We start from the raw sequence: 49981 nt of genomic DNA on the forward strand, positions 1-49981 counted from the left end.
CCCTTGCTATCCTGAAGAGCGTGAAAGTGCTCGCGATCGAATCGTCGTGCGACGAGACCGCCGCGGCCGTCGTCGAGGATGGCCGCCTGGCGCTCTCCTCCATCGTCTCATCCCAAATCGACCTCCACGCAAAATACGGCGGCGTCGTCCCCGAAGTGGCCAGCCGCCAGCACCTGCTCAAAATCGTGCCCGTCATCCGCGAAGCGCTCGAAGCCGCGAACTGCACCCTCGACGACATCGATGCCGTCGCCGGCACCCGGGGCCCCGGCCTCGCCGGCAGCCTCTTGGTCGGCTACAACGCCGCCCGCGCCATCGCCTTCGGCCGCGGCCTGCCGTTCATCGGCATCAATCACCTCGAAGGTCACATCTACGCGAACTGGCTCGTCGAAGGCCCCGAACCTGAGTTCCCCGCCCTCTGCCTGGTCGTCTCCGGGGGGCACACCGACCTCGTCTTCATGCGGGGCCACGGCCAATACGAGCGCATCGGCGGCACGCGCGACGACGCCGCCGGAGAAGCCTTCGACAAAGCCGGGCGCCTCCTCGGTCTCCCCTTCCCCGGCGGTCCCCACATCGCCAAAGCCGCCCTCGAAGGTGGGCCATCCTCGCTCGAACTCCCCCGCGCCTGGCTGCACGGCACCTTCGACTTCAGCTTCAGCGGCCTCAAGACCGCCGTCCTCCACACCGTCCGCGAGGGCCGCTACCCGGTACCCGAAGTCGCTTGGGAGTTCCAAGAGGCCGTCGTCGATGTCCTCGCCGGCAAAACATCCCGGCTCGCCCGCGAGCTCGGCGCCCGCAACGTCCTCGTCGCCGGAGGCGTCGCTGCCAATGCCCGCCTCCGCGAAGAGCTCCAGCGCCGTTGCCCGGTCCCCGTCCGCATCCCGCCGCCCAAGTTCTGCACCGACAATGCCGCCATGATCGGCGCCGTCGCCGGCTACCGCCTCCAACTCGGCGAGCGCACCCCCCACGACGTCGATATCTTCACCACCAACGACTGGGCCGCCGTCTAGCCCCGGAGCCCCGTTCTAGCGCGTGCAGCTCCCCCGGCCCGAGCACGTCTCCGGCGGCTCGTTCGCCGGAATGCGCTCCCGGCACAGCTCCGATGGGATGCACGCCTCGTCCGTCACCAGGCCCCAATACTTCGCCATCGCCTCCCCCGGCGTCTCCGGACCATAGCTCAAGAGCACCCGGCTCAGATCGCCGATATTCACCGTCGCCAGCCCATCGACCGGCACCCCGTTCGCGATGAACGACCATCGCTCCGTCGCCGAATTGCAGAGCTTCTCACCCGAGGGCAACGCGAGGCACGTCCGCTCCGCCGTCACCCCCGGGAACGATGGGTCCGTCAGCGTAAAGCCGAGGCTCCGGAAGAACTCGTCCCACGTCGCCAGCGTCGAGTGCACATGCACCACGCCGAACCGCGGCGCGTGGATGTGCACATGCTCGCTCAGCTCCTTGCCTTCCGTGTCCGAAAGGAACCGCGGCTCGCCAAAATCGAACCGCTCGCCCCGGATGACGAGCGCAAAGTCCGCGTGCTCGTGCGTCGCCGAACGCGGCCCCGCGGCCGTCCACCCCGGCGAGTTCGTCGGCGCACCGCCCCCTCCCTCCCCATCCCACCGCCAGGCCAGCAGCCCGGCCAGGACGACGACCGCCACCCCGAGCACCCCGGAGGCCACCATCCATCCGCGCGGCCCGCTGAGCATCGTTCCTATCCTACCCAGGCCACGCGGTTGACGCACCGTCGCGCCAGTGAGTAGCATTACGCAACTCACTCGCAGAACGGCACCATGACCCAACCAACGACCGAAGCCGAACGCATCCGCTCCTACCTCGTCGCCCAAGCTGCCAAGCTCTCCCTCCCCGAGCTCGTAGAAAAGGTCCGGCGAGATTGCCAGCCCCTCGCCGCTGCCGCCGCCCTCGTGCCACCCCATCGCTTTCGTCAGGCGCCTGCCCCCGGCCAATGGTCGGCTGCCGACGTCTGGGCCCACATCATCGAAATGAACGAAGTCGGAGCCGCCGCCATCGAGGCGATCCTCCAAGGGCACCAACCGCCCGTCCGCGTCGTCGATGACTCCATCCGCCAGGCCGCCCGCGCGCTCCCGGGCGGCCCCGAGTGCCACGCCCGCTACCACGCCCGCCGCGAACAGCTCCTCGCCCGCGTCGCCGCCGCGCGTGGCGACGAGCACCTCCACACCACCATCCGCCACCCCATGTTCGGCGACCTCAACTGGCGCGAGTGGTTGCTCTTCATGCGCGTCCACGACCTCGACCACCTCCGCCAGCTCCAGGCGATCGCCGCTGCCCTCGGCGAAGGAGCCGGCCAAGGAGTCGAAGCGTGACTCCCCTCCGCGTCGGCATCGGCTTCGGCCCGGGCCCCGGCGGCTGGCCCGAGGCGCTCGCCTACGTTCGCGAAGCCGAACGGCTCGGCGTCGACTCCGCCTGGACCTCCGAAGCCTGGGGCTTCGATGCCGTCACCCCCCTCGCGCTCCTCGCCGGCCAGACCGAACGGATCCGCCTCGGTACCGGCATCGTCCAGGTCGGCACCCGCACCCCCGCCCTCATCGCGATGACGGCCCTCACCCTCCAGGCCATCTCCGGCGGGCGCTTCATCCTCGGCCTCGGTTCGAGCGGCCCGCAGGTCATCGAAGGGTGGCACGGCATCCCCTTCCAGCGCCCGCTCCAGCGCCTCCGCGAAACCGTCGATATCGTCCGCGCAGCCTGCCGGGGCGAACGGCTCGCCTACCAGGGCAGCGTCTATCGCCTGCCACTGCCGGGTGGCGAAGGCCGGCCGCTGCGCACCAGCGCCCCGCCTGCCGACGTGCCCATCTACCTCGCAACGCTCGGGCCGCGCGCCCTCGAGGTCACCGGCGAAATCGCCGACGGCTGGATCGCCTCGTCGTTCATGCCCACCCGCTCCAGCACCTTCCTCGAGCCCATCCGCCGCGGTGCCGCCCGCGCCGGCCGCTCCCTCGACCGCTTCGAAATCGTCGCCGGCGGCGTCGTCCAGTTCGGCGACGACATCGAGCGCCTCGCCGCAGCCCGCAAGCCCGGCTTCGCCTTCGAAATCGGCGCCATGGGCTCCCGCGAGCACAACTTCTACAAAGATGCCTACGCCCGACAGGGCTGGCACGAGCTCGTCGAGCGCGTCCAGGCCCTCTGGCTCGAGCGCCGCCGCGAAGAAGCCGCCGCGCTCATCCCCGATGCGTTCGTCCTCGAGGCCAACCTCCTCGGCACCGAGGCCATGGTCCGCGACCGCATCCGCGCCTACCGCGACGGCGGCGTCACCACCATCCAAGTCAGCCCTGCCGGCGAAACGCTCGCCGAGCGGCTCGAAACGCTCGGACGCTTCATGGCCCTCGTCGCCGAGGTCAACCGCGAAGCCCCGGCCCTCCCCTCTGAACTGGCCTAGGGTGTCGGCTTTGCCGTGGGGCTCGCCCCGGCAGTCGGCGAAGCGGCTGGCGTGCCACTCGCGCCCGCCCCGGCGGTCGCCGTCGCCAATTGCGCTTCCACCTGCTGGAAGAGGCTCCGCCACGCGTCCATGTTCGCCGGCGCCCCCGCCCCCAGCGGCTGGCCATTCACCAAGAAGCCTGGCGTCCCCCGGATCCCGAACGAATTCGCCGTCCGCTGCTGCTCCGTCACCTCGTCGAGGTGCTGCGAGCTATCCAGACATTGGTCGAACTGCTGCGTATCCAGCCCCACTTCGGCCGCGTACTTCTTCAAATTCTCGTCCGAGAGCCGGCCAACGTTGAGCTTCTCGTTATCCAGCTGCCCCGCCTCCGCTTGCACCAGAAAGAGCTTGTTGTGGTACGGCCAGAACTTGTTCTGGTCCGCTGCGCACATCCCAGCGATCGCCGCCCGCACCGATTCCGCGCCGAGGATCGGCAGATTCTGGTACTCCAGTCGCACCTTCCCGGTCTTGACGAACTCGTCGATGATCGTGATCTCGTCGCCGCCGGTGAACTGAAGGCAGAACGGGCACTGGAAATCGGCGAACACCGTGAGCCGGATGGGCGCGTCCGCCTTCCCCAGCTTCATCCCGTCGGCCAAATCCAACGGCAGCTCGTCCGCCTTGTCCCGCAGGCGGGAAGCGATATCCCCGCTCGAACCGCCGCCCGACGTCGCGATCACCACCGCGAGGATCGCCCCGAGAATCACGATCACCGCCGCCACGACCAACACGAACGGACGGGTGAAAACCCCACCCCCGCCACCGGTGCTCCGCGGCCCTGGCATGGATTGGCGCGCGGCCCGCTGGGGCCGCGTCCCCTGCGTCCGGCTCATCTCCCGACGCGACTGGCGATTCGACATGGGCGTTCCGTTCCTGCTCCGAAAAATCACGACCGAGCCGCCCGCCACATCGGCTGGCGGCCCTCCCCGGAGATTACCACCCGGCCCGCTACGGAACACGGAAGCGCCTTTACGCCGCACCCGCGCTCGTTAGCGTTCGCCCAACCCGCTTCCCCGCAGCCGCGGATCGAGCTCATCACGCAGCGCGTCCCCGAGGAGATTGAACGCCAGCACCGTGAGGCTCAACGCCAGCCCGGGGAACACCGCCAACCACCAGGCCGTATCGAAGTAGGCCCGCGCCTGCGGCCCGAGGTCGTTCCCCCACGAAGGCTCGCCCAGCGGCAGCCCCACCCCCAAAAACGTCAACGCCGATTCCGCCAGGATCGCCGCCGGAAGCGTCGTGCTCGCCACCACGATCACCAGCGGCCCGATGTTCGGCAGAATGTGGCGGAACATCAGCCGAGCCTCCGAACACCCCACCACCCGCGCCGCCTCCACATACATCCGATGGCGCTCCACGAGCACGCCCCCGCGGATGATCCGCATGATCACGGGCGTAAAGATGATACTGATCGCGATGATCACCGACCGCAACCCCGGCCCCAGCCACGTCGCCACCACCAACCCGAAGAGAATCGCCGGGAACGAAAGCAACACCTCCGCCAACCGGCTGATGAGCGTATCGACCGCACCCCCCAGATAGCCCGCCAGCAGCCCCAGAACCGTCCCGCCGACCACACTGATCAACACCGTCGCGATACCAACCATCAGCGAAGGGCGCGCACCGTACACCACCCGCGAGTAAAGGTCCTGACCGTTCCGATTCGTTCCGAACCAGTGGTCGGCGCTCGGCCCCACCAGAATATCCGAGCCGAACTCCTTCGGGTCCGCCGTCCGCATGAACGGGGCGTCGGCGAAGACCGCCGCCAACACCAGCCCCACGATCACGACCGCCGAGGCCGCGCCCAGCGGCTGGCGCCGAAAGAATCGCCGCAGCCGGCCCAGCCCCAGCGTCGGGCGTCGCGCCGGGCCTACCAGAACGCCTGCCTGAGCCTCCGTAGCCATCGATGCTCCCCCTTGGCCCCCGTCATGCCCGCAGCCGCGGGTCGGCCCACGCGTACAGCACGTCCACGATGAGCGTCACCATCAGGAACGAAGCCGCGATCGTGACCGTCACCGCCTGAATCGTCTGGTGGTCCCGGTCGGCCACCGCCTTGGCCGCCATCGACCCCATCCCCGGGATGCCGAAGAGCTGCTCGATCACGATCGAACCACCCAGGATGAGCCCGAACTGCAGCCCCAGCACCGTCAACAGCGTCAGCACCGAGTTGCGGAACACATGAACCCACACCACACTCCGCTCCCGCAGCCCCTTAGCCCGAGCCGTCCGAACATAATCCGCGTACAGCGCCTCGATCATGCTCGACCGCACGATCCGAGCCACGTACGCCGAAGCCCCCACGGCCAGCACCAGCGCCGGCACCAACAGCAGCCCGAAATGCGCAATCGGATCGTCCGTCAGGCCGCGCCATTGCTTCACCGGCGTCCAGCCCCACCAGTTCGCCGGCAAATAAATCACCAGCGTCCCCAACCAAAAGCTCGGCACCGAAAGCCCCAGGATCGAAAAGAACCGGGCCGTGTAATCGCCCAGCGAATGGGCGCGGACTGCCGAAAGCGTCCCGACCGGCACCCCGATCGCCAGCGTGAACACGACCGTCACCAAGCCCAGCTGCAACGTCGTGAAGAACCGATCGCGAAGCTCCGGCGTGATCTCCTGCCGGCTCGCCGTCGAAAGGCCGAAGTCGCCGCGCAGCGCATTGCCGAGCCAAAGCACATACTGCTCCGGCTTCGATCGGTCCAGCCCCAGCTCCTTCCGCACCACCTCGATGCACTCTTCGCAGGCCGACCCAGAGGCGCCTAGCCGAATCGTCGCCGCATCCGCCGGCAGTGCCCGGATGAGCGTGAACGAAAGGATCGAGACGCCCAGCAACGTCAGCGGAAACAGCGCCAGCCGCCGCAGAATGTACGTCCGCATCCTGGTCCCTCCCGACCGCCTCGGGGAAGCGCGGAACGGGGCGGTCCCGCCTTCCCCTCGGCTCCTTTCAGGCGTCCAACCAGAGGTTCTGGACGCGGAAAAGCCCGGTGCCAGCGTTCGCGTACATGAAATCCTTCTCCGGGTAGTTCTTCACCCGGTCGCGGAACGCCGCGTACTGGAACTCCGGAACCGGCAGCGGTACCGCTGGCCCGTACTCCTGATGGATCACCCGCACCAGCTCCTGCACCTTCTGCTTGCGGGCTTCCGGGTTCAGCTCCTGCGCCTGAGCGCTCCAAAGCTGCTGCATCCGCCCAGCGAACGCCGCCGTTTCCGACTTCGGCGAATCCGGACGGAGGTTGCCGAAGATCGCGCCGTACCCCACCGGAACGTAGTGCGCCAACGCGTTGTAATCCGGGATCGTCTGCAGCGAGAGCTCCCACGCAATGAACAGATCCCACGGCTTCGGGGCCTTCTCGGCGAAGCCCGCCACCGCCCGCGCCACATACGTCGCCGGGTCCACCACCTCCACCTCCACCTTCGCACCCAGATTCTGCTCCAGCTGCTTCTTCACGAACTCCGTCGCCGTCGCGAAGATCGGAATCGCCTGCATCGTCACCATCTTGATGACCGGGAACGTCTGCGGCCCGCCCGCCTCCTGCCACAGCTTCTTCGCGTCCCCCGGGTTGAACGCCTGCAGCTTCTTCAGCTCCTCCTGCGAAAGGCCGTAGCCCTCCTTCGCGAACTCCGAGGCCGTCGGCCCGCCGTACAGCCCCTCGCCCAAGTACAAGTTCTTGATGAACGCATCCCGGTCGATCGCCATCCAGATCGCCTGGCGCAGCCGCTTGTCCGTCCACTTGAAATTGTCGAACTGCATGATCAAGTGGCCGTTCGCCGGCCCCTTCACCACCTTGACCCCCTTCTCCCGGGCCAGCTCGTCCGCCACCAGCCGGTCGATGTTGACGACCGTCAGCACGTCCAGCTCGCCCGCCAAAAACTTCGCCTTCACCGTCGCAGGGTCCGGGATGATCGACTCCTCCCAGACATCGATGTACGGCCCCTCCTTCACGTACGTCGGCGAAGCAGGATCGTGCTGGAAGTAGTCCGGATTCCGCTCGTAGCGCGTGCCCGTCGGCTCCCGTTTCACCATCCGGTACGGCCCGCTCCCCGCGTTCATCACCCGCATCAAGTCGCCGCCGTTCGCCTCCACCACCTCCTTCGCCACCACCGCGAAAGCGCTCGAACCCAGCGCGATCACATTCGAAGCGAACGGATTCTTCTGCTTGATCACGACCGTGTACTTGTCGGGCGTCTCGATCTTGTCGATCCAGCCCCACTGGATCTGGTTCACCTGCGACCCCTTCGTCAGGGCCACCGGGAAGCGCGTGTACGAATAGGCCACATCCTCCGCCGTCAACTCCCGGCCGTTCGCCACATCCGCTTGGAACTTTACCCCCTGCCGGATCTTCACCCGCAGCGTCAGCGGGTCGACCTGCTCGTGTTCCAGCCCCAAGTCGTAGCACACCGTCTTCGTCGAAGCCTGGTACGTCCACAGGTGCGAGTACGCCTTCGCCGGATGGATCGGGTTCGTCACCACAATGTGCGGGTCGAGCCCCGTGTCCGGCGCGGCCTTCGCCACCCGCATCGTCCCGCCCCGCTTGCCGGCCGGCGCCGCCGTCGGGCTCCCCGCCGGCTGGGTACCAGCCGCGGGCGTCGCCGTCGCACCGCCCTGCTCATTGTCGTCGTCGTCGCCGCAGCCCACCGTCAGGCCCGCCGCGCCGAGGGCCGCCACCCCGCTCGCAGCGAGGAATGTGCGCCGGCGCAGCCGGGCGCGCCAGTAACGGCTCCAATACGTCGAATTCATCGGTGTCCCTCCCCGTTGGTCGACCCGCAAAGGCGTTGGTCCAAAAGATTGGCCATCTGGCCAAGAGTCGGGTCGGCGGTATTATAGGCCCGGTCGCCTCCATTGCAACCATCGACGCCGCCAATCCACCCCTTCACGGCCCGCCCGGAGGGCGCTACACTGCCCGACGCTGGCCGGACAGCCAAAACCTTGAGGAAGTAGCCAAATGCCGAGCCTCGCCGAAATCGACCCCCTCGCACCCGAAACGGCAGAGTGCCCCTTCCCCTTCTACGCCGCCATGCGCCGCGAATGCCCCGTCTACCAGGTGCCCGGTGCCGGCTTCTTCATCGTCTCCCGCTTCGAAGACATCCTTCACGTCCTCCGCCACCCCGAAATCTTCTCCTCCAAATCCGGCCCCGGCCTCCGCCCCGTCCCCGACGAAGAAGTGCTCGCCATCATGCGCCAGGGCTGGATGCCCGTGAACACCCTCCTCACCCAGGACCCGCCAGCCCACTCCCGCTACCGCGCCCTCGTCAACAGAGCCTTCTCGGCAAGGCGCGTCGCCAGCCTCGAACCCTCCATCACCGCCATCGCCAACGACCTCATCGACCGCTTCATCCACGACCGCCACGTCGAACTCGTCCGCCAATTCGCCGTCCCCCTCCCGCTCACCGTCATCGCCGACGCCCTCGGCGTCGACCGCGCCGATATGGACGCCTTCAAACGTTGGTCCGACGACTCCGTCGCCCCGCTCGGCGGATTCCTCACCCGCGAGCGCGAAATCGAGTGCGCCAAGTCCATCGTCGAATTCCAGCACTACTTCGCCGCCCGTCTCGAAGAACGCCGCACCAACCCCCGCGACGATATCCTCACCGATCTCCTCCACGCCCACATCGGCCTCGAAGGCGAAGAATCCCGCCCCCTCGACATGGCCGAAATGCTCAGCATCCTCCAGCAAATCCTCGTCGCCGGAAACGAAACCACCACCAACCTGATCGCCTCCGGCATGATGCTCCTCCTCCAGCACCCCCAGCTCATGGACCGCCTCCGCGCCCAACCCGACCTCATCCCCAACTTCGTCGAAGAAGCCCTCCGCCTCGAATCGCCCGTCCAGGGCCTCTTCCGCCAAGCCGTCGTCGATACCGAAATCGGCGGCACCCCCATCCCCGCCGGCTCCCGCATCCTCCTCTCCTACGCCTCGGCCAATCGCGACGAAGCCGAATTCCCCCACGCCGACCAGATCGACATCCAGCGCGAAACCCCCGAAGGCCACCTCGCCTTCGGCCGCGGCATCCACTACTGCCTCGGAGCAGCCCTCGCCCGGCTCGAAGCACGCGTCGCCTTCACCCACCTCCTTCGCCGCCTCCAGAACATCCGCGCCGCCGAAGGCAAGAACGACTACACCCACGTCCCGAGCGTCATCCTCCGCGGCCTCAAGGCCCTCCACCTCGAATTCGACCCCGCCTAAGGAGACCACCGCCCCGATGCAGCTCCGCGACACCCCCGAACAGGCCGCCTGGCGAGCAGAAGTCCGCACCTTCATCCGCGAAAACCTCCCCGCCGAAATCCGCGGCGTCACCGGCTACTTCTACGATCCCCGCACCAACCCCGCCTTCGGCCAGTGGCGCGACGCCCTCGTCCGTCGCGGTTGGATCGCCCCCGCCTGGCCCAAGGAATACGGCGGCGCCGGCCTCACCGTCGTCGAACAGTTCATCCTCAACCAAGAATTCGCCGAAGCCGGCGCACCCCAACCCGGCGGGCTCGGCGTCATGATGCTCGGCCCCACCCTCATCGCCCACGGTACCGAAGAGCAAAAGCGCGAACACCTCCCCCGCATCCTCAACGGCGAAGTCCTCTGGTGTCAGGGCTACTCCGAGCCCGGCGCCGGCTCCGACCTCGCCGGCCTCCAGACCCGCGCCGTTCGCGACGGCGACGACTTCGTCATCAACGGCCAGAAAATCTGGACCTCCTTCGCCCACTTCGCCGACTGGTGCTTCCTCCTCGCGCGCACCGACCCCGCCGCCCCCAAGCACCGCGGCATCACCTACTTCCTCGTCGATATGAAATCGCCGGGTATCACCGTCCGGCCACTCGTCAACCTAGCCAACGGCCACGACTTCAACGAAGTCTTCTTCGAAGACGTCCGCGTCCCCGCGCGAAACGTCGTCGGCGAAGTCAATCGCGGCTGGTACGTCGGCGCCACCACCCTCGATTTCGAGCGCTCCTCCATCGGCACCGCCGTCGGTCAGCGCAAAAGCATCGAACGGTACACCGGCTGGCTCCGCGAGCACCGCCCCGAACTCCCGCCCTCCACCGCAGCGGCCGCCCGCCTCGCCTGGGCCGACCGCGCCGTCGAGGTCCAGGTCCTCACCCTCCTCGCCTACCGCATCATCAGCATGCAGGCCGCCGGCCAAATCCCCAACGCCGAAGCCTCGATCGCCAAACTCTTCACCTCCGAAACCGGCCAGCGCATCGCCCACACCGCCCTACGCATGCTCGGGACCGCTGGCTCCCTCATGGACGCCACCGCCCCCTTCCGGGGCGAAGCCGCCCGCTCCTACCTCAACGCCGTCTCCCTCACCATCGCCGGCGGCACCAGCGAAATCCAACGCAACATCATCGCCCAGCGGGGCCTCGGCCTCCCGCGCGACTGACCGCAAGCCCCAGCGTCAGCGCCAACCGCCCCCGTCCCCCGCTCCCCGCCCGGCCTCGCCAGCGGGCCCGAGCCCTCACAGCAGCGGGTACTCCCCCTTCGCCCAGCGGATGCCCCGCCGCAAGAGCTCGAGATACTCCGGCACCTCCCACGACCCGGGCTCGAACCGCGGATACTCCGGAAAGCGGAACCGGCCCGCCCCACTGCCGAACGCCTCCCCGCCCGGCGCCACCAGCATGTCGTACTTCCGACGCCGGTGCCCGGGCGTCAGATACAGCACCGCCCCCTCGCCGAACGGATGCAGATACAGCACCGGCCACTCCCGCTCCACCGGCCACGACGCCTCCGCGAAGCCTGGCGCCTCGCCAGCGAAACGCGTCGCCATCAGCGGACGAATCTCCCCGAAGTACTCGCACAAGTACAGCTCCTCCGCATCGCCCGTCTCCCACCGCCCCAGCCCCTCGACGAGCGGGTGGTCCGCTACCGGCCATACCGGGTACCGCCCCACCGGCGGGTGCGCGATGAACTGACTGCCCAGCGTCTCCATGTACCGCCGCAGGATCCGCGGACTGTGCACCCCGTCCGCCTCCATCTCGAACACCGCGTTCGTCCCGTGGAGCGCCAGCCAGCGCCCGCCCCGCTCCACGAACCGCGCCAGATTCTCCACCTCCGCCTCGCTCGGCCGCAGGTCGCACGTATACGTCACCAGAAACCGACAGCCCGCGATGCCCTCGGTGTCGCGAAAATCGCGCCCCACGAGCACGCGCACCTCCTCGTGCTCCGCCAGTAGCTCCAGCAGCCGCAGCCGCGGATAGTCGAAATCGTGCCAGTTCCCGCCGCACACCAAGTAGCCATCGATCCGGCCCATTCCGCACCCCTCCTTCGTTCGCCGGCGCTCCGGGCTCCTAGAAATTCACCCGCTTCGTAAAGCCGCCATCGACCACCAAGTTCACGCCCGTGATCCACGACGCCGCCGGGCTCACCAGAAACGCCACCGCCCGCGCCACCTCCTCCGGCGTGCCCATCCGCCCCATCGGCTGCTGCTTCAACGTCGCCTCGTAGAACGGCGGCATCGCCTGCCGGATCATCGCCCAAGGCCCGCCCTCGAAATAAATCGGACCCGGCGAAACCACATTCACCCGGATCCCCTTCGCCGCGTACGCCTGCGACAGCGCATTCGCATAGTTGATCAGCGCCGCCTTCATCGCCCCGTACCCATTCGGCTGCCCGAACGTCTCCACAGCCGCCGTCGTACTCACGAACACCACCGCCGGCGCCTCCGACTTCTCCAGGAACGGCCGCGCAGCCTCGAACCCCCGCACTGCCCCGAGCATATCGACCTCGAAGTTCTGGACGAACCCCTGCTCGCCCGGTGCAGCGCCGCCGCTCGTATTGCTCACGAAGATGTCGATGCCGCCCAGCTGCTCGCCGGCCCGCGCGATCCAGGCCAGATAATCGTCCCGCTTCCCGACATCGACCGCCTCGGCCACTACCGTCACGCCGTGCTGGCGCAGCGCATCGGCCGCCGCCTGCAGCCCCTCCGGCGTCCGCGCGCAAATCCCAAGGTGGACGCCCTCCGCCGCCAGCGCCTCGGCGATCGCCCGGCCGATGCCCCGGCTCGCACCCGTGATCAGCGCACGCTTGCCTTGTAGCCCAAGATCCATCTCACCTAGCTCCTTCCCGGGAACAGCTCCCGTTCGTTCTCGACCTGCTCACGCCAGCGTCACCGTTCCGGCATCCCCGTCCACCGTCACCGCCTGACCATCGCGGATAACTCGTGTCGCGTCCTTCGCACCGACCACCGCGGGGATGCCGTACTCCCGCGCCACGATCGCGGCATGGCTCAACATCCCGCCCGTCTCCACCACCAGCCCCGCAGCGGGAACGAAGAGTGGCGCCAGCGGCGCGTCGAACACCGGCAGCACCAGCACATCGCCCGGCTCCACCTCCGTCTCCAGCGCCGCCTCCACGCTCCGGATGACGCGCGCCCGGCCCGTCGCCTTCCCAGGGCTCACCCCTTGGCCGCACAGACTCGTCGCTCCCGGCCCGGCCGCCGCCCCGATCGGAACCAGCTGCGTCGGCAACTCGAACACCCCCTCCGGCAACCGGTACCCCTCCAGCCGGTGAAACTCCTCCATCCGGTCGCGGATAGCAGCCTTCGCCACCGCCGCGTCCAGCGTCTCGAACTGCCGGACTTCGGCCAGCCGAAGAAAGAACACATCCTCCGCCCGCTCCAGCGCACCCCGCCCCGCCAGCCGCCGCCCGATCTCCAGCAACGGCGGGCGAAACGCCCGGCACGCCCGCGCCCAGTTCGCCTTCGTCCCCTCGCGGCCGCGATTCAGCCGCTGCGCCATCGTCAGCGTCGCGCGGAACTGCCGCCGAGCCTCCTTCGGCAGCGACCCCTCCACCCGCGCCTCCAGCCGCTCCCGCGCCGCCGCCGCTCGCTCCTCCTTCCGGTGCGGATCCGCAGAAGCCGGTGCAGCCATATCCGCCCGCAGCGCCCCGATCAGGAACCCCGGTGCCTCGTCCCACGTCGGCGTCGAAGGGTCCGTCTCCCGCTGCCCACGGAACCCGTACTCCCGGACCAGCTCCCGGTACCCGGCCGCGAACTCCTCCCAGGCCGGAGAAACCGGCGCCGCCAGCCGTGCCAAAAGCGCCTCCGTCGGCAGCTCGGCGAACGCCACCGCGATCGCTGGGCTCCGCCTCCCCGCCCGCGCCAAGTCCCACGTCGCCTTCCCCGGCTTCGCGCTCTCCACATCCCGCAGCGCGCTCGTCAGCGTCGTCACCCAGCTCGCCGGGTGGTTCGGCACGTACTGGTCGAGGATCCCACCCAGCATCCCCGTGTACTCCGCGCCACCGACCGAAACGATCACATGCGAAACGAACAGCCCCGCCACAACCTCGAGGTTCTCGTCGATCGCCCGGAGCAGATCGGCACCGCTCGCGCGCGGATACTCACGCGCCCACGCCTGCCGATACGCCCTCGTCGAAACCGCCGTCCCCCGCGCGATCTCACGCTCCGCATTCCTCCACCTGGCCACAATCCGCTTGCGCGCCGCCCGAGCCCGCTCCACATCCTGCGCCTGGGCCGCCGTCAGCGCATCCCCCTCCACGAACTGCTGCAGCATGTCCGTCCCGCCGCTCACCTGATAGGTCGAGGTAATCGCCATCGACCACGCCACCCCGAGCGTCCACCGCCCGCCTACCACCCCGAGCACGTTCATCGCCGGCGGTGGCGCCGTCGGCACCAGGTCCAACACCCCGAGCTCCTCCGCCATCCGCGTGGTGAAGCGATAATCCCACTGGTTGATCAAATCCGCCGTCAGGGGCTTGATCACCCCGGGGAGCACCTCCTCCACGTTCCCCGTCGTCACCAACCGGTAGCGGGGGTTCGGCTCCGCATCCCACGAACAAAGCTTTCCGTTGGCCATCGTCCCGCCCCCTCAGTACTGCGCCGTGCCGCAATCGACCGAAATGCACGCACCCGTGATCCCCGCGCCCACATCGCTCGCCAAAAGCAAGGCGACGGCAGCGACCTGCTCGACCGTGTTGATATCGCCCGTCGCCGTCTTCGCCTTGAAAATCTTCTCCACCATCTCGTCCAGCCCCGAAAGCCCCATCGCCTTCGCCGTCGCATCCCCCGAATCCCGCACCGCATCCGTGATGATCAGTCCCGGGCAGATCGCGTTACAGGTAATGCCCAACCGCCCCACCTCCAACGCCGTCGATTTCGTCAAACCATTCACCCCGTGCTTCGCCGCCGCGTACCCCGCCATCCCGGCCACCCCCTGCTTCCCCTCCACCGACGAGATATTGATGATCCGCCCCCAGCCGCGCGGAATCATCTGCTGGAGCGCCCACTTCGTCCCGTAGAACACGCTGCTCAGATTCCAGCGGATATCGTTCTCCCACGCCTCGTCGTCGAGCTGCGCCACGGGAGCCGGCTTCGTGATACCGCCCGCATTGTTCACCATGATGTCCAGCCGACCCCACCGTTCGACCGCCGCGTCCACCAGCCGCTTCACATCGGCGCTCTGCCGCGCATCCCCCTGCACGAACACGGTCCGGTCGCTCGCCCCTAGCTCCGCCAGCGCCCGCTCGCCCTTCGCCCGGTCGCGCCCGCAGAAAGCGACGAGCGCCCCTTCCCGCAGGAAGGCCTCGACGAGCCCCCTGCCGATGCCGCGGCTCCCTCCGGTCACCGCGGCCACCTTCCCTTCGAGCATCTGCATCTGCGTCCCTCCGGATGCCGCGGGGCATGCTCGGAGATGCCCCGCCACTGCTGCCGGACGCTTTTACCACATTGCCCGAAAGATTGGAAGATCGGCCAAGGAACTGGCCAAACCCCGCGAGCCGAACCCCGGGTTCAGCCGTCGAGGCTCGCCGAAACCTCAGCCCGCTCCGCGCCAGCCTGCGGGTCGACCCCCTCCGCCACCAGCGCACGCATCAGCATGTCCACCGTTTCCCGCTTCGTCGCAGGGAAATCGAAGGCGCCCGGCTCCAACAGCCACTGCAACGCAATGCCCGTCACCGCCCCGATCTGGCGCGTCGCCGCGACCATCGGATCGATATCCGCGCGGAACACACCCTTCCGCTGCCCCGCCTCGATCGCCCGCGCCGTGTACTTCCGGAAGCCATCCCAGAGCGCCCGGATCTCCTCCCCCAGCCGCGGATCCCGTTTGGCACTCGCCGTGAACTGGACGAACACCTCGTACGGCACTGGATTCACGACCGCCAGATCGACCGAAATCTCCAGCACCCGGCGCATCTGCACGACCGGGTCCTCGCTACTCGCCACCCCCTCCGCCACCGACTCGTTGAAAATCTCCTGGCACCGGGCCAGCACGCCCGAAAGCAGGTCCGCCTTGTCCTTGAAGTGGTACGAGACCAGCCCCCGGCTCACCTCCGCCCGCCGGGTCGCCTCGTCGATGGACGTCTCCGCCCACCCCTTCTCCGCCATCACCGCCACCGCCGCCTCGATAATCTGTCGCCGTCGAATCGCATTGATATCCAATCGAGCCATACGTCACAATGCTCCCGCGGATACCTGGCCTCCGCACTGGTATTGCTGTCTTGCATCCAGACTACCAGCCCAACGCCCTGAACGCCCCTTTTTCTCCCCCAAACGATTCGGTACAGTAGCGCGCGCTTGGACGGCCAGCCAAAGTCCTATCCGGTGATGCCAATGACGCCCAGCTCCGAAACCCTCCTCGACCTCCATCGCCGCATGCTTCGCATCCGCCTCTTCGAAGAGGAGGCTGGCCGGCTCTCCGAAGCCGGCCGCATCCCCGGCGCCCTCCACCTCTACGTCGGCGAAGAAGCCGTCGCCGCCGGCGTCGCCGCCAACCTCCGCCCCGGCGACCAGGTCACCAGCACCCACCGCGGCCACGGCCACCTCGTCGCCGTCGGCGGCGACTTCCGCCAAATGTTCGCCGAACTCTTCGGCCGTGCCACCGGCTACTGCCACGGCAAAGGCGGCTCCATGCACATCGCCGATATCGACCTCGGCATGCTCGGCGCCAACGGCATCGTCGGCGGCGGCCCCCCCATCGCCGTCGGCGCCGCCTTCTCCAACAAATACCGAAAAACCGAAAACATCACCGCCTGCTTCTTCGGCGATGGCGCCTCCAACGAAGGCAGCTTCCACGAAGCCGCCAACATGGCCGGCCTCTACCGCCTCCCCCTCATCTTCGTCTGCGAAAACAACGGCTTCGGCGAATTCACCCGGCAAGAGCGCCACCAGGCCATCCGCGATATCGCCGACCGCGCCGCCGGCTACGGTTTCCCGGGCATCGTCGTCGATGGCATGGATGTCGTCGCCGTCTACGAAGCCGCCAGCGAAGCCGTCGCCCGCGCCCGCCGCGGCGAAGGGCCCACCCTCCTCGAGTGCAAAACCTACCGCTTCTTCGACCACGTCGGCGTCCGCGGCATGGGCGTCGTCTACCGCTCCGACGACGAAGTCCGCGCCTGGCGCGAACGCGACCCGATAACCCTCCTCGAAGGCCGGCTCGCCGAACTCGGCATCCTCGATGCCGCTGGCGCCGCCGCCGTCCGCGACCGTATCCAAGCCGAAGTGCGCGAGGCCGTCGCCTTCGCCGAATCCAGCCCCTTCCCCGACCCATCCACCCTCGTCGCCGACGTCTACGCCAGCTAGCCCCCACGGAGCCCCCGCCATGACCACCGCAACCGCCCAGCGCCAGCTCCCCGTCGTAATGGCCATCAACGAAGCCCTCCGCCAGCTCATGCACGAGAACCCCACCGTCTTCCTCGCCGGGGAAGACGTCGCCCTCTACGGCTCCGTCTTCGGCTTCAGCCGCGGCCTCCTCGAAGAATTCGGCCCCGAACGCGTCGTCGATACCCCCATCTCCGAAGCGGCCCTCGTCGGCCTCGGCGTCGGCGCCGCCGCCACCGGCCTCCGCCCCATCATCGACATCATGTTCATGGACTTCATGGGCGTCGCCATGGACCAACTCGTCAACCAGGCCGCCAAAATGCGCTACATGTTCGGCGGCAAGGCCCGCCTCCCCCTCACCATCCACACCATGGCCGGCGCCGGCCTCAACCTCGCCGCCCAGCACTCCCAGAGCCTCGAAGCCTGGTTCTGCCACGTCCCCGGCCTCAAAGTCGTGATGGCCTCGGGCCCCTACGAAGCCAAAGGGCTCCTCATCGCCGCCGTCCACGACGACAGCCCCGTCATCGTCGTCAACAACAAGGCCCTCCTCGGCTTCGCCGGCCCCGTCCCCGAAGAGATGTACGAAATCCCCCTCGGCCAGGCCGCCATCCTCCGCCCCGGCACCAACTTCACCATCGTCGCCACCGGCCGCATGGTCCAGGAAAGCCTCGCCGCCGCAGAAAAGCTGCGCGAACACGGCATCGACGCCGAAGTCATCGACCCCCGCTCCCTCGTCCCCCTCGATACCGCCACCCTCGTCGAGTCCGTCCGCAAGACCCACCGCGCCCTCGTCGTCCACGAAGCCGTCCGCTTCGCCGGCTTCGGCGCCGAAATCGCCGCCCAAATCCAAGAAGCAGCCTTCGACTACCTCGATGCACCCGTCGGGCGCGTCGGCGCCCCCTTCTCGCCCGTACCCTTCAGCCCCGCGCTCGAGGCCCACTACGTCCCCAACGCCGACCGCATCGTCGGAGAGGTCCTGCGCCTGCTCGGGCGCGCCGCCTGACCATGGAGCCCCACATCCTCGGCATCATCGCCAATCCCGCCTCCGGGAAAGACATCCGCCGCCTCGTCGCCCACGCCGCCGTCGTCACCGATGCCGCCAAGCGCGGCATCCTCCGGCGGCTCCTCAGCGGAGTCGCGGCCTCGGGCCCCCTCCACGTCCAGTACCTGCCCGGCCCCCATCGCCTCGTCGAAGAAGCCCTCCACGGGCTCACCCCGGAGCTCCGAGCCGAACCCCTGCCCATCGACCTCACTGATTCCGCCCACGATACGCGCGCTGCCGCCTGCCTCCTCCGCCAACGCGGCGCCGGCGCCGTCGTCGTCCTCGGCGGCGATGGTACCTGTCGAGCCGCAGCCGTCGCCTGGCCCGAAATCCCCCTCTTGCCCCTCTCCACCGGCACCAACAACGTCTTTCCGCTCGCCTGCGAGCCGACCATCGCCGGCCTCGCAGCCGGCCTCGTCGCCAGTGGCCGCGTTCCCCTCCTGGCCGCCGCCCACCAGTACCCCTCCATCCACGTCGAGATCGATGGCGAGCCGCCCGACCTCGCCCTCGTCGATGCCGCCCTCGTCCAGGGCCAGTTCAGCGGTACCCGTGCCGTCTGGAAGCCCGCCGAGCTCCTCGCCGCCCTCCTCCTTCGCTCCGACCCCGCCGTCACCGGCTTGGCCGCCATCGGCGGGATGCTCGGCCTCCCCGAACCGGCCGCCGGTGCACTCGCCCTCGAATTCGGCGAACCCGGCCACACCGTCCGCGTTCCGCTCGCCCCCGGGCTCGTCGTCCCGATCCCGGTTCGCAGCCATCGGCCCATCCCCTTCGGCGAGCCCATCGAATGGTACGGACCCGGAATTCTCGCGCTCGACGGCGAACGCGAGCGCCGCCTTCTCCCCGGGCAGCGTGCGCGCCTCCTTCCCTGCTCCCGGGGTCCCCTCGTCCTCGAACCCGGCCGCATCCTCCGGCGAGCAGCCGCGGCCGGCCTCTTCGCCGAAGCATCCCCAGGAGCGAACCATGGCCACTGACGTCCTCATCCCCAAGCTCGGCATGACGATGACCGAAGGCACCGTCGCCGAATGGCTCGTGCCCCACGGTGCCCAGGTTCGCGCCGGCGATATCGTCTATCGCCTCGAAACCGAAAAAATCGAATTCCAGGTCGAAGCCGAAGCCGATGGCACCCTCCACCACGCCGTCCCGGCCGGCACCACCCTCCCGCCCGGTTCCGTCGTCGGCTACATCCTCGCCCCGGGCGAAGCCCCACCAGCTGCCGCTCCGCCGCCAGCCCCCACACCAGCCAGTGGGCCGCCTCCGCCTCCCCCGCCACCCCAGGCAGGGCAGGTCTTCGCCTCGCCCGCCGCCCGCCGCCTCGCGGCCGAGCTGGGTGTCGACCTCACCACCGTCCTCGGCACCGGCCCGGGCGGCCGCATCACCGAAGACGACGTCCGCCGCGCCCATACCGCCCCCGCCCCCGCCGAACCCCCGCCGGCCACCCCCGTGGCCCGTGCCCTCGCCCGCGAGCTCGGCGTCGACCTCACCAGCGTCCACGGCACCGGCCCGGGCGGCCGCATCACCAAAGAAGACGTCCAAGCCGCCGCCACCCGGCCCGCCCCGACCCCGCCTCCCGCTCCCCCCGCTGCCTCTACCCCCGCCCCAGGCCAGCGCCTCCCCCTCCGCGGCATGCGCAAGACCATCGCCGACCGCATGCACCGCAGCCTCCAGGAGATGGCACAGCTCACCCTCGGCATGCGCGTCCACATGGACGAAGCACTCCGCCTCCGCGAAGGGCTCATCGTCGAGTGGCAGCCCGAGGGCATCCGCCCCTCCATCACCGACTTCGTCATCCGGGCCGTCGCCCGCGCCCTTCGCCAGCACCCTGCCCTCAACGCCCGCGTCGAGCCCGATGCCATCGTCCTCGAACCAGAAATCCATATCGGCATGGCCGTCGCCCTCGAAAGCGGCCTCGTCGTCCCCGTCATCCGCAACGCCGATACCCTCCCCCTGCACGACCTCGCCCGCGAAACCTCCCGCCTCGCCGAAGCCGCCCGCGCCGGGACCCTCGGGCTCGATGACTACGCCGGCCAGACCTTCTCCGTCACCTCCCTCGGCATGGCCGGCGTCGAATTCTTCACCCCCATCATCAACCCGCCCAACGTCGCCATCCTCGGCATCGGCCAGATCGTCGATGACCTCCGCTGGGATGGCGATCGCCCCATCCGCGCACGGACCCTCACCCTCTCCCTCACCATCGACCACCGCGCCGTCGATGGCGCCCCCGGGGCCGCCTTCCTCGCTACCATCCGCGACCTCCTCCAATCCCCCTATCGGCTCCTCCTGCCATGAGCGCGCCGCCCCCCTACGACGTCGCCATCATCGGCGGCGGCGCCGCCGGCGTCGCTGCAGCCCTCGAAGCCGCCCGCCTCGGCGCCACCGTCGCCCTCGTCGAAGCCGAGCGCCCAGGCGGCTCCTGCGTCCATTTCACCTGTATCCCCACCTCCATCCTGCTCGATGCCGCGGAAGGCTTCGCCCGCGCCCGCGAACTCGCCGTCGGCGGCATCCTCGCCGCCGGCGAAAGCTTCCAACTCGGCCGCGCCAACGACCGCGCCCGGACACTCGCGCGCACCCTCGCCAAGGCCGTCGAAAGCTCCCTGCGCCGCGCCCGCGTCGAAGTCGTCCAAGGGCACGCCGCCTTCCTCGAACCTCAGCGGCTCACCCTCGAAGGCAGCGGAGAACTCGCCGCCCACGCCGTCGTCATCGCCTGCGGCGCCCGCTGGGAACCCCCCACCATTCTCGGGCTGCCCGCCGACCGCCTGGTCACCCCGGATATCGTCCAGACCTGGCGTCAGCCGCCCCCTTCCTGCCTCGTCCTCGGGGGCGGTCCCTCCGAGGGGACCTTCGCCCTCGAATACGCGGTGCTCCTCGCGCTCGCTGGCTCCCAAGTCACCCTCGCCCAGCCCCGAGCAGCCGTTTTTCCCGCCTTCGACGACGACCTCCAGCCCCTCGTCGTCGACCTCCTCGCGCCGCTCGGCATCACCGTCCTCGCCGGAGCCTCACCCATCGCTGCCACGGACGGCGCCATCGCCCTCGCGACCGCCACCGGCCAGCAGCAGGTCGACGCCGCCGTCGTCCTCGCCGCCGATCCACGCGTCCTCGATACCCGGGGCCTCCACCTCGAGCGATTGGGCCTCGCCCCGACCCCCGATGGCGCCATCCCCGTCGACGAGACGTGCGCCACGCCCGTACCCGGCGTCTACGCCGCCGGCGACATCACCGGGCGGGGCATGCTCTCCTCGATGGCGGCAGCCCAGGGCCGCGCTGCCGGTGCCGGCGCCGCCGGCCAACCGACGCCCGTCCGGCTCGGCGCCATCCCCACCCTCGTCCACACCGTGCCGCCCCTCGCCGCCGTCGGCCTGACCGCTGCCGCCGCAGAGCGCGCCGGCCTCCCCCTCGCCAGTGCCACCCTCGGCTTCGAAGGCACCGCGGCCGCAATCGCGCGGGGCGGCCACCCCGGCCTCCTTCGCCTCCACGCCGATCGCCGCACCGGAGAAATCCTCGGCGCCCAGGCGGCCGGGCCGGGCGCCCACGAACTCATCGCCTCCCTCGGTGCACTCATGCAAGCCGAGGTCACCGCCGACCAAATCGCCACGCTCGTCGGCTGGCACCCGTCGCCCCTCGAGCTCCTCGCCGAAGCCGCCCGCCGCCTCGGGACCTGATTACACCCGAAGCGCGTACACCTCGTACGTCACGCCCTGGGGACCCGTGCTCCCCACCCCCACCCCCTGCACCCCGTTCAACCAAGCATACTTCTCGGCCCCCGTCTCGAAGAGCGGCGTCGAATACACCTTGGTGCTCCCATCGCTCGCACGCGTGCCGATCCCCGTATAGGTCATCAGGATGTACGCCCCGTCATCCGTCTGCAGCGTCAGGCGCACGTCGAGCTTCATGCTCCCATCCGGCCGCAGCGTCACCCAGTCGCCCCCCGAGTGCGCCACGATCGTCCCCCGCAACTTCGGACCTTCGAACGTCCCACCCGGCACACTCACGATCAGCCGCGACCCCTGGGGGCCCCCCGGAATCATCGTCGGTGCCCCGACATTCGCCGTCATCGTAAAAAGGAACTCGACCGGCAGACTCTCCAGTGCCATCTCCAGACCATCCTTTCACGAGAATCTCCAACCACCGGTTGGCCAATGGCCCCCGGCCAGCCCCCGGGCGGCAGCCCGCCCGATCCTACCCGCCCCCAGCGGCTTGCGCGCTCTCGTGCATCACCACACTCACCTCCCCCGCGAGCGCGTCATCCCGAATCAGCCGAACCACCTCCTCTGCGATCCGCTCCGGCGGTAGCAGCACCGCCCCCTCCAGCGACGGCTCCAGCCACTTCGCCGGCCGCGTCCCATCGCCCGTCTTCGCAATGATCGGCGTATCGACCATCCCCGGCGCCACCGCGTTCACACGCACATTCTCCAGCTCCTTCAACATCGCGCACGACTTCGTGAAGTGGATCACCGCCGCCTTCGATGCCGCGTACACCGGGTCGAACGGCAGCGGCCCCAGCCCCGCGATGCTCGCCGTGTTCACCACGACACCGCCCCCGCCGTGCTCCCGGAACGCCTCCACCGCCGCCCGCGTCCCCATCACCACCCCCGACGTGTTCACCGCAATCACGCGGTACACCTTCTCCAGCGGAGCGTCCGGCCAGCCCGGCGTATCGCCCGTCATGATCCCCGCATTGTTGTGCACGATGTCCAGCCGACCGAAGACCCGCTTCGCCGCCCGGAACGTCTCCGCGATACCTTCCGGCGTCCCCACATCGCCGCGCACGAACACCGCCTCTCCCCCAGCCGCCGCCACCCGCCGGACCGTTTCCTCCCCGCCCGCAACGTCGACATCGACCACCACCACCTTCGCGCCCTCCCGCGCCAGCCGCTCCGCGCACGCGCGCCCAATGCCCGAACCCGCGCCCGTCACCAGCGCGACCTTGCCCGCAATCTCCATGGCTTCCTCCCAGAAACGAATCGCCGGCAGTTTATCCTGCTGGACAAAGCTTTGGCCAATAGTCCAACATGCGCCACATGGCACCGAATGTCATCCCCGGGCCACTCTCCGAGCACCTCGCCCCCATCCCCACGCTGCACGAAGACTTCGCCCACTTCCTCGCCGCCTGCTTCGATACCACCGCCCTCCCCGCCCCCACCCTCGAGCGCTGCCGCCGCATGGTCGCCGCCCTCCACGATGCCGACCCCACCACCTGCGGCCCCACCTTCGCCGAGCTCCCGGCCGTCGAAATCGAAGCGCTCGCCCGGCGAGAGATCCCGCCAGCCCTTCCCGACTCCGATCGGCTCGCGCTCGAAATCGCCAGCCACATCCCCTGGAGCCACCACGAGCTCGCCGACCCGCCCGTCCTCGCCTTCCGCGAAGCGTGCGGCGAACGCGCCGTCGTCACCCTCCTCGCCGCCCTCGCCATGTTCGATGCCCTCTGCCGGATGACCACCGTCGCCCAACGCCTCCGAGGAGCCTGACCATGTCCACCGTCCCCCGCGTTCCCTCCGCCATCCCCCAGCAGCCGCCCGCCTTCCACACCGTGCTCGCCCACGCCCCCGAGATCCAGCGGCGATTCGCCGACCTCTACGCCAAATTCTGGATGGACCCGGCCATCTCCCAGCGCGACAAAGAGCTCGCCCGCATCCGTAACGCCAGAGTCACCGCCTGCGGCTTCTGCCGCCAGGTCCGCTTCTCGCTCGCACGAGAAGAAGGCCTCGACGAGGTCACCCTCGCCCTCGTCGACGACCACTACCTCGAAGCACCGCTCTCCCCACGCGAAAAGCTCATCCTCCAGTACACCGATGCCATCATCGGCGATCCCGCCCGTGCCACCCCGGCCCTCGGCGCCGCCCTCCGCGCCGAACTCGGCGAAGCCGGCCTCGCCGAACTCACCCTCGGCGTCGGCCTCTTCCTCGGCCTCGCCAAAGTCCTCATCACCCTCGGCCTCGAACCAGAGCGGATGCCCGTCACCGTCCTGCCCACGCCAGGCTCCACGCCAGCGCGCACCCAGCACGCCGCCACCGACGCCTAAGCCCGCAACACCCGCGGCGGCGCGCCCAGCCCGAAGAGCGTCCCCTTGCCGGTCACCGCATCGAAGCTCTCCACCATCACCTCCAGCTGGTCACCATCGTCCAGCGTCACCACCCCCCGCCCGATCGCAGGGACCACCAACGGCTCCGCCCGAAACGCCCCACCCCAGCCCTGCACCCGCCCCGGCGGCGTCGGCTTCGTGAACAGCTCCAGCATCACCCGCCGCCGATAGCCAGCCCGCAGCACCTCGAGCTCGGCCTCGCCCTCCCACCGTCGCATCGTGCCCTCCCTCCGATTCCCCCGGTCGATAGCCGGAAGAGACCGTTGCAATCGTTTCTGGCGCACAGTATAGTCGCCGCACTGGCCATACGGCCAAAAATCTGGCAGAGACGATAGCCATGGCCGAAACACCACCCGAACCCGCGCCCGCCCTCGACCGGCCACCCCGCAAAAAACGCCACCCCCTCTCCGGCGCCATCTACCTCGAACTCCCCGGCAACCGCGTCCACGTCACCAAAGGCGAAAGTTGGGGCATCTTCGATGCCCTCACCACCCGCCACCTCGAAGGCCCCCTCACCTACGCCGACCCACACATGCTCATCTGGGTCGGCGGCAAGCCCGTCGAAGGCCTCGGCCACCGCGCCGAACGTGCCCGCGGCATCGAAATCGTCCACGACTGAACCTTCCCACGGAGGCACCCACCATGGCACTCAAGACCGTTGGCGACCAGGGACGTCCCACCGAAGCCGGCTACCGCTCCGCAGGCACCCTCTACCAAGAATTGCTCGACCAAGACTCCCGCCCCGTGCCGGAAGTCCTCCGCCGCGAATCGCCCATCGCCCCCGGCGTCACCCGCGTCCCCGCCGAACAGTACTACAGCAAAGCCATCCACGACCGGGAAGTCGAAAAAATCTGGAAGCGCGTCTGGCAAATGGCCTGCCGCGAAGAAGACATCCCCGAAGTCGGCGACTACATCGTCTACGACATCGCCCACCTCTCCTTCCTCGTCGTCCGTAGCGCACCCGACCGCATCCAAGCCTTCCACAACGCCTGCCTCCACCGCGGCCGCCAACTCCGCGAATTCGATGGCCGCGGCGCCCAAGAATTCCGCTGCCCCTTCCACGGCTGGTGCTGGGAAATCGACGGCTCCCTCAAAGAAGTCGTCTGCCAGTGGGACTTCCCCGAAGTCAACGAACGGGATTACCACCTCCCCGAAGTCAAAGTCGGCACCTGGGGAGGCTTCGTCTTCATCAACCCCGACCCCGACGCCGAGCCCCTCGAGCAATTCCTCGGCGAACTCCCCCGCCACTTCCAACGGTGGGACCTCGCCAACCGCTTCAAACAGGCCCACGTCGCCAAAATCCTCCGCTGCAACTGGAAAGTCGCTCAAGAAGCCTTCATGGAGGCCTACCACGTCGTCGCCACCCACCCCCAGCTCCTCAGCGGCATCGGCGATTCCAACTCCCAATACGACGTCTTCGGCAACTTCTCCCGCGCCATCACCCCCAACGGCACCCCCAGCCCCCACCTGCGCGAAACCCCCAGCCAGCAAGACATGCTCGATGCCATGTTCGACCGCAACCTCGATACCCCGCCCCTCGCCGAAGTCCCACCCGGCATGAGCGCCCGCCAATTCGCCGCCATGCTCAGCCGCGAAGGCATGCGGGCCGTCATCGGCGACGACGCCGACACCTACTGCGACGCCGAATACCTCGATTCCTTCTACTTCACCGTCTTTCCCAACTTCCACCCCTGGGGGGCCTTCAACCGGATCACCTACCGCTTCCGCCCCCACGGAGACAACCCAGACGAATGCATCATGGAGTGCATGTTCCTCGCCCCCTGGCCCAAAGGCGAGCCCAAGCCCCCCGCAGCCCCCATCCACTGGCTCGGCCCCGATGACGACTGGGCCGACGCCCCAGAACTCGGCATGCTCGCCCGCGTCTTCAACCAGGACACCTTCAACATCCCCAAAGTCCAGATCGGCCTCAAAACCATGAAACGGCCCGAAGTCGTCTTCGCCAGCTACAACGAAACCAAAATCCGCCACTTCCACCAGCTCTACGACCGCTGGATGGAGCTCGAATAGCGGCTATGCCCGCGCCCTGCGCGCTCGCCTGGTTCGAAAACCCACCCACCCCCGAGACGCTCGCCGAGGCTCTCGCCCAGGCGGCATCCGCCACCGCCGCCGAATCCGAACAACTCCTGCGCGCCCTCGAAAGCGCCCGCTCCCACCTCGAAACCACCGCTCGCCGGGCGTTTCGACACGCGCCCCTCGGCCAGACCACCGCCGCCTTCCACAGCGCCCTGCCCGACCTTCGCCCCTTCGTCCTGTACCGCCTGCCCGGCCTCCTTCGCGAGGCCGGGCTGTACACCGCCGACGAACTCCGCAGCCACGCCGCCGCCGCCCCGCCCGCCTGGCTCGCCCGCGAAGCCACCCGCCAGCTCGCCATCCTCGCCGCCGTCCACGCCACAGTCCGCCGCCTCCAGACAGGCCAACTCCCCCCGGCCGCCTTCCCCGAAGCCATCCGCCGGGCCGCCCGCGAAGTCGCCGCCATTCGGCCCGCCCCACCCCCGCCCAGCCCCCAGGAGGACCCACCATGACCGCACCCACCACCCGTCACTACACCAACTGGCGCGACGAATTCGAAGCACGCAAAAAGAGCCCCGCCGAAGCCCTCCAGATCGTCCAGAACGGCCACCTCGTCGGACTCGGCATCCTCTGCCCAGGCATCCTCACCCAAGCCCTCCTCGAACGCGCCCGCCAGCTCGACCGCGTCGATATCCGCTGCCTCGCCCCACGCGAAGTGCCCATCTTCTCTCCCGATGGCCCCAAAGGCGAAAAAGAGATCGAGCTCTTCATCGGCGATGCCCTCCGCCCCGCACACGACCAGCGCATCGCCACCTACCTCCCCAACACCTTCATGCTCGGCTTCAAAGCCTTCGATGCCGGCCGCCCCGAAGCCCGTATCCCCGATGTCTTCCTCGTCGCCGTCTCTCCGCCCAACGAAAAAGGCTACGTCAACTTCGGCCCCCACATGTGGCACAAAAAAGCCTACGTCCGCCGCTGCCGCCACACCATCGCCGCCATCGACCCCAACATCCAGCCCGTCTACGGCGACACCTGGATCCACATCTCCGAAATCGAAACCTTCGTCGATGGCTACATCCAACCCGTCGACCTCCCCGCCGTACGCCAGCGCATCGAAACCCAGGCACCACCCGAACACCGCGCCGCCCTCCTCGACATCCTCCAGCAAGCATCGCCCGACCAAGTCGCCCTCGTCGAAGACATGTTCCACCTCATGCCGCCGGGCATTCTCCAGCAAGCCTTCGGCCTCGCCGACGTCGACCCCGCCGCCCAAGCCATCGCCGACCACCTCAAGACCCTCATCCGCGACGGCGACACCATCCAAGTCGGCGTCGGCCAGCCCAGCTCCCTCATGTTCAAAGCCGGAGCCTTCGACCACGCCCACGACCTCGGCCTCCACACCGAGCTCGGCTCACCCGGCCTCGCCCGCCTCTGGGAAAAAGGCGTCCTCACCGGCGCCCGCAAATCCATCCACCGCGGCCGCGCCGTCGCCACCGCCTGGACCGGCTGCGACGGGACCGACCTCCGCATCATCGCCGAAAACCCCGCCTTCGAACTGTACGACTCCAACTACCTCCTCAACCCCCTCCTGATGGCTCAGAACCGCCAGATGACCTCCATCAACAGCGCCGTCGCCGTCGACCTCCTCGGCCAAGTCGCCAGCGAAGATCGATTCGGCGGCCACATGGTCAACGGCACCGGCGGCCAGCCCGACGCCCACCTCTCCGCCGCCCTCTGCCCCGACGGCCGGGCCATCACCGTCCTCCGGTCCACCGCCCTCGATGGCACCATCTCCAAGATCGTCGCCCAGCACCCCGAAGGCACCCTCGTCACCGTCCCCCGCTACCTCGCCGACACCGTCATCACCGAATACGGCATCGCCCGTCTGCTCGATAAGAACCACCGCCAGCGCGCCGAAGAGCTCATCGCCATCGCCCATCCCGACTACCGCGCCGAACTGCGCGCCCAGGCAAAACAGCTCTGGGGCACCCTCCCATGAGCTCCGAGCCCACCACCCCAGCCCCACCCACCACCCACCCCGCCCGCCGGCTCGCCGGCAAAATCGCCGTCGTCCTCGGCGCATCCTCCGGCCTCGGCCGCGCCGCCGCCCTCCGCTTCGCCAGCGAAGGGGCCACCGTCATCGCCGCCGCCCGCCGGCTGCCAGCGCTCGAAACCCTCGCCCGCGAATGCAACGCCATCCCCGTCCCCTGCGACATCACCCGCGACGACCAAGTCGCCGCGCTCGCCCAGCTCGCCCTCGAGCGATACGGCACCCTCGACATCGCCCTCAACACCGCCGGCTTCGAGCAAAGCACCCCCATCCGCGACCTCACCCCCGAGCGGCTCCACGCCATGGCCAGCGTCCAATTCCTCGGCGCCGTCTCCTTCATCCGCCACATGGCCAACGCCATGGCTGCTAGCGGCGGCGGCTCCCTCATCACCATCTCCTCCATCACCGCCCGGCTCGTCGGCGAAGGCCTCGCCGCCTACGGCGGCTCCAAAGCCGCCATCGACCACATCACCCGCATCGCCGCCCTCGAATACGGCCCCCACGGCGTCCGCGTCAACGTCGTCTCCCCCGGCCTCATCGAAACCCCCATGACCGCCCACATGTTCGTCCCCCCCGTCGTTCGCGCCTTCATCCGCGAAACCCCACTCCGCCGCATGGGCACCGTCGACGACGTCGTCGAAGCCATCACCTGGCTCGCCTCCGATGCCGCCAGCTTCATCACCGGCCACGACCTCCCCGTCGATGGCGGCCAACTCACCCGCCGCCTCCCCGATCGCGACGACTTCCTCGCCTCTCGATAATTGTTGACTTCCTCACTCGACTTTCTTCGGACCGCGCCGTAAAGTAGAAACCAGCGGCCCAGCCGCAATCCTCCCCGAACCCAACGGAGCATTCGCCATGACCGACGCCGATATCGCCACCCGCGGATACGCCCACCCTGAAGTCCTCGTCAGCACCCAGTGGGTCGCCGACCACCTCGACGACCCCACCATTCGCATCATCGAATCCAACGAAGACCCCCTCCTCTACCCCTCCGGCCACATCCCCGGCGCCGTCCAAGTCGACTGGGCAGCCGACCTCAACGACCCCCTCCGCCGCGACTACCTCGACCGCGTCGGATTCGAAAAACTCGCCAGCCGCATCGGCATCACCCCCCAAACCACCGTCATCTTCTACGGCGACAAAAACAACTGGTGGGCCTGCTACGCCTTCTGGGTCTTCCAGCTCTTCGGCCACACCAACGCCAAAGTCATGGACGGCGGCCGCCTCAAATGGGAAAAAGAAGGCCGCCCCCTCACCAGAGAAGTCCCCACCTACCCGCCCACCGAATACCGCGCCCCCGAACGCGACGACACCAAAATCCGCATCTTCCGCGACGAAGTCCTCAAAAAGCTCGGCACCGGCGTCAAGCTCGTCGACGTCCGCAGCCCCCAGGAATACACCGGCGAACGCACCCACATGCCCGAATACCCCCAGGAAGGCGTCCTCCGCGGCGGCCACATCCCCGGCGCCAAAAACGTCCCCTGGGCACGCGCCGCCAACCCCGAAGACGGCACCTTCAAATCCGCCGAAGAACTCCGCGCCATCTACGAACAAGAACAGGGCCTCTCGCCCAACGACGAAGTCATCGCCTACTGCCGCATCGGCGAACGCAGCTCCCACACCTGGTTCGTCCTCAAATACCTCCTCGGCTACCCCAACGTCCGCAACTACGACGGCTCGTGGACCGAGTGGGGCAACTCCGTCGGCGTCCCCATCGAACGCTGACATTCGCTACCCTGGAATCGAGACCAGCGGCGGGCGGCCCGGCTGCCCGCCGCACCATTCCCCGGAGCACCCCATGGCCCAGCCCCCCAAAGCCTTCCAGCAGGTCATCGAAGACTTCGCCTTCGCCGACCGCCAAGAGCGGATCGACCTGCTCATCGAATACGCCGACCGATTCCAGGAAGTCCCCGAGCGCATCGCCACCCGCCCCTTCCCCGAAGAACACCACGTCCAAAAATGCGAGTCCGACGCCTACGTCTGGGCCGAAGACCTCCCCGACGGCACCCTCAAATTCCACTTCGCCGTCGAAAACCCCCAAGGGCTCTCCGCCAAAGCCTGGGCCGTCATCCTCGACGAGACCCTCTCCGGCCAGCCCCTCGAACAAGTCGCCGCCGTCCCCTGCGACGCCGTCTTCACCGTCTTCGGCAAAGAAGTCTCCATGGGCAAAGGCATGGGCCTCATGGGCATCGCCGACATGGTCACCACCTTCGCCCGCCAACGCCTCGCCGCCCGCCAGGCCGCCAACACCCCCAGCACCACGTAACACAAATGTTCGTTGACCGCCGCCCAGCCCGGACGTAGCATCGAACGAGCAACGCGGGACGCAGGAGGCCATGCCGAAATTCATCTTCGTCACCGGCGGCGTCGTCAGCTCGGTCGGCAAAGGAATCACCACCGCCAGCCTCGGCCGCATCCTCAAATCCCGCGGCATCCAAGTCTCCATCCAAAAACTCGACCCCTACCTCAACGTCGACCCCGGCACCATGTCCCCCTACCAACACGGGGAAGTCTTCGTCACCGTCGACGGCGCTGAAACCGACCTCGACCTCGGCCACTACGAACGGTTCATCGACCAAGACCTCACCGCCGCCTCCTCCGTCACCTCCGGCCAAGTCTACCTCGCCGTCCTCGAACGCGAACGCCGGGGCGACTACCTCGGCGGCACCATCCAGCAAGTCCCCCACCTCACCAACGAAATCAAAGCCCGCATCTACAGCGTCGCCGAACAGACCCGCTGCGATGTCCTCATCTGCGAAGTCGGCGGCACCGTCGGCGACATCGAAGGCGAAACCTTCATCGAAGCCATCCGCCAAATCCGCCACGAACAACCACGCGACACCTGCCTCAGCGTCCACGTCTGCTTCCTCCCTTGGGTCGGCGCCACCGGCGAACTCAAGACCAAACCCACCCAACACTCCGTTCGCGAACTTCGCTCCAAAGGCATCCAGCCCGACGTCATCGTCCTCCGTAGCGATCACCCCGTCCCCCGCGACATCACCGACAAGGTCGCCCTCTTCTGCGACGTCGAACCACGCGCCGTCATCCCCATGGAGACCGCCGAAACCATCTACGAAGTCCCCATCACCCTCGAAGAACGCGGGCTCGGCGACTTCGTCCTCGACCGCCTCGGGCTCACCGGCCAGCGCGACCTCGCCGAATGGCGCGCCCTCGTCCACCGCCTCAAACACCCCCGCCACACCACCGAAATCGCCGTCGTCGGCAAATACGTCGAACTCCGCGACGCCTACATCTCCGTCAAAGAAGCCCTCGTCCACGCCGGCATCGCCCACGAAGCCGAAGTCGCCATCCGCTGGGTGCCCGCCGAAGCCCTCGAATCCCGCCCCCCCGCCGACCTCCTCGCCGGCGTCGCCGGTGTCGTCGTCCCCGGCGGCTTCGGCGAACGCGGCTGGGAAGGCAAAATCCGAGCCGCCGAATACTGCCGCGCCACCCGCACCCCCTACCTCGGGCTCTGCCTCGGCATGCAAGCCCTCGTCACCGAATTCGCACGCAACGCCGCCGGACTCGTCGGCGCCAACAGCACCGAATTCGACCCCGAGACCCCGCACCCCGTCATCAGCCTCCTCGAAGAACAACACGGCGTCGTCAACCTCGGCGGAACCATGCGCCTCGGCGCCTACCCCTGCCGCCTCCTCCCTGGGAGCGTCGCCCAGCGCGCCTACGGCGCCGACCTCGTCAGCGAGCGCCACCGCCACCGCTGGGAGTTCAACAACGCCTACCGGCCCCGCCTCCAAGCCGCCGGGCTCCGCGTCAGCGGCACCTCCCCCGATGGCGCCCTCGTCGAAATCTCCGAAGTCGTCGACCATCCATTCATGCTCGGCACCCAGTTCCACCCCGAGCTCCAAAGCCGGCCCAATCGGCCACACCCGCTCTTCCGTGCCTTCATCGGCGCCGCCCTTGCCCATCAGCCCGCCGGGGCCGCAGCACCCGCTACCGCCTGACCCCGACCGTCCTACTCCAGGTGGAGAGCCCGGCGCACATCAGGGTGCTGAAGGTCCAGCTCGAACGTCTTGTACTCGTAGACCGCCCCCGTATCCGGCGCATGCCCCGTCCGCACCTCGCCGGTACGCAACACACCCCATGCAATCATGCTGCTCACCAAATTCTTCACGTCCGTCTCCTCACGGCGGACCACCGGCTTCAACGTCTCCACGATGCGATTGAACGTCAGCCAGCCAACCCCCGGCCTGTTCCGCTCGTCGTGCACCGCCACGATCACCTGGTGCCGCTGATCCTCCCCCAAGTCGCTGTAGTTGAACCGCGTGTAGTCGTACTTCGCCGGCTCCTGCCCCACATTCCGCGAGCGCACCATCACCTCCGAGACCTCCGAGCGCTCGTTCGGCAAAAACAGCCAATCCGTAAAATCCGCGTTCACCATCCGGATCAGCCCCGCCTCGTGCAGCGCCCGGGCAAAATCACCGGCCCGCCCACGCGCCAAGCGCTGAAAATCCGCCTGCGGCATCCGCTTCTGCAGCTCCTGCCCCACCAGCGAAAGCGGCAGATCGCGGCCGTTCTTCCGAAAATCCTCCACCACCGCCATCATCGCCCCGAGAACATCCACGATCTCGCGCGGCTCCGCCGTCAGCGGGCCCTTCGCCTGCGCAAGCTCCAGCGCACGAGCCGCCGCCCCCGCCAGCCTCGGATCGATCTTCGCCACCACCACCGGCTCCTTCGGCGCCGCACCACCCACCCCATCCACCTCCGGATCCACATCCAGGTCGTAATAGAGCACCACATCCGCCTGCTGAACCAGCTGCCCCGACGTCGCCCACGAAACCCCGATCACCACCACCCGCCTCCCCCGCGCCCGCAGCAACATCACCACATGGAAAAAACTGTGATCCCCCGACGCGATCACGAACGTGCCGATGTTCGGATAGAGGTGGCTCGCCTCCACACAATCCACCGCCAGCTTCACATCCACCGAATTCTGGATCCGCGCATCCCCCTCCGCCGTCGTGTACCGGCGCGTCAGCACATAGACCGGCTCCAGCCCCGCCGTGTACAACGATGCAGGATCACCCGCATGCACCGGGTCCATCCAATCCGCGTACGCCCGCGCATACGCCACCCGGCCGAACCGCTCCGCCGCCTCACGTAGCGCCGTCACGTTCGGCCGCCGGTTCCGCTGCTGCAGACTGAACTTCAAATTCTCCCAATCCACCAGGAGGGCCACATCCTCCTGGCCGCCGCCGGCCGCACCCTCTCGCATACCCCCATCCTACCCGATCGCCCTCCCCGCCTCATGCCCCACGCTCATGTGTCATTCCTGTCACTAGACATTAGGTACGCCTAATTTCTAGAGTACGGTCATCAGCTGCGAGATAACATCGCACGTCATCCTCGAGGAATGCGCATGATCTACGCCCTGCTCATCACCTTCCGCGAAGGCCTCGAAGCCGCCCTCATCCTCGGCATCGTCCTCTCCTACCTCCACCGCGCCGCACCCAGGGCAACCACCCGCCCCGTCTGGCTCGGCGCCAGCCTCGCCGGCATCGTCAGCATCGGCGCAGCGCTCGCCCTCGAGCTCCTCGCCCTCGAACTCCCCGGACGCTGGCAGGAAGCCATCGAAGGCGGAGCCATGCTCCTCGCCGCCGCCGTCCTCACCTGGATGCTCGCCTGGATGCGCCGCCAGTCCGCCACCATCGGCCGCGAACTCCGCCAGCGCGTCGACCTCGCCCTCGATACCGGCTCCGGCTTCGCCCTCGGCCTCCTCGCCTTCAGCGCCGTCGGCCGTGAAGGCCTCGAAACCGCCCTCTTCCTCTTCGGTGGCAGCGGCCGCGCCGAATCCATCGGTGCCTACTGGTTCGGCGCCATCGCCGGCCTCGCCCTCGCCACCGTCGCCGGCATCGCCATCTATCGCGGCTCCGCCGCCATCCCCCTCCGCAGCTTCTTCAACGTCACCGCCATCGCCCTCATCCTCCTCGCAGCCGGCATGATTCCCAACGCGCTCGAAGAACTCCACGAAGCCGACCTCCTCTTCGGGCTCGGTCCGCGCCTCTGGGACACCTACACCCTTCTGCCCGACAACTACGGCGCCGGCCGCTTCCTCGCAACCCTCCTCGGCTACGACGCGAGCCCCTTCGCCGGCCAGGTCATCGCCTACGCGAGCTACCTCCTTCTCGCTGTCGCCATCTTCATCCTCGCCGGCCGGCCCGCCGCCCGCCCGGCAGCCACCCCCGGAGTCCCCGCCGCATGAACCACCGCACCATCCTCGCCCGGCTCGCCCTTCCCCTCGCCCTGGCCGCCCTCGCCGCAGCCTCCGTCGCCTGCTCCGGCCAAGAAGGCCGACGAATCGACATCCTCGCCGGCGACCGCCCCGATGGCACCATGTATTTCCAGCCCGCCACCCTCCAGCTCGCCCCAGGCGAAAAAGTCACCTTCTACGTCGAGAACCAAGGCAGCGGCGACCACGAATTCGAAAGCGACGAAGCCGGCATCGACGAAGTCGTCATCCCCGCCGGCAAAACCCGCAAAATCACCTGGACGGCCCCCAAGAGCGGCCAATACCCCATCTACTGCGACATCACCGGCCACCGCGCCGCCGGCATGGAGCTCACCGTCCGCATCGCGGCCCCCTAAGCCCCTCGCCTCACACCGCCCTCACCCCAGATTACAACCCCATAACAACCACCGGCCGGCGTCTCCCACCGCGCTCGGCCTGTGGTACCCTGCAGGTGCCGAATCCCGGGCCCCGCCCGGGAACGGGGGACCCACCCACCGGGGTGAATCCTTCCCTCACCGGAAGGACGGCGACTTCCGACGCCGAACCCGTCAGCTAACCCCGTAGGCGTTCGGAGGAGCCTCTGCCTCCTCTGCAACCCGGCCACTGGCGGGCCGCCAGGGCCCGCCGCCAGCACCAAGGAGGTACGCGCATGCAATACGCCATCTCGCCATCCACCATCGGCCCCCGCCGCACCGTCTACCGAGAAGCAGAGCTCCAACTCACCCGCGTCGCCGAAGCCGCTACCCGCCTCCGCTCCTGGGCACTCGTCTCCGGCGAGCGGATCGTCGGCCTCCCTTTCGTCCGCATCAAAACCGACCTCCTCTGCGAAGTCCATCTCCCCGTCGATGGGCTCGTCCCTCCCCATCCCCAAACCGGCGTCTCCGCCGATATCGGGCGCGAGTCGCTCGCCGTCTCCCTCCGTGTCGTCCGGTTCGACGAGATCCGGGCCGTCATTCGCGAACTCGCCAGCGAAATAGCCGTCGATTGCGGCATCGCTGGCCCCGTCGAATACCACCCCTCCACCGGCGAGTTCACCTATGGCACGCTGCTCTGGCCCGTCCACCGCCTCTCGCCCGCGCTCACGCCAGCCGTCGCCATCCCCGCGCGGCGTGTCCTCGAGGTAGCCTCTTGAGGTATCCAGGCGGCCGCCCGGCCGCGCTTCTCCTCGCCGTTGTCCTCCCCGCCATCCTCCTCGCCGCCTGCGGCGGAGACGACGACAACGGAGCGACGCCCACCCCGGCCGCCCAGAGCCCCGCCGCCACGGCCACCGGCTCGCCCACCGGCGCCGCCAGCCCGGCCCCCACCACCGCCAACGCCACCCCCGAGGCGACTGCCACCCCCGTCGTCTTCCAGCCCACGTTCACCTGCACCGCACCCGTCGGCCCGCTCGAGGCCCGCATCTACCGCGGACAGCAGGCCGAAGTCCAAGGGCGCGTCTTCGGCGTCATGGACCGAAACGGCGATGCCGTCCTCGCCGTCGGCGCCCCGATGGATGCCCTCCTCCGCGTCGAGGTCGTCATCCCCTCGGGCAGCCGGGCCAACTTCCCCGCAGACCCCCTCCTCGGCTTCGCCAACCGCGAGGTCTGCGTCAAAGGCACCGTCAGCGAAATCGGCGGCATCGTCACCATCGCCGCCACCTCACCCCGCGAACTCACCGTCGTAGAATAGGCGGCCCATCGCCAGGAGAAGCACCATGCCCATCTCCGTCATCACCATCGCCCGCCAAGTCGGAACCGGCGGCGAAGAAATCGCCGCCCGCGTCGCCGAAGCACTCCAGTATCGCCTCCTCGATTACCGCATCGTCCAAGAGGCCGCCATCGAAGCCGGCGTCTCCCCCGAGACCATCGCCGAAGCCGAGCGCCGCCCCTCCTTCTTCGCCCGCATCCTCGAGGCCCTCGCCCGCAACCCCGCCGCCGGCGCCGTCCAGTGGGGCGAGCCCGTCAACATCGGCGCCACCCCCATCCTCACCTCGGCCGACTACCGCCAGCTCGTCCAGCAGGTCGTCGAAGACTTCGCGAATCACGGGCGCGTCGTCTTCCTCGGCCACGGCGCCCAGTTCATGCTGCGCGACCGGCCAGGCGTCTTCCGCGTCCTCGTCACCGGGAGCGAACCCGCCCGCGTCGGCCGCATCGTCCAGCAAATGCACTGCGACGAAGACCACGCGCGCGAACTCGCCCGCCGAACCGATGCCGAACGCATCGCCTACTTCCGCGACTACTTCGGCGCCGAATGGCTCGCCCCCGCGAGCTACGACCTCGCCATCAACACCGACCGGCTCGAACCGGCCGCAGCAGCCCGCGTCATCCTCTCCGCGCTCCAGCTCCTGCAGCCGGCCGCCGCCTGAACCCTCGACCCAGTCACTGGCTGCACCTAGTCTGGGGTGCGGAGCAATCGGTGCTCCGCACCCCAGACCCATTCGGAGGCATCGCTTGGACTGGTGGCGCATCGTCCATGTCCTCTCCCTCATCTGGCTCGGCGCCGGCCTCGGCGCAACCTACCCCCTCATCCTCCGTGCCTGGGCCACCAACGACCTGAAATACCGCGCCACCCTCCTCATCGAAGCCGCCAACAACGAAACACGCGTCCTCCTCCCCGGCGCCATGGCCAGCGGCATCACCGGCTTCTTCTGGGCCGTCGCCGCCGAGTACAACTTCCTCCGAGACGCCTGGCTCGGCGTCCTCACCCTCCTCTACATCCTCTTCTACTTCGTCTGCCTGCCCCTGCTCGGGTTCGGGCTCCGCCGCGCACGCCTCGCTGCCCTCATCGCCCAGAAAAAAGGCGAAGAAACCGAAGAACTCCGCCAAGTGCTCGAAGACCGCGTCCCCATCGTATTCGGCACCATCCTCGTCCTCAGCGTGCCACTCCTCTCCTGGCTCGCCGTCTTCAAGCCGTTCTAACGTCGCTCTCAGAAGACGAGCGGATCGGCCCCCCGCCCCACCCCCGGGTCGCAGGCCGCGCCACGTTCCACCCATCGCAACAAATCCACCGGGTCGAACGGGCCGATAGCATCGAGCCTCCCCGGGGCTACCAACACCGGCCGGCGGTGCGCATCTCCCCTCGGGGGCGTCGTCAGCTCCGCTCGGAACACCAGCGCCAGCTCCCAGCCATCCAGCTCGTAAGGAAACGAAAGCACATCCACCACCTCCAGCGCCGATACCGCCCCCTCGCACCAGTCATCGCCCAGCGCCGCCGCCGTCTCGTACGGATTCGCCCCGTACTCCAGCACCGTCCAGGGGAGCCAGCGGCCCCGCACCCCAGGCGCATCGACATCGAACACCAGCAGCTGCCCCGCGAAGACCGGCACCACGTAGACCGCCACGTGCGCCCCGCCCGGCACGAACGAATCCTGCGGCCTGCCGAAAAACGCCTGCCTCACCCGCTGATTCTGCCCCCCACGCCCGCCCCTGTCGAAGCCCCTCAGCCCAGGATGCCGGCGAACGTCCCCTCGTCGAGCGGCCCCACCGCCGCCAACACCGCCTGCCCCGGGTCGAGGATGCGCCGCCCCACCGCCAACAGCTCGTCCACCGTCACCGCATCGAAGCGCGCCACCACCTCGTCCACCGTCAACACCCGGCCCCGCAACAGCTCCTGCGAGCCCAGCCAACCCGCCACCGAGCGCGTATCCTCCATCCGCAACTGGATACGCCCCTTCGCCATCTCTTTTGCCTTCCGGAGCTCCGCCGCCGGCACCCCCTCCAGCAACCGGAGCGTCTCCTCCAGCGTCGCCTCCGCCGTCACCCGGGCGTTCTCCGGGTCGCAGCCTGCGTAAATCGTCAGCGACCCCGCATCGCGGTACTCGCTCGTATAGCTGTGGATGTCGTACACCAACGCCTGCTCCTCCCGCAATTCCAGGAAGAGCCGGCTCGACATCCCCTCGCCCAACAACATGTTCAACAAGCTCACCGCGAACCGGTCGTCGCTCCCGAGCGGCACGCCCGGAAAGGCGAAACAGAGGTGCGCCTGCTCCGTCGGCTTCTCGCGCACCCGGAGGCGTGGCGCCCCATCGCGCCCCATCACCGGGAACCACGGCCCAGGCTCGGCCGCCGGCACCCCCCCGAGCCACTCCTCGGCCGCCGCCACCACCTCCCCATGGCGGACATTGCCCGCCACCGCAAGCACCATGTTCCCCGGCACGTACTGCCGCCGGAAATAGCGCACCACCGCCTCCAGGGGCAGCGCCCGCACACTCTCGGGCGTCCCGCCGATCTCCCGGCCCAGCGGCTGCCCCGGCCAGAGCGCTTCGTCCACCAGGATCGCGCTCAACTCCGCCGGGCTGTCCTCCACCCCCGCCAGCTCCTCCAGAATCACCGCTCGCTCCTTCTCCAGCTCCGCCGGGTCCATCACCGGCTCCGTCACCATATCCGCCAGAATGTCGATCACCGTCATCGCCGCCGTATGCGGCACCTTCGCGTAGTAGAGCGTCGCCTCACGGTCCGTCGCCGCATTGTGCACCCCGCCCACCGATTCGATAGCCTCCGAAATCTCCCGCGCCGTCGGTCGCCGCGAAGCCCCCTTGAAGAGCATGTGCTCCAGAAAGTGCGAAAGCCCCGCCTCCTCGTCGCGCTCGTAGCGGCTGCCCGCACCGACGTAAATGCTCACCGTCGCCGACCGCGTATGCGGCAGCTCCGCCGTCACCACGCGCAGCCCGTTCGCCAAAATCGATCGCTCGTACATCACCACTCCCGTGCCCGCCCGGGCACCGCATCCCATCCTACGCGGGCCGCCCCCTTGCCGCGAACCGCCCCACCCCGACCGGGGCGAAACCTGTTCGTAACACCCGCGCAACTCCCGCGAAATCCGCCCGCCCTACCCTTGGCCCAGCACGCAGGACTCCATGCAGCCCAGCCCGGCCGTAACACGAACTTCATCCAGCCAAAGGCCCCACGCCAAGGCCATAACCACCGGCCGGGCGACAATGCAGGAGACCCGCCCAACCCCATCCGCCAGAGGAGTTCGATGACCCCAGAGGAAATCAAGGCCTACTGCGAACAGCACGGCGTCCGCTTCGTCGACATCAAATTCGTCGACCTGTTCGGCCAGTGGCAGCACATCACCCGCCCCATCCGCGAGCTCAACGACTGGACCGACTACAACCGCTCTCCCTGGCGAAACGGCTACGGCTTCGACGGCTCCTCCATCCGCGGCTTCCAAAAAATCGAGGAGTCCGACATGCTCCTCGTCCCCGACCCGGAAACCGCCTTCATCGACCCCTTCATCCAAGTCCCCACCCTCTCCGTCATCGCGAACGTCGAAGACCCCGTCACCCGCGAAGCCTACACCCGCGATGCCCGCTACATCGCAAAAAAGGCCGAGCAGTACCTCCGCGAGACCGGTGTCGGCGACACCGTCTACATCGGCCCCGAGCTCGAATTCTTCGTCTTCGATGAAGTCCGCTTCTCCAACCAGATGCACACCGCCTCCTACATCGTCGATTCCGACGAGGGCATCTGGAACTCCAGCGCCGAAGCCACCCTCCGCGGCGACCTCAACCAGGGCTACCGCCCCCGCGTCAAAGGCGGCTACTTCCCCGTCGCACCCCACGACACCCTGACCGACATCCGCAACGAAATGGTCGAGGTCATGGAGCAGTGCGGCATCCAAGTCGAACTCCACCACCACGAAGTCGCCACCGCCGGCCAAGGCGAAATCGACATGCGGTTCGATACCCTCACCCGCATGGGCGACAAAGCCCTCCTCTACAAGTACATCGTCAAGAACGTCGCCAAGCGGAACGGCCGGGTCGCCACCTTCATGCCGAAGCCCCTCTTCGGCGACAACGGCTCCGGCATGCACACCCACCTCTCCATCTGGAAGAACGGCGTCAACCTCTTCGCCGGAGAGGAGTACGCCGGCATCTCCAAGCTCTGCAAACACTACATCGCCGGGCTCATCCGCCACGGCCGCGCCCTCATGGCCATCGCCGCCCCCACCACCAACAGCTACAAGCGCCTCGTGCCCGGCTACGAAGCGCCCGTCAACCTCGTCTACTCCGCGCGCAACCGCTCCGCCGCTTGTCGCATCCCCCTCGTCAGCCCCGACCCGCGCCAAAAGCGCGTCGAGTTCCGCCCACCCGACCCATCCGGCAACCCCTACCTCACCTTCGCCGCCATCCTCTTGGCCGGCCTCGACGGCATCATCAACGAGTGGGACCCCGGCGAGCCCCTCGATAAAGTCAACCTCTTCGACCTCAGCCCCGACGAACTCAGCAGGATCCCCACCGTCGCCCAATCGCTCGACGGCTCCCTCAAAGCCCTCGAAGAAGACCACGAATTCCTCCTCAAGGGCGGCGTCTTCACCGAAGACGTCCTCGAAACCTGGATCGCCTACAAGTACGAGAACGAAGTCGACCCCATCCGGATGCGCCCGCACCCGTACGAATTCGAACTCTACTTCGACGCCTAGTCCGTCGGTCCCGGCATCCTCGCGCGGCGGCGCCCTCGTCCCGGGGCGCCGCCGTTCCGTCCCGCCGAACCACACCTCCCCTCACTGGGCTCAGCCCGTCAGCCCTGCAGCCGCTAGCCGCTCCTCCCCGTAGGGATCCCCAGCCAGCCCGCACTCCCGATCGAACACCATCGTCGGGCGCCTCTCGGCGTCGTACGGATCCCACCGCCCGATTCCCTCGTGCGACGGATCGCCCGTCCGCGCGAACGCGATCCACGCATCCATCATGTTCGCCGAGAGCCGCTCCACGTCCGGACCCGTCCCCGCGAAGCGATCCTGTCCCGGCGCGTCCAGCGTCCCGAACACGAACGGCATCTCCAGCGCATGGCACGCCCCGAGCGCGCCACCCTTGGCCGGCGATGCGTACGTGAACAGATAGACGTACGTCCGCTCCTCGTGCTGCCGCTGCGCCAGCGCCAGCCGGAGCGCATTCGCCCGAAACATCCCCTCCGACCAGATCGCGTCCAGCAGATCGAGATTCTCCGCCGGCAGCCCCCGGCGGCTGCGACTCCCCCGCACCGCGGCGATCGCCTCGCGAATAGCCGCCGCCGTTGCTCCCGGGAACATCCCCGCGATCGCCCGCTCCAGCGCCGCATCGTCCAAGGGCTCCCGCCGCTGCATCGCCGTGAAGAGCTTCACCTCGTCGCGGTTCGTCCCCACCATCACCGGAATCCCGGCCGCCGCACCAGCAGCCACCGCGTCCAACGGCTGCATCGGCAACGTCTCTCCATCCACCACCGGCGCGAAGAGCAGCGTCCCGAAGCCGCGGCTCGCTGCTACCGCCGATTGTGCCTCCAGCAGCCGGTCATCGCTCAGGGTCAACAACCCCTCCGCCGACGCCAGGCCCGCGGCCCCAGCCAAACGGTCCACCACCTCGCCCGCCGCCTCCAGGCTGGCCGCGCGCCCCGCCCCGCTCTGCAAGATCGCCTTGTGGAAGAGGCCACGGGCGCCCGGCATCGCCAAAAGCGTCCCCACCGATGCCGCCCCCGCCGACTCCCCGAAGATCGTCACGTTGCCCGGGTCGCCACCGAACGCCCCGATGTGCTCGTGCACCCAGCGCAACGCCGCTATCGCATCCAGCTGGCCGCAGTTGTTCGCCAGCCCGCGGCCAGGGATGCGGGTCGCCGGGTGCGCATAGCCGAACGCCCCTAGGCGATAGTTGATCGTCACCACCACCAGATCGCCCCGCCGTGCCAACCGGCCCCCATCGTAGAGTGCCTCCGAGCCACTCCCGTGCGTGAACCCCCCACCGTGAATCCAGAACATCACCGGCCGCCGCGCGCCATCGCAGCCCGGGGTGAAAACGTTCAGGTAGAGGCAGTCCTCGCTCTGCGGCCCGCTCGCTGCGAACCCAGGAATCGGGTGGCCCGTCTGCCGCGCGGCAGGCCCAGCCACCTTCGCCGGACGGGTGCCCGGCCAGGCCACCGGGGGCATCGGCGCTCGCCACCGCAGCGGCCCCACCGGTGGAGCCGCGAACGGCACCCCGTAGAACGCCACATGGTCGCCCCGCGATAACCCCTCCAGCCGCCCAAAGCTCGTCTCGACAGTCGGCATCCAAACGCTCCCGACGCGAAGTTGGCCGGCATTCTACCCGCGACACCGGCGCGACAAATTGCGCCCGCAAGAATTCGACAAAAGTTCGCGAAATCCTTTACCTTCGCCAAAAAAAGGACCGGGGGTGCCTATCGCAGCCCCCGGCCCAGCTCATCTCACGCCCCTCAGGCCCGCGTACCCTTCCAACTGCCCGAGCCGAACGCGCCGAACTGCACCGTCCCCCCGATCGAGTCCCCCTCCACCTTGCCCGTGAAGGTCAGCTCCATCGGCCCCATCGCACCGTTGAACATCGTCTTCCAGCTCACCTCGTTCCCGTTCACCGTCCCGCCCGTGAACTCCTGCGAGCCGCGCTCGCTCCCGAACGTCCCGCTCAGCGCGGTCCCATCACTCCGCAGCGTCAGCTGCGCCGGGCGCTCGCCCATCGGCGTCGAAAGGGTGATGTTCCAGGTTCCGTCGACGGCCATGCCTGCGTACTCCTCACGTACCAGCGAAATTCCCGAGCGTCGTTCGAAAGCGAAACGCACTGCGGGTACCGAGCACGCTAGCCTCTCCCCCGTCGGCGCGTCAACTCCTCACCCCGCCACCAACACGATCTTGCCGAAGTTCGCGTTCGTCGCCATGTACGCGTGCGCCTCCGCCGCATCCGCCAGCGCATACACCCGGTCGATCACGACCCGCACGCGTCCACTCGCGATGTGCGGCAACACACTCTTCTCGAACGCCCGTGTCGCCAACGCCTTCTCCTCCAGCGGCCGCGCCCGGAGCGTCGTCCCGCGCACCTGCAGCCGCTTCTGCAGCAGAACGCCCAGGTTCGCCTGCGCGACACTCCCGCCCATCAGCCCCACGATGACCATCCGGCCCCTCACCGCGAGCGCTTTCAGATTCCGCTCCCAGTAGTCCGCCCCGATGACATCGAGAATCACATCCACCCCCTTCCCGTCCGTCGCTCGGAGCACCGCCTCGGCAAAATCCTCCTCGTGGTAGTCGATGCCCACGTCCAGCCCCAGTTCGGCCGCCCGCGCCAGCTTGGCCGCACTCCCCGCCGTCCCGACCACCAACGAGGCGCCCATCACCTTCGCGATCTGCACAGCAGCCACCCCCACGCCGCTCCCCGCCGCATGCACCAGCACCCGCTCCCCGGCCACGAGTCCGCACTGCAGCAGCGCATCGTGCGCCGTGATGTACACCTCCGGCGTCGCTCCTGCCTCCTCCCACGAAAGCGTCTCCGGCACCTTCATCGCCAAGCGGTGATGGGTCACCACCAGCTCCGCATACCCGCCACCCGCCAACAGCCCCATCACGCGGTCGCCCACGGCGAACCCCTCCACCCGCTCGCCCACCGCCGCCACCTCGCCCGCATACTCCAGCCCCGGCACCTCGAAGGCGGGCTTCGGCCCCGGCTGCGGGTAGCCCCCCATCCGTTGCAACAAGTCGGCCCGGTTCAGCGCTGTCGCCCGCACCCGCACGAGCAAATCCTCCGGCCCGGCCACCGGGTCCGGCACCTCCCGGTATTCCAGCACCTCCGGCCCGCCGGGCCGCGTGATCACCACCGCTTTCATCGCCTTCGCCCCCTTCGAAAGGTTGCGCCGATCCTACGCTACCGCCCCAGAACGCGGCCCGGGAGCCAGGCCCCCGCCGCGCCGAGCCGCGCCTGCAGCGCGCTCACCGCCACCCCCGCGAGCGGAACACCCCGCTCCAACGCCATCGCCGCCCCCGTCCCCGCCGCCTCCCCCGTCGCGAAACAGGCCGGAATCTCCTTCGTCGCATGATGCACACGGTGATCCACAGAGATGCACCGCCCCGCCACCGCCAAATTCTCCGTCTCCCGCGCCAAGAGCGAGCGCCACGGAATCTCGTAGACCGCGCCGTACTTCGTCCAGTGGCCGGTCACCGCCACCACATCGTCGAACGGAAGGTCCATCTCCTCGCGGCTCAGCTGATGGATACCCACCAGCCGCCGCGACTCCGTGATGCCCAGCGTCGCCGCGAACCCGGCCAGCCAAGCACGTTCGAAACCCGGCACCTTCGCTCGCAGCCGGTCCAGCTCCGCCCGCGCCAGCCGCCGGCACTCCACCTCCGCGTAGGTCAGATCGTCCGGGTTCGTCGCATCGATCGCCCGCCCAATCCGCTCCGCCGCCCCCCACGGATGCAAGTATCCCCCCGGATGCACCGTCCGGTAATACGAAAGCCGCTGGGGCGAAGCCTCCGCCGCATCCTCCACCACGTTCGCCGTCCGAAACCAGAGCCACGGGTGCACCAGCTCCCGTTCCACCTGCTCGCCAGCGAGCACCGCCACATCCGCATCGCCCGTCGCATCCACCACCACCCCACAGGCCACCGCCTCCCGCCCCGCCTTCGACTCGAACACCACATGCGTGATGCGCTGCCCCTCCCGACGTACCCCCACCGCCCAGCGATGGAAGCGAAGGTCCACCCCCGCCTCCAACACCAGGCCGTCCGCCTCCACCCGGAACTCCTCCGGGTCGTACGCCGCCGAATACCGCACCACGTGCGGCCCGCTCCCCCAGACCAGGCCCAGTCGCCGGTACCGCTCCACGAGCGCCGGATCGGGCGAGCCCCACTCCTCGCGCGGCGGCGCGAAGCACGCCCCCCGCGCCGAGAGCCGGTCCACCATCTCCTGGCAGAGTCCCGCCACCACCTGCCGCCCCCGCCCGTCGTCCAGCGTCAGCAAGAGCACGATCAGCCCGTTCGTCGCCAGACCCCCGAGCGAACCGTAGCGCTCCACGAGCATCGTCCGCGCGCCCTGCCTGGCCGCCGCGACCGCCGCCGCGATGCCCGCCGCCCCGCCACCCACCACGAGCACATCCGCCTCCGCGATAACCGGCACGCGCCGTTCCGGCTCCACGATGAACCCGCGGCCACCTTCCATGCGCGCATTTTGCCCCCACGCCCATCGTCTGTCGCCCTCCGCCGCGCGCTACACTTGCCTGCCAACCTCGCCCGGAGGCGCCCCGTGTCCAACCACGCCCTGCCCACCCCCGAAGAGGTCGCCGGTTACTTCGACCTCTGCTCCAACTGGGGCCGCTGGGGCCCCGACGACTCCGCCGGCACCATCAACCTCATCACCCCCGAAAAACGCCGCCGAGCCGCCGCCCTCGTGCGGAGCGGCCGGACCGTCTCCATCGCGCATCCCCTCGCCACCGTCGGCGGCCCCGGCAACTGGAACCCCGCCCAACACTGGTTGCGCGTCGGCGCCGACTTCTCCGTCGACTACCTCGGCCTCCTCTTCCACGGCTACGCCACCACCCACATCGATGCCCTCTGCCACATCTTCTGGCAGGGCCAGATGTACAACGGCAAACCAGCCACCGAAGTCACCTCCCTCGGCGCGCGCGCCGGCGCCGTCGATGCCTGGAAAGACGGCATCGTCACCCGCGGCGTGCTCATCGACATCCCGCGATTCCGCGGCACCCCCTGCGTCACGCTCGATGCCCCGGTCCGCGGCTGGGAGCTCGAAGCCGCCGCCGCGGCCCAGGGCACCCCGCTCGAGCCCGGCGATGCCGTCCTCGTCTACAGCGGCCGGAGCGCCTTCTACGCCGCCAACCCCGAGCGCACGCCCGGCGTCCAGCCCTCGCCCGGGCTCCACGCCGATACCGTGCCCGTCCTCAAGCGGCACGATACCGCCCTCCTCGGCTGGGACATGATGGATGCCCGCCCCAGCGGCTACCCGCTCTTCGACGACCCGCCCCGCGCCGGCGGCCCCGTCCACGTCCTCGCCATCGTCTTCGCCGGCCTCCCCCTCCTCGACAACGCCAACCTCGACCCGCTCGCAGCCGCCTGCCGCGAAGAAGGCCGCTGGGAATTCCTCCTCACCATCGCGCCGCTCAACATCCGCGGCGGCACCGGCTCCCCCGTCAACCCCATCGCCATCTTCTGAGCGGTCGCTCCGCTACCATCGTTCCATGCGCACCCGCACCCTCGCCTCCAGCCTCGCCGCCGCCGGGGCCCTCGCCCTCGGCCCCGGAGTCCTCCTCTCCCGCATGCTCCATCGCGCCGGCTTCGACCCAGCCACCGACCGCCTCCCCGAACCGTACACCGTCCGCGTCACCGCCATCGCCCCCGGGCGGCTCACCCTTCGTCCCGCCCCTGGGGCACCACCTAACGCCCACCTCGAGCCCGGCCGCTACCTCCTCGATGCCGCCCGCGGCCAGGCCTCCCTCGGCCCCATCCTCGAAACCAACGGCGTCGTCGCCATCCGCGCATACCACCACCTCCTGGGCAGCCTCCGCGCCGGCGATCTCGCCCGCCTCGACCCCTTCGCCTACCCCGGCGACCCCCGCCAAGCCCACGGCCTCGCCTTCGAAGAAGTCCAAATCCACGCCCCGCTCGGCTCCTTCCCCGCCTGGTACATCCCCGGCCAGCGCGATACCTGGGCCATCATGGTCCACGGCAAAGGCGCCAACCGCCGCGAAACGCTCCGCCTCCTTCCCCTCCTCACCGCCGTCGGTTTCCCCGCCCTCGCCATCACCTACCGCAACGACGAAGGTTGCCCACCCGCACCTGGCGGTCGCTACACCTACGGCCGCGACGAATACGAAGAGCTCGAGGCCGCCATCCAGTTCGCCCTCGGCCTCGGCGCCCAGCGCATCCTCCTCGTCGGCTACTCCATGGGCGGCGCCATCTGCCTCTCCCTCATGGAGCGCTCCGACCTCGCCCCGCGCGTAGCCGGCCTCATCCTCGATGCCCCCATGCTCGACCTCCGTTCCACCATCGCCCACGGAGCCCGCCAACGCCGCATCCCCGTTCGTTACCTCGCCATCTCCAACCGCATCGCCGCCCGCCGCTACCGCTTCGACTGGGACGACTTCGACTACCGCCGAACCGCCATCGACCTGCAAGTACCCGTCCTGCTCTTCCATGGCGACGCCGACCCCGTCGTCCCCGTCGCCACGAGCGACAGCCTCGCCGCCGCCCGGCCCGATATCGTCCGCTACGTCCGCGTCCCCGCCGCCGGCCACGTCCGGAGCTGGAACGTCGACCCCGAAGGCTACGCCGACGCCGTCCAGCACTACCTCGCCGCCCTCGCCTGAGCGCCGAGCTCAGTGCGCCGTCTCGTCGCCCCGCAACGTCTCCCGCGAAAACGTCCAATACAAAAGCCAGAGCGACGGCACCAGGATGAGCGCCCCCGCCGGCAACGCCGCCAGGAACGACACCACCGTGGTCCGCTCCGCCGCCGCCTCCCGGTAGGTCAACGCCTCCGCCAAGAGGTACGGTTCCTGGGCCAACCCCCACGCCCCGACCACCCCGGCCACCGTCGCCGCGGCCAGCGGCGGCGCCAAACGGTAGCGACGCGTCCAGAGCGCCCACAAGCCCGCGAGCCCCAGCAGCGCCGTCACCGCCATCGCCCCTACCACCCGCGCATCGTCGAGGTGCGCCGCAAACGCCTTCGCGTCGAACGCCGCCACCGGAATCGCGATCGTCGTCACCGCACCGAGCGCCAACGACGCCGCGATCGCCCGCCGCCGAAAATCCTCCCGGAGCGCCCCCTCCGTCCGCGGCACCATATAGGCCGCCGCGAGAAACGCGCAGATCGACAGCCCGATCAGGCCGCACACCAACGCGAACGGCCGCAGCCACCCCTCGAACGGGCCCGAAAGCACGCGCGTCCCCTCCACCTCGATCTGCCCCCCGGTCACCGCGCCAATCACCAGCCCGAAGGTGAACGGCGTCATCACACTCGCCCACGAAAACCACTGCAGCGATTGGCGCGCCAACCCACTCTCCCGCCGGCCATAGTGGCGAAACGCGAACGCAGCGCCCCGCGCCACGATGCCGATCAGTGCCACGAACAACGGCACATAGAGCGCCTCGAAAATCACCGCGTAGGCCGCCGGAAAGACCACGAAGAGCGTCACCACCAACAGGATCAACCACACGTGGTTCGTCTCCCAAACCGGGCCGATCGCCCGCTCCAACGCCAGCCGCTGCTCCTGTCGGCGCGGCCCCCACGCCAAGAGCGACCAGATCCCGCCCCCGAAATCCGCCCCGCCGAAGACCGCGTACATCATCACCGCGACGAGGGCCACCCCCGCCGCGACCAGCTCAGGCGACACCCTCGGCCTCCCTTCGCGCCCCACCCGGCAACCCCGCCGCCCGCCGCGGACCGTGCGGCCAGCGGAGCAGCGCCACCACCAGCCCGGCCGAAATCACCACGTACAACAGCGTGAACAGCACGAAGAAGACGAGAATCCCGTCCCGCTCCGTCACCCCCTCCGACGTCCGCAAAAAACCATACACCACCCACGGCTGCCGCCCGAACTCCGTCACGAACCAGCCCGCCTGGAGCGCCGCGAACGAGAGGAACCCACCCGCCACCAGCGCCCAGCGAAGCGCCCGCCCCGGCAGCCACTCCCCAGCCTTCCGCCTCCGCCACCACGCCACCCAGTACCAACCAGCGATGAACAACAGCGCGAACCCCGCCCCCACCATCACCTGGAACGATAGGTGCGTCAAAAGCTCGTTCGGCCGATCCTCCGGCGGCACCGCGTTCAGCCCCATCACCTCGGCATCGAAATCACGGTAGCCGAGGAAGCTCAAGAGCTTCGGAATCTCGATCGCATAGCGCGTCTCTCCGTCCATCGGAATCCCACCGATCCGCAGCGGCGCCCCACGCTCCGTCTCGTACTGCCCCTCCATCGCCGCGAACTTCACCGGCTGGAGTTCCGCCACCCGCCGCGCCGCGAAATCCCCCGCCACGATCTGCAGCGGAATCGCCACCGCCGCCAACACCATCGCCAATTGGAGCCCCAGCCGCGGATGGACCGCCGGGACCCGCCGCCAGATCAACCACGCATACACCGCCGCCACCGCGAACCCCGTCACCACATACGAAGCCAGCGTCCCGTGGATCGCCTCGTGCAACCACGCCGCATTGAACATCGCATCCCAAGGGTCCACATCCACCACCCGCCCATCCACCACCCGGAACCCCTCCGGCGTGTTCATCCACGCATTCGCCGAGATGACGAACACCGCCGAGATCGCCGAGCTCACCACGATCGGAATCGTCACCAGCCAGTGCGCAAAGGCCGACATCCGATTCCAGCCGTAGATGTAGATCGCGAGGAAGATCGCCTCCGTAAAAAACGCGAACCCCTCCAGCGAAAACGGCATCCCGATGATCCCGCCGGCATACTCCATGAAGCGCGGCCAGAGCAGCCCCAGCTCGAACGACAGCACCGTGCCCGAAACCGCACCCACCGCAAAGAGCAGCCCCACCGCCGGCGTCCACGCCCGCGCCAGCTCACGATACCGCTGGTCCCCCGTCCTCAGCGCCAGGCCCTCCGCCGCGAACAGCAGCACCGGAAGCCCAATGCCTAACGGCGTGAAAAACGTATGGAAAACCAGCGACAACCCCATCAGGGCGCGCGCCGAAAGCAGCGTATCGAACTCCACGCGTCCCTCCGGCGCCGAATCGGGCGCCGACTCCAGTATGGACAATTCGCCACGTCACAACACGAAATTCGCTCGATAGCCCCATCGCTCCTCCCTATCGACCCTTTCTCCCCGCCTAACCGACCCCTATGTCACCATCT

The 49981-nt window shown here is 68.7% G+C and carries 51 protein-coding genes and 1 riboswitch; of the genes, 29 read left to right on the plus strand and 22 right to left on the minus strand.

Annotation, left to right across the window (positions count from 1 at the left end):
- Positions 1–20 precede the first annotated feature (20 nt).
- On the plus strand, positions 21–1007 hold the full coding sequence (gene tsaD / locus VAE53_RS05810) for a tRNA (adenosine(37)-N6)-threonylcarbamoyltransferase complex transferase subunit TsaD (protein ID WP_322818426.1): 987 nt from the start codon (positions 21–23) through the stop codon (positions 1005–1007).
- Positions 1008–1022: 15 nt separating this feature from the next.
- Here tsaD and VAE53_RS05815 read toward each other — a convergent pair whose 3' ends face one another.
- Entirely contained in the window at positions 1023–1700 is a 678-nt protein-coding gene (locus VAE53_RS05815) for a hypothetical protein (protein WP_322818427.1), read from the minus strand.
- Between the two features lie 84 nt (positions 1701–1784).
- Here VAE53_RS05815 and VAE53_RS05820 point away from each other — a divergent pair, with 84 nt between their 5' ends.
- Positions 1785–2336: a DinB family protein gene (locus VAE53_RS05820; protein WP_322818428.1), complete on the plus strand. Its 552-nt coding sequence runs from the start codon at positions 1785–1787 to the stop codon at positions 2334–2336.
- Positions 2333–3406, plus strand: coding sequence for an LLM class F420-dependent oxidoreductase (locus VAE53_RS05825; protein ID WP_322818429.1), 1074 nt, complete (start codon positions 2333–2335; stop codon positions 3404–3406). The genes VAE53_RS05820 and VAE53_RS05825 overlap by 4 nt, the downstream gene beginning before the upstream one ends.
- Here the strand turns inward: VAE53_RS05825 and VAE53_RS05830 are convergent.
- From VAE53_RS05830 to VAE53_RS05845, 4 genes are all read right to left on the minus strand, one after another.
- Positions 3403–4305, minus strand: coding sequence for a thioredoxin domain-containing protein (locus tag VAE53_RS05830; RefSeq protein WP_322818430.1), 903 nt, complete (start codon positions 4303–4305; stop codon positions 3403–3405). The genes VAE53_RS05825 and VAE53_RS05830 overlap by 4 nt on opposite strands.
- A gap of 129 nt (positions 4306–4434) precedes the next feature.
- Complete coding sequence (locus VAE53_RS05835) at positions 4435–5349, minus strand: ABC transporter permease (protein WP_322818431.1); 915 nt, start codon at positions 5347–5349, stop codon at positions 4435–4437.
- 22 nt (positions 5350–5371) lie between these two features.
- Positions 5372–6319, minus strand: coding sequence for an ABC transporter permease (locus VAE53_RS05840; protein ID WP_322818432.1), 948 nt, complete (start codon positions 6317–6319; stop codon positions 5372–5374).
- A gap of 67 nt (positions 6320–6386) precedes the next feature.
- The gene (locus tag VAE53_RS05845) at positions 6387–8180 is read right to left on the minus strand and encodes an ABC transporter substrate-binding protein (RefSeq protein WP_322818433.1); all 1794 of its coding nucleotides are present in this window, start codon (positions 8178–8180) and stop codon (positions 6387–6389) included.
- Positions 8181–8385: 205 nt separating this feature from the next.
- Here VAE53_RS05845 and VAE53_RS05850 point away from each other — a divergent pair, with 205 nt between their 5' ends.
- A complete protein-coding gene (locus tag VAE53_RS05850; protein ID WP_322818434.1) occupies positions 8386–9627 on the plus strand; it encodes a cytochrome P450 in 1242 nt (413 codons plus the stop codon).
- A 16-nt stretch (positions 9628–9643) separates the two neighbouring features.
- On the plus strand, positions 9644–10813 hold the full coding sequence (locus VAE53_RS05855; protein WP_322818435.1) for an acyl-CoA dehydrogenase family protein: 1170 nt from the start codon (positions 9644–9646) through the stop codon (positions 10811–10813).
- 75 nt (positions 10814–10888) lie between these two features.
- Here VAE53_RS05855 and VAE53_RS05860 read toward each other — a convergent pair whose 3' ends face one another.
- From VAE53_RS05860 to VAE53_RS05880, 5 genes are all read right to left on the minus strand, one after another.
- The gene (locus VAE53_RS05860) at positions 10889–11680 is read right to left on the minus strand and encodes a ThuA domain-containing protein (protein ID WP_322818436.1); all 792 of its coding nucleotides are present in this window, start codon (positions 11678–11680) and stop codon (positions 10889–10891) included.
- A gap of 37 nt (positions 11681–11717) precedes the next feature.
- Positions 11718–12476 carry an SDR family oxidoreductase gene (locus VAE53_RS05865; RefSeq protein WP_322818437.1) on the minus strand — a complete coding sequence of 253 codons (759 nt, stop codon included), beginning with the start codon at positions 12474–12476 and terminating at the stop codon, positions 11718–11720.
- 48 nt (positions 12477–12524) lie between these two features.
- On the minus strand, positions 12525–14243 hold the full coding sequence (locus VAE53_RS05870) for a PEP-utilizing enzyme (RefSeq protein WP_322818438.1): 1719 nt from the start codon (positions 14241–14243) through the stop codon (positions 12525–12527).
- Between the two features lie 12 nt (positions 14244–14255).
- Positions 14256–15041, minus strand: a complete 786-nt coding sequence (locus VAE53_RS05875) for an SDR family NAD(P)-dependent oxidoreductase (RefSeq protein WP_322818439.1) — start codon at positions 15039–15041, stop codon at positions 14256–14258.
- A 134-nt stretch (positions 15042–15175) separates the two neighbouring features.
- Positions 15176–15832, minus strand: a complete 657-nt coding sequence (locus VAE53_RS05880; protein WP_322818440.1) for a TetR/AcrR family transcriptional regulator — start codon at positions 15830–15832, stop codon at positions 15176–15178.
- A gap of 162 nt (positions 15833–15994) precedes the next feature.
- Here VAE53_RS05880 and VAE53_RS05885 point away from each other — a divergent pair, with 162 nt between their 5' ends.
- From VAE53_RS05885 to VAE53_RS05905, 5 genes are read left to right on the plus strand one after another with little or no spacing between them, the layout of a single operon-like run.
- Positions 15995–16963, plus strand: coding sequence for a thiamine pyrophosphate-dependent dehydrogenase E1 component subunit alpha (locus VAE53_RS05885; protein WP_369294031.1), 969 nt, complete (start codon positions 15995–15997; stop codon positions 16961–16963).
- A gap of 19 nt (positions 16964–16982) precedes the next feature.
- Positions 16983–17984 (plus strand): alpha-ketoacid dehydrogenase subunit beta, encoded by a 1002-nt coding sequence (locus VAE53_RS05890; RefSeq protein WP_322818442.1) that lies wholly within the window; start codon positions 16983–16985, stop codon positions 17982–17984.
- 2 nt (positions 17985–17986) lie between these two features.
- Positions 17987–18994 (plus strand): NAD(+)/NADH kinase, encoded by a 1008-nt coding sequence (locus VAE53_RS05895; protein ID WP_322818443.1) that lies wholly within the window; start codon positions 17987–17989, stop codon positions 18992–18994.
- Positions 18984–20309, plus strand: coding sequence for a dihydrolipoamide acetyltransferase family protein (locus VAE53_RS05900; protein WP_322818444.1), 1326 nt, complete (start codon positions 18984–18986; stop codon positions 20307–20309). The genes VAE53_RS05895 and VAE53_RS05900 overlap by 11 nt, the downstream gene beginning before the upstream one ends.
- On the plus strand, positions 20306–21679 hold the full coding sequence (locus VAE53_RS05905; protein ID WP_322818445.1) for an NAD(P)/FAD-dependent oxidoreductase: 1374 nt from the start codon (positions 20306–20308) through the stop codon (positions 21677–21679). The genes VAE53_RS05900 and VAE53_RS05905 overlap by 4 nt, the downstream gene beginning before the upstream one ends.
- Here the strand turns inward: VAE53_RS05905 and VAE53_RS05910 are convergent, their stop codons facing one another.
- Positions 21680–22111: a DUF3237 domain-containing protein gene (locus VAE53_RS05910; protein WP_322818446.1), complete on the minus strand. Its 432-nt coding sequence runs from the start codon at positions 22109–22111 to the stop codon at positions 21680–21682. It abuts the gene before it with no gap.
- 85 nt (positions 22112–22196) lie between these two features.
- Positions 22197–22961: an SDR family NAD(P)-dependent oxidoreductase gene (locus VAE53_RS05915; RefSeq protein ID WP_322818447.1), complete on the minus strand. Its 765-nt coding sequence runs from the start codon at positions 22959–22961 to the stop codon at positions 22197–22199.
- A 77-nt stretch (positions 22962–23038) separates the two neighbouring features.
- Here VAE53_RS05915 and VAE53_RS05920 point away from each other — a divergent pair, with 77 nt between their 5' ends.
- Positions 23039–23485, plus strand: a complete 447-nt coding sequence (locus tag VAE53_RS05920) for a hypothetical protein (RefSeq protein WP_322818448.1) — start codon at positions 23039–23041, stop codon at positions 23483–23485.
- A gap of 2 nt (positions 23486–23487) precedes the next feature.
- A complete protein-coding gene (locus tag VAE53_RS05925; protein WP_322818449.1) occupies positions 23488–24039 on the plus strand; it encodes a carboxymuconolactone decarboxylase family protein in 552 nt (183 codons plus the stop codon).
- Here VAE53_RS05925 and VAE53_RS05930 read toward each other — a convergent pair.
- Positions 24036–24317: a hypothetical protein gene (locus VAE53_RS05930; protein ID WP_322818450.1), complete on the minus strand. Its 282-nt coding sequence runs from the start codon at positions 24315–24317 to the stop codon at positions 24036–24038. The two genes, VAE53_RS05925 and VAE53_RS05930, sit on opposite strands and share 4 nt — an antisense overlap.
- 119 nt (positions 24318–24436) lie before the next feature.
- Between VAE53_RS05930 and VAE53_RS05935 the strand changes: the two genes are divergently transcribed.
- From VAE53_RS05935 to VAE53_RS05970, 8 genes are all read left to right on the plus strand, one after another.
- A complete protein-coding gene (locus VAE53_RS05935; RefSeq protein ID WP_322818451.1) occupies positions 24437–24718 on the plus strand; it encodes a hypothetical protein in 282 nt (93 codons plus the stop codon).
- A 23-nt stretch (positions 24719–24741) separates the two neighbouring features.
- A complete protein-coding gene (locus VAE53_RS05940; protein WP_322818452.1) occupies positions 24742–26127 on the plus strand; it encodes an aromatic ring-hydroxylating dioxygenase subunit alpha in 1386 nt (461 codons plus the stop codon).
- 5 nt (positions 26128–26132) lie between these two features.
- Positions 26133–26642, plus strand: coding sequence for a hypothetical protein (locus VAE53_RS05945; RefSeq protein ID WP_322818453.1), 510 nt, complete (start codon positions 26133–26135; stop codon positions 26640–26642).
- Complete coding sequence (locus VAE53_RS05950) at positions 26639–28129, plus strand: acetyl-CoA hydrolase/transferase C-terminal domain-containing protein (RefSeq protein ID WP_322818454.1); 1491 nt, start codon at positions 26639–26641, stop codon at positions 28127–28129. The genes VAE53_RS05945 and VAE53_RS05950 overlap by 4 nt, the downstream gene beginning before the upstream one ends.
- Positions 28126–28941, plus strand: coding sequence for an SDR family oxidoreductase (locus VAE53_RS05955; protein WP_322818455.1), 816 nt, complete (start codon positions 28126–28128; stop codon positions 28939–28941). The genes VAE53_RS05950 and VAE53_RS05955 overlap by 4 nt, the downstream gene beginning before the upstream one ends.
- 97 nt (positions 28942–29038) lie before the next feature.
- A complete protein-coding gene (locus VAE53_RS05960) occupies positions 29039–29908 on the plus strand; it encodes a sulfurtransferase (protein ID WP_322818456.1) in 870 nt (289 codons plus the stop codon).
- Positions 29909–29981: 73 nt separating this feature from the next.
- On the plus strand, positions 29982–30449 hold the full coding sequence (locus VAE53_RS05965; RefSeq protein WP_322818457.1) for a SufE family protein: 468 nt from the start codon (positions 29982–29984) through the stop codon (positions 30447–30449).
- A gap of 70 nt (positions 30450–30519) precedes the next feature.
- On the plus strand, positions 30520–32145 hold the full coding sequence (locus VAE53_RS05970; protein WP_322818458.1) for a CTP synthase: 1626 nt from the start codon (positions 30520–30522) through the stop codon (positions 32143–32145).
- An 11-nt stretch (positions 32146–32156) separates the two neighbouring features.
- Here the strand turns inward: VAE53_RS05970 and VAE53_RS05975 are convergent, their stop codons facing one another.
- Entirely contained in the window at positions 32157–33416 is a 1260-nt protein-coding gene (locus VAE53_RS05975) for an NYN domain-containing protein (RefSeq protein WP_322818459.1), read from the minus strand.
- Between the two features lie 138 nt (positions 33417–33554).
- Between VAE53_RS05975 and VAE53_RS05980 the strand changes: the two genes are divergently transcribed.
- The 6 genes from VAE53_RS05980 (at position 33555) to VAE53_RS06005 (ending at position 37327) form a co-directional block, all read left to right on the plus strand.
- On the plus strand, positions 33555–34403 hold the full coding sequence (locus VAE53_RS05980) for an FTR1 family protein (RefSeq protein ID WP_322818460.1): 849 nt from the start codon (positions 33555–33557) through the stop codon (positions 34401–34403).
- Positions 34400–34786 (plus strand): cupredoxin domain-containing protein, encoded by a 387-nt coding sequence (locus tag VAE53_RS05985; protein WP_322818461.1) that lies wholly within the window; start codon positions 34400–34402, stop codon positions 34784–34786. Before VAE53_RS05980 ends, VAE53_RS05985 begins: the two co-directional genes overlap by 4 nt.
- 86 nt (positions 34787–34872) lie before the next feature.
- A riboswitch (cyclic di-AMP (ydaO/yuaA leader) is annotated at positions 34873–35012 on the plus strand.
- 67 nt (positions 35013–35079) lie between these two features.
- Positions 35080–35562: a hypothetical protein gene (locus VAE53_RS05990; RefSeq protein WP_322818462.1), complete on the plus strand. Its 483-nt coding sequence runs from the start codon at positions 35080–35082 to the stop codon at positions 35560–35562.
- The gene (locus VAE53_RS05995; protein WP_322818463.1) at positions 35559–36098 is read left to right on the plus strand and encodes a hypothetical protein; all 540 of its coding nucleotides are present in this window, start codon (positions 35559–35561) and stop codon (positions 36096–36098) included. Before VAE53_RS05990 ends, VAE53_RS05995 begins: the two co-directional genes overlap by 4 nt.
- Positions 36099–36123: 25 nt before the next feature.
- A complete protein-coding gene (locus tag VAE53_RS06000; RefSeq protein ID WP_322818464.1) occupies positions 36124–36774 on the plus strand; it encodes a cytidylate kinase-like family protein in 651 nt (216 codons plus the stop codon).
- A gap of 85 nt (positions 36775–36859) precedes the next feature.
- Complete coding sequence (locus VAE53_RS06005; protein WP_322818465.1) at positions 36860–37327, plus strand: DUF2269 family protein; 468 nt, start codon at positions 36860–36862, stop codon at positions 37325–37327.
- An 8-nt stretch (positions 37328–37335) separates the two neighbouring features.
- Here the strand turns inward: VAE53_RS06005 and VAE53_RS06010 are convergent, their stop codons facing one another.
- Together VAE53_RS06010 and VAE53_RS06015 are read right to left on the minus strand one after the other, a co-directional pair.
- Positions 37336–37806, minus strand: coding sequence for a hypothetical protein (locus VAE53_RS06010; protein ID WP_322818466.1), 471 nt, complete (start codon positions 37804–37806; stop codon positions 37336–37338).
- A gap of 41 nt (positions 37807–37847) precedes the next feature.
- Positions 37848–39104, minus strand: a complete 1257-nt coding sequence (locus tag VAE53_RS06015; RefSeq protein WP_322818467.1) for a pitrilysin family protein — start codon at positions 39102–39104, stop codon at positions 37848–37850.
- 282 nt (positions 39105–39386) lie between these two features.
- Between VAE53_RS06015 and glnA the strand changes: the two genes are divergently transcribed.
- A complete protein-coding gene (gene glnA, locus VAE53_RS06020; RefSeq protein WP_322818468.1) occupies positions 39387–40832 on the plus strand; it encodes a type I glutamate--ammonia ligase in 1446 nt (481 codons plus the stop codon).
- 90 nt (positions 40833–40922) lie between these two features.
- Here glnA and VAE53_RS06025 read toward each other — a convergent pair whose 3' ends face one another.
- From VAE53_RS06025 to VAE53_RS06040, 4 genes are all read right to left on the minus strand, one after another.
- Complete coding sequence (locus tag VAE53_RS06025; protein ID WP_322818469.1) at positions 40923–42425, minus strand: carboxylesterase/lipase family protein; 1503 nt, start codon at positions 42423–42425, stop codon at positions 40923–40925.
- 164 nt (positions 42426–42589) lie between these two features.
- Positions 42590–42889 (minus strand): hypothetical protein, encoded by a 300-nt coding sequence (locus VAE53_RS06030; RefSeq protein WP_322818470.1) that lies wholly within the window; start codon positions 42887–42889, stop codon positions 42590–42592.
- Positions 42890–42997: 108 nt separating this feature from the next.
- Positions 42998–43984, minus strand: coding sequence for an NAD(P)H-quinone oxidoreductase (locus VAE53_RS06035; RefSeq protein WP_322818471.1), 987 nt, complete (start codon positions 43982–43984; stop codon positions 42998–43000).
- Positions 43985–44022: 38 nt separating this feature from the next.
- Entirely contained in the window at positions 44023–45315 is a 1293-nt protein-coding gene (locus tag VAE53_RS06040) for an FAD-dependent oxidoreductase (RefSeq protein WP_322818472.1), read from the minus strand.
- Positions 45316–45399: 84 nt separating this feature from the next.
- Here VAE53_RS06040 and VAE53_RS06045 point away from each other — a divergent pair, with 84 nt between their 5' ends.
- Complete coding sequence (locus tag VAE53_RS06045; RefSeq protein ID WP_322818473.1) at positions 45400–46323, plus strand: cyclase family protein; 924 nt, start codon at positions 45400–45402, stop codon at positions 46321–46323.
- Positions 46324–46348: 25 nt separating this feature from the next.
- On the plus strand, positions 46349–47476 hold the full coding sequence (locus VAE53_RS06050) for an alpha/beta fold hydrolase (protein ID WP_322818474.1): 1128 nt from the start codon (positions 46349–46351) through the stop codon (positions 47474–47476).
- Positions 47477–47485: 9 nt separating this feature from the next.
- Here the strand turns inward: VAE53_RS06050 and VAE53_RS06055 are convergent, their stop codons facing one another.
- The gene (locus VAE53_RS06055) at positions 47486–48499 is read right to left on the minus strand and encodes a cytochrome d ubiquinol oxidase subunit II (protein ID WP_322818475.1); all 1014 of its coding nucleotides are present in this window, start codon (positions 48497–48499) and stop codon (positions 47486–47488) included.
- The gene (locus tag VAE53_RS06060; RefSeq protein ID WP_322818476.1) at positions 48489–49841 is read right to left on the minus strand and encodes a cytochrome ubiquinol oxidase subunit I; all 1353 of its coding nucleotides are present in this window, start codon (positions 49839–49841) and stop codon (positions 48489–48491) included. The genes VAE53_RS06055 and VAE53_RS06060 overlap by 11 nt, the downstream gene beginning before the upstream one ends.
- Positions 49842–49981 lie beyond the last annotated feature (140 nt).

The organism is Tepidiforma sp. (assembly GCF_034432735.1).
Classification (GTDB): domain Bacteria; phylum Chloroflexota; class Dehalococcoidia; order Tepidiformales; family Tepidiformaceae; genus Tepidiforma.

Bases quoted from the DNA above. Each gene is read 5' to 3' on its own strand.
- VAE53_RS05850 (WP_322818434.1), top strand. From the start codon at position 8,386: ATGCCGAGCCTCGCCGAAATCGACCCCCTCGCACCCGAAACGGCAGAG.
- VAE53_RS05880 (WP_322818440.1), bottom strand. From the start codon at position 15,832: ATGGCTCGATTGGATATCAATGCGATTCGACGGCGACAGATTATCGAG.
- VAE53_RS05960 (WP_322818456.1), top strand. From the start codon at position 29,039: ATGACCGACGCCGATATCGCCACCCGCGGATACGCCCACCCTGAAGTC.
- glnA (WP_322818468.1), top strand. From the start codon at position 39,387: ATGACCCCAGAGGAAATCAAGGCCTACTGCGAACAGCACGGCGTCCGC.
- VAE53_RS05920 (WP_322818448.1), top strand. From the start codon at position 23,039: ATGGCACCGAATGTCATCCCCGGGCCACTCTCCGAGCACCTCGCCCCC.
- VAE53_RS05890 (WP_322818442.1), top strand. From the start codon at position 16,983: ATGACCACCGCAACCGCCCAGCGCCAGCTCCCCGTCGTAATGGCCATC.
- VAE53_RS05970 (WP_322818458.1), top strand. From the start codon at position 30,520: ATGCCGAAATTCATCTTCGTCACCGGCGGCGTCGTCAGCTCGGTCGGC.
- VAE53_RS06030 (WP_322818470.1), bottom strand. From the start codon at position 42,889: ATGGCCGTCGACGGAACCTGGAACATCACCCTTTCGACGCCGATGGGC.
- VAE53_RS06040 (WP_322818472.1), bottom strand. From the start codon at position 45,315: ATGGAAGGTGGCCGCGGGTTCATCGTGGAGCCGGAACGGCGCGTGCCG.
- VAE53_RS05935 (WP_322818451.1), top strand. From the start codon at position 24,437: ATGGCCGAAACACCACCCGAACCCGCGCCCGCCCTCGACCGGCCACCC.
- VAE53_RS05885 (WP_369294031.1), top strand. From the start codon at position 15,995: ATGACGCCCAGCTCCGAAACCCTCCTCGACCTCCATCGCCGCATGCTT.
- VAE53_RS05955 (WP_322818455.1), top strand. From the start codon at position 28,126: ATGAGCTCCGAGCCCACCACCCCAGCCCCACCCACCACCCACCCCGCC.
- VAE53_RS06035 (WP_322818471.1), bottom strand. From the start codon at position 43,984: ATGAAAGCGGTGGTGATCACGCGGCCCGGCGGGCCGGAGGTGCTGGAA.
- VAE53_RS05925 (WP_322818449.1), top strand. From the start codon at position 23,488: ATGTCCACCGTCCCCCGCGTTCCCTCCGCCATCCCCCAGCAGCCGCCC.
- VAE53_RS05905 (WP_322818445.1), top strand. From the start codon at position 20,306: ATGAGCGCGCCGCCCCCCTACGACGTCGCCATCATCGGCGGCGGCGCC.
- VAE53_RS05910 (WP_322818446.1), bottom strand. From the start codon at position 22,111: ATGGCACTGGAGAGTCTGCCGGTCGAGTTCCTTTTTACGATGACGGCG.
- VAE53_RS05895 (WP_322818443.1), top strand. From the start codon at position 17,987: ATGGAGCCCCACATCCTCGGCATCATCGCCAATCCCGCCTCCGGGAAA.
- VAE53_RS05915 (WP_322818447.1), bottom strand. From the start codon at position 22,961: ATGGAGATTGCGGGCAAGGTCGCGCTGGTGACGGGCGCGGGTTCGGGC.
- VAE53_RS05950 (WP_322818454.1), top strand. From the start codon at position 26,639: ATGACCGCACCCACCACCCGTCACTACACCAACTGGCGCGACGAATTC.
- VAE53_RS05940 (WP_322818452.1), top strand. From the start codon at position 24,742: ATGGCACTCAAGACCGTTGGCGACCAGGGACGTCCCACCGAAGCCGGC.
- VAE53_RS05855 (WP_322818435.1), top strand. From the start codon at position 9,644: ATGCAGCTCCGCGACACCCCCGAACAGGCCGCCTGGCGAGCAGAAGTC.
- VAE53_RS05965 (WP_322818457.1), top strand. From the start codon at position 29,982: ATGGCCCAGCCCCCCAAAGCCTTCCAGCAGGTCATCGAAGACTTCGCC.
- VAE53_RS06000 (WP_322818464.1), top strand. From the start codon at position 36,124: ATGCCCATCTCCGTCATCACCATCGCCCGCCAAGTCGGAACCGGCGGC.
- VAE53_RS06050 (WP_322818474.1), top strand. From the start codon at position 46,349: ATGCGCACCCGCACCCTCGCCTCCAGCCTCGCCGCCGCCGGGGCCCTC.
- VAE53_RS05985 (WP_322818461.1), top strand. From the start codon at position 34,400: ATGAACCACCGCACCATCCTCGCCCGGCTCGCCCTTCCCCTCGCCCTG.
- VAE53_RS05865 (WP_322818437.1), bottom strand. From the start codon at position 12,476: ATGGATCTTGGGCTACAAGGCAAGCGTGCGCTGATCACGGGTGCGAGC.
- VAE53_RS05815 (WP_322818427.1), bottom strand. From the start codon at position 1,700: ATGCTCAGCGGGCCGCGCGGATGGATGGTGGCCTCCGGGGTGCTCGGG.
- VAE53_RS05860 (WP_322818436.1), bottom strand. From the start codon at position 11,680: ATGGGCCGGATCGATGGCTACTTGGTGTGCGGCGGGAACTGGCACGAT.
- VAE53_RS05835 (WP_322818431.1), bottom strand. From the start codon at position 5,349: ATGGCTACGGAGGCTCAGGCAGGCGTTCTGGTAGGCCCGGCGCGACGC.
- VAE53_RS05990 (WP_322818462.1), top strand. From the start codon at position 35,080: ATGCAATACGCCATCTCGCCATCCACCATCGGCCCCCGCCGCACCGTC.
- VAE53_RS05930 (WP_322818450.1), bottom strand. From the start codon at position 24,317: ATGCGACGGTGGGAGGGCGAGGCCGAGCTCGAGGTGCTGCGGGCTGGC.
- VAE53_RS05900 (WP_322818444.1), top strand. From the start codon at position 18,984: ATGGCCACTGACGTCCTCATCCCCAAGCTCGGCATGACGATGACCGAA.
- VAE53_RS05840 (WP_322818432.1), bottom strand. From the start codon at position 6,319: ATGCGGACGTACATTCTGCGGCGGCTGGCGCTGTTTCCGCTGACGTTG.
- VAE53_RS06015 (WP_322818467.1), bottom strand. From the start codon at position 39,104: ATGTACGAGCGATCGATTTTGGCGAACGGGCTGCGCGTGGTGACGGCG.
- VAE53_RS05875 (WP_322818439.1), bottom strand. From the start codon at position 15,041: ATGCAGATGCTCGAAGGGAAGGTGGCCGCGGTGACCGGAGGGAGCCGC.
- VAE53_RS05845 (WP_322818433.1), bottom strand. From the start codon at position 8,180: ATGAATTCGACGTATTGGAGCCGTTACTGGCGCGCCCGGCTGCGCCGG.
- VAE53_RS06025 (WP_322818469.1), bottom strand. From the start codon at position 42,425: ATGCCGACTGTCGAGACGAGCTTTGGGCGGCTGGAGGGGTTATCGCGG.
- VAE53_RS05830 (WP_322818430.1), bottom strand. From the start codon at position 4,305: ATGTCGAATCGCCAGTCGCGTCGGGAGATGAGCCGGACGCAGGGGACG.
- VAE53_RS05975 (WP_322818459.1), bottom strand. From the start codon at position 33,416: ATGCGAGAGGGTGCGGCCGGCGGCGGCCAGGAGGATGTGGCCCTCCTG.
- VAE53_RS05870 (WP_322818438.1), bottom strand. From the start codon at position 14,243: ATGGCCAACGGAAAGCTTTGTTCGTGGGATGCGGAGCCGAACCCCCGC.
- VAE53_RS05945 (WP_322818453.1), top strand. From the start codon at position 26,133: ATGCCCGCGCCCTGCGCGCTCGCCTGGTTCGAAAACCCACCCACCCCC.
- VAE53_RS05820 (WP_322818428.1), top strand. From the start codon at position 1,785: ATGACCCAACCAACGACCGAAGCCGAACGCATCCGCTCCTACCTCGTC.
- VAE53_RS05980 (WP_322818460.1), top strand. From the start codon at position 33,555: ATGCGCATGATCTACGCCCTGCTCATCACCTTCCGCGAAGGCCTCGAA.